The 57671-nt window shown below is 42.5% G+C and carries 51 protein-coding genes and 1 pseudogene (1 of these 52 only partly in view); 16 read left to right on the plus strand and 36 right to left on the minus strand.

What is annotated here, in order from left to right:
* Positions 1 to 25: 25 nt before the first annotated feature.
* A complete protein-coding gene (locus tag MHI15_RS02465; protein WP_076190725.1) occupies positions 26 to 397 on the minus strand; it encodes a MerR family transcriptional regulator in 372 nt (123 codons plus the stop codon).
* Between the two features lie 135 nt (positions 398 to 532).
* Between MHI15_RS02465 and MHI15_RS02470 the strand changes: the two genes are divergently transcribed.
* Complete coding sequence (locus MHI15_RS02470) at positions 533 to 1291, plus strand: SDR family NAD(P)-dependent oxidoreductase (protein WP_076306915.1); 759 nt, start codon at positions 533 to 535, stop codon at positions 1289 to 1291.
* A gap of 137 nt (positions 1292 to 1428) precedes the next feature.
* On the opposite strand, the gene hcp is transcribed toward MHI15_RS02470, so the two are convergent.
* From hcp to MHI15_RS02505, 7 genes are all read right to left on the minus strand, one after another.
* Positions 1429 to 2721, minus strand: a complete 1293-nt coding sequence (gene hcp, locus MHI15_RS02475) for a hydroxylamine reductase (RefSeq protein ID WP_036688774.1) — start codon at positions 2719 to 2721, stop codon at positions 1429 to 1431.
* A 93-nt stretch (positions 2722 to 2814) separates the two neighbouring features.
* Positions 2815 to 4215 (minus strand): MFS transporter, encoded by a 1401-nt coding sequence (locus MHI15_RS02480; RefSeq protein ID WP_341164096.1) that lies wholly within the window; start codon positions 4213 to 4215, stop codon positions 2815 to 2817.
* A gap of 188 nt (positions 4216 to 4403) precedes the next feature.
* Complete coding sequence (locus MHI15_RS02485) at positions 4404 to 4961, minus strand: cysteine hydrolase family protein (protein ID WP_076127240.1); 558 nt, start codon at positions 4959 to 4961, stop codon at positions 4404 to 4406.
* Positions 4962 to 5162: 201 nt separating this feature from the next.
* Positions 5163 to 5771, minus strand: coding sequence for a CPBP family intramembrane glutamic endopeptidase (locus MHI15_RS02490; protein WP_340010584.1), 609 nt, complete (start codon positions 5769 to 5771; stop codon positions 5163 to 5165).
* A gap of 110 nt (positions 5772 to 5881) precedes the next feature.
* Entirely contained in the window at positions 5882 to 7204 is a 1323-nt protein-coding gene (locus MHI15_RS02495) for a GHKL domain-containing protein (protein WP_340010585.1), read from the minus strand.
* Positions 7205 to 7930 carry a LytR/AlgR family response regulator transcription factor gene (locus MHI15_RS02500; protein WP_076127245.1) on the minus strand — a complete coding sequence of 242 codons (726 nt, stop codon included), beginning with the start codon at positions 7928 to 7930 and terminating at the stop codon, positions 7205 to 7207.
* A 129-nt stretch (positions 7931 to 8059) separates the two neighbouring features.
* Positions 8060 to 9274: an MFS transporter gene (locus tag MHI15_RS02505; RefSeq protein WP_341003133.1), complete on the minus strand. Its 1215-nt coding sequence runs from the start codon at positions 9272 to 9274 to the stop codon at positions 8060 to 8062.
* 335 nt (positions 9275 to 9609) lie between these two features.
* On the opposite strand from MHI15_RS02505, the gene MHI15_RS02510 reads away from it, so the two are divergent.
* The 4 genes from MHI15_RS02510 to MHI15_RS02525 are packed head-to-tail and all read left to right on the plus strand — an operon-like array spanning position 9610 to position 13740.
* Complete coding sequence (locus tag MHI15_RS02510; RefSeq protein ID WP_256717474.1) at positions 9610 to 11190, plus strand: spore germination protein; 1581 nt, start codon at positions 9610 to 9612, stop codon at positions 11188 to 11190.
* 5 nt (positions 11191 to 11195) lie between these two features.
* On the plus strand, positions 11196 to 12365 hold the full coding sequence (locus MHI15_RS02515; protein ID WP_341164097.1) for a Ger(x)C family spore germination protein: 1170 nt from the start codon (positions 11196 to 11198) through the stop codon (positions 12363 to 12365).
* A 2-nt stretch (positions 12366 to 12367) separates the two neighbouring features.
* The gene (locus tag MHI15_RS02520) at positions 12368 to 12610 is read left to right on the plus strand and encodes a hypothetical protein (protein ID WP_076217873.1); all 243 of its coding nucleotides are present in this window, start codon (positions 12368 to 12370) and stop codon (positions 12608 to 12610) included.
* A gap of 23 nt (positions 12611 to 12633) precedes the next feature.
* The gene (locus MHI15_RS02525) at positions 12634 to 13740 is read left to right on the plus strand and encodes a GerAB/ArcD/ProY family transporter (RefSeq protein WP_340396889.1); all 1107 of its coding nucleotides are present in this window, start codon (positions 12634 to 12636) and stop codon (positions 13738 to 13740) included.
* A gap of 424 nt (positions 13741 to 14164) precedes the next feature.
* Here MHI15_RS02525 and MHI15_RS02530 read toward each other — a convergent pair whose 3' ends face one another.
* Entirely contained in the window at positions 14165 to 14830 is a 666-nt protein-coding gene (locus tag MHI15_RS02530) for a CAP domain-containing protein (RefSeq protein WP_341164098.1), read from the minus strand.
* A 435-nt stretch (positions 14831 to 15265) separates the two neighbouring features.
* On the opposite strand from MHI15_RS02530, the gene MHI15_RS02535 reads away from it, so the two are divergent.
* Positions 15266 to 16255: a ketoacyl-ACP synthase III gene (locus tag MHI15_RS02535; protein ID WP_076127253.1), complete on the plus strand. Its 990-nt coding sequence runs from the start codon at positions 15266 to 15268 to the stop codon at positions 16253 to 16255.
* A 21-nt stretch (positions 16256 to 16276) separates the two neighbouring features.
* Here the strand turns inward: MHI15_RS02535 and MHI15_RS02540 are convergent, their stop codons facing one another.
* Positions 16277 to 16858, minus strand: a complete 582-nt coding sequence (locus tag MHI15_RS02540) for a LysE family transporter (protein ID WP_341164099.1) — start codon at positions 16856 to 16858, stop codon at positions 16277 to 16279.
* 114 nt (positions 16859 to 16972) lie between these two features.
* On the opposite strand from MHI15_RS02540, the gene MHI15_RS02545 reads away from it, so the two are divergent.
* Positions 16973 to 17527 (plus strand): helix-turn-helix domain-containing protein, encoded by a 555-nt coding sequence (locus tag MHI15_RS02545; RefSeq protein WP_341164100.1) that lies wholly within the window; start codon positions 16973 to 16975, stop codon positions 17525 to 17527.
* Positions 17528 to 17604: 77 nt separating this feature from the next.
* Here the strand turns inward: MHI15_RS02545 and MHI15_RS02550 are convergent, their stop codons facing one another.
* Positions 17605 to 18723, minus strand: coding sequence for a copper amine oxidase N-terminal domain-containing protein (locus tag MHI15_RS02550; protein WP_175617282.1), 1119 nt, complete (start codon positions 18721 to 18723; stop codon positions 17605 to 17607).
* A gap of 255 nt (positions 18724 to 18978) precedes the next feature.
* Here MHI15_RS02550 and MHI15_RS02555 point away from each other — a divergent pair, with 255 nt between their 5' ends.
* Positions 18979 to 19605: a glycoside hydrolase domain-containing protein gene (locus MHI15_RS02555; protein ID WP_312148393.1), complete on the plus strand. Its 627-nt coding sequence runs from the start codon at positions 18979 to 18981 to the stop codon at positions 19603 to 19605.
* 690 nt (positions 19606 to 20295) lie between these two features.
* On the opposite strand, the gene MHI15_RS02560 is transcribed toward MHI15_RS02555, so the two are convergent.
* Both MHI15_RS02560 and MHI15_RS02565 read right to left on the minus strand, forming a co-directional pair.
* Positions 20296 to 22122: a M56 family metallopeptidase gene (locus MHI15_RS02560; RefSeq protein WP_341164101.1), complete on the minus strand. Its 1827-nt coding sequence runs from the start codon at positions 22120 to 22122 to the stop codon at positions 20296 to 20298.
* On the minus strand, positions 22122 to 22511 hold the full coding sequence (locus MHI15_RS02565; protein ID WP_076143756.1) for a BlaI/MecI/CopY family transcriptional regulator: 390 nt from the start codon (positions 22509 to 22511) through the stop codon (positions 22122 to 22124). The genes MHI15_RS02560 and MHI15_RS02565 overlap by 1 nt, the downstream gene beginning before the upstream one ends.
* A gap of 273 nt (positions 22512 to 22784) precedes the next feature.
* Here MHI15_RS02565 and MHI15_RS02570 point away from each other — a divergent pair, with 273 nt between their 5' ends.
* Entirely contained in the window at positions 22785 to 23174 is a 390-nt protein-coding gene (locus MHI15_RS02570; protein ID WP_341164102.1) for a hypothetical protein, read from the plus strand.
* 136 nt (positions 23175 to 23310) lie between these two features.
* Here MHI15_RS02570 and MHI15_RS02575 read toward each other — a convergent pair whose 3' ends face one another.
* The 14 genes from MHI15_RS02575 to MHI15_RS02640 all read right to left on the minus strand — a co-directional run bounded on the left by MHI15_RS02575 (position 23311) and on the right by MHI15_RS02640 (position 38949).
* A complete protein-coding gene (locus MHI15_RS02575) occupies positions 23311 to 24186 on the minus strand; it encodes an amidohydrolase family protein (protein ID WP_076104960.1) in 876 nt (291 codons plus the stop codon).
* Positions 24173 to 27343, minus strand: a complete 3171-nt coding sequence (locus tag MHI15_RS02580) for a GNAT family N-acetyltransferase (RefSeq protein WP_341164103.1) — start codon at positions 27341 to 27343, stop codon at positions 24173 to 24175. Before MHI15_RS02580 ends, MHI15_RS02575 begins: the two co-directional genes overlap by 14 nt.
* Positions 27344 to 27595: 252 nt before the next feature.
* Entirely contained in the window at positions 27596 to 28771 is a 1176-nt protein-coding gene (locus MHI15_RS02585; protein WP_076201547.1) for an MFS transporter, read from the minus strand.
* Positions 28772 to 28950: 179 nt separating this feature from the next.
* On the minus strand, positions 28951 to 29970 hold the full coding sequence (locus tag MHI15_RS02590; protein WP_076182929.1) for an LCP family protein: 1020 nt from the start codon (positions 29968 to 29970) through the stop codon (positions 28951 to 28953).
* A gap of 30 nt (positions 29971 to 30000) precedes the next feature.
* Complete coding sequence (locus MHI15_RS02595) at positions 30001 to 31122, minus strand: FtsW/RodA/SpoVE family cell cycle protein (protein WP_076278706.1); 1122 nt, start codon at positions 31120 to 31122, stop codon at positions 30001 to 30003.
* Between the two features lie 138 nt (positions 31123 to 31260).
* The gene (locus MHI15_RS02600) at positions 31261 to 31794 is read right to left on the minus strand and encodes a hypothetical protein (protein WP_076182931.1); all 534 of its coding nucleotides are present in this window, start codon (positions 31792 to 31794) and stop codon (positions 31261 to 31263) included.
* A gap of 90 nt (positions 31795 to 31884) precedes the next feature.
* Entirely contained in the window at positions 31885 to 33270 is a 1386-nt protein-coding gene (locus MHI15_RS02605; protein WP_076281550.1) for a sensor histidine kinase, read from the minus strand.
* A gap of 3 nt (positions 33271 to 33273) precedes the next feature.
* Positions 33274 to 33978: a response regulator transcription factor gene (locus MHI15_RS02610; protein WP_076127275.1), complete on the minus strand. Its 705-nt coding sequence runs from the start codon at positions 33976 to 33978 to the stop codon at positions 33274 to 33276.
* Positions 33979 to 34115: 137 nt separating this feature from the next.
* Complete coding sequence (locus MHI15_RS02615; protein ID WP_341164104.1) at positions 34116 to 35198, minus strand: Gfo/Idh/MocA family protein; 1083 nt, start codon at positions 35196 to 35198, stop codon at positions 34116 to 34118.
* Positions 35199 to 35215: 17 nt separating this feature from the next.
* A complete protein-coding gene (locus tag MHI15_RS02620) occupies positions 35216 to 36133 on the minus strand; it encodes an AraC family transcriptional regulator (RefSeq protein ID WP_248548564.1) in 918 nt (305 codons plus the stop codon).
* Positions 36134 to 36135: 2 nt separating this feature from the next.
* Complete coding sequence (locus tag MHI15_RS02625; RefSeq protein ID WP_076281549.1) at positions 36136 to 37134, minus strand: Gfo/Idh/MocA family protein; 999 nt, start codon at positions 37132 to 37134, stop codon at positions 36136 to 36138.
* A gap of 189 nt (positions 37135 to 37323) precedes the next feature.
* Positions 37324 to 37683, minus strand: a complete 360-nt coding sequence (locus MHI15_RS02630; protein ID WP_038572157.1) for a GIY-YIG nuclease family protein — start codon at positions 37681 to 37683, stop codon at positions 37324 to 37326.
* A 42-nt stretch (positions 37684 to 37725) separates the two neighbouring features.
* Positions 37726 to 38205 carry a DUF6530 family protein gene (locus MHI15_RS02635; RefSeq protein WP_038572158.1) on the minus strand — a complete coding sequence of 160 codons (480 nt, stop codon included), beginning with the start codon at positions 38203 to 38205 and terminating at the stop codon, positions 37726 to 37728.
* A gap of 189 nt (positions 38206 to 38394) precedes the next feature.
* Positions 38395 to 38949: a GNAT family N-acetyltransferase gene (locus MHI15_RS02640; protein WP_076307665.1), complete on the minus strand. Its 555-nt coding sequence runs from the start codon at positions 38947 to 38949 to the stop codon at positions 38395 to 38397.
* 116 nt (positions 38950 to 39065) lie between these two features.
* Here MHI15_RS02640 and MHI15_RS02645 point away from each other — a divergent pair, with 116 nt between their 5' ends.
* Both MHI15_RS02645 and MHI15_RS02650 read left to right on the plus strand, forming a co-directional pair.
* Positions 39066 to 39647: a LysE family translocator gene (locus MHI15_RS02645; protein WP_076278710.1), complete on the plus strand. Its 582-nt coding sequence runs from the start codon at positions 39066 to 39068 to the stop codon at positions 39645 to 39647.
* Between the two features lie 19 nt (positions 39648 to 39666).
* Entirely contained in the window at positions 39667 to 40437 is a 771-nt protein-coding gene (locus tag MHI15_RS02650) for an AraC family transcriptional regulator (RefSeq protein WP_076127284.1), read from the plus strand.
* Here the strand turns inward: MHI15_RS02650 and nagA are convergent.
* The 5 genes and pseudogenes from nagA to MHI15_RS02675 form a co-directional block, all read right to left on the minus strand.
* Positions 40426 to 41574 (minus strand): N-acetylglucosamine-6-phosphate deacetylase, encoded by a 1149-nt coding sequence (nagA, locus tag MHI15_RS02655; protein ID WP_076127285.1) that lies wholly within the window; start codon positions 41572 to 41574, stop codon positions 40426 to 40428. The two genes, MHI15_RS02650 and nagA, sit on opposite strands and share 12 nt — an antisense overlap.
* 22 nt (positions 41575 to 41596) lie before the next feature.
* On the minus strand, positions 41597 to 42382 hold the full coding sequence (locus MHI15_RS02660) for a DeoR/GlpR family DNA-binding transcription regulator (protein WP_076218423.1): 786 nt from the start codon (positions 42380 to 42382) through the stop codon (positions 41597 to 41599).
* Between the two features lie 175 nt (positions 42383 to 42557).
* Positions 42558 to 43040: pseudogene (locus MHI15_RS02665) on the minus strand (DinB family protein).
* 38 nt (positions 43041 to 43078) lie between these two features.
* Positions 43079 to 44545 carry a protein adenylyltransferase SelO gene (locus MHI15_RS02670; RefSeq protein WP_341164105.1) on the minus strand — a complete coding sequence of 489 codons (1467 nt, stop codon included), beginning with the start codon at positions 44543 to 44545 and terminating at the stop codon, positions 43079 to 43081.
* A 199-nt stretch (positions 44546 to 44744) separates the two neighbouring features.
* Complete coding sequence (locus tag MHI15_RS02675) at positions 44745 to 46034, minus strand: L-cysteine desulfidase family protein (protein WP_076218429.1); 1290 nt, start codon at positions 46032 to 46034, stop codon at positions 44745 to 44747.
* Between the two features lie 133 nt (positions 46035 to 46167).
* Between MHI15_RS02675 and MHI15_RS02680 the strand changes: the two genes are divergently transcribed.
* Positions 46168 to 46977: a lipase family protein gene (locus tag MHI15_RS02680; protein ID WP_341164106.1), complete on the plus strand. Its 810-nt coding sequence runs from the start codon at positions 46168 to 46170 to the stop codon at positions 46975 to 46977.
* 301 nt (positions 46978 to 47278) lie between these two features.
* Here the strand turns inward: MHI15_RS02680 and MHI15_RS02685 are convergent, their stop codons facing one another.
* Positions 47279 to 47620 (minus strand): DUF4181 domain-containing protein, encoded by a 342-nt coding sequence (locus tag MHI15_RS02685; RefSeq protein WP_076127294.1) that lies wholly within the window; start codon positions 47618 to 47620, stop codon positions 47279 to 47281.
* Positions 47621 to 48046: 426 nt separating this feature from the next.
* On the opposite strand from MHI15_RS02685, the gene MHI15_RS02690 reads away from it, so the two are divergent.
* Positions 48047 to 48478, plus strand: a complete 432-nt coding sequence (locus MHI15_RS02690; RefSeq protein ID WP_076182970.1) for a flavodoxin domain-containing protein — start codon at positions 48047 to 48049, stop codon at positions 48476 to 48478.
* 56 nt (positions 48479 to 48534) lie between these two features.
* Here MHI15_RS02690 and MHI15_RS02695 read toward each other — a convergent pair whose 3' ends face one another.
* Positions 48535 to 50607: a serine hydrolase domain-containing protein gene (locus tag MHI15_RS02695; RefSeq protein WP_340396912.1), complete on the minus strand. Its 2073-nt coding sequence runs from the start codon at positions 50605 to 50607 to the stop codon at positions 48535 to 48537.
* A gap of 92 nt (positions 50608 to 50699) precedes the next feature.
* Positions 50700 to 51422 (minus strand): MOSC domain-containing protein, encoded by a 723-nt coding sequence (locus tag MHI15_RS02700; RefSeq protein WP_076281544.1) that lies wholly within the window; start codon positions 51420 to 51422, stop codon positions 50700 to 50702.
* A 197-nt stretch (positions 51423 to 51619) separates the two neighbouring features.
* On the opposite strand from MHI15_RS02700, the gene MHI15_RS02705 reads away from it, so the two are divergent.
* From MHI15_RS02705 to MHI15_RS02715, 3 genes are all read left to right on the plus strand, one after another.
* A complete protein-coding gene (locus MHI15_RS02705; RefSeq protein ID WP_254847671.1) occupies positions 51620 to 53083 on the plus strand; it encodes an ATP-binding protein in 1464 nt (487 codons plus the stop codon).
* A gap of 85 nt (positions 53084 to 53168) precedes the next feature.
* Positions 53169 to 54020: an AraC family ligand binding domain-containing protein gene (locus MHI15_RS02710; protein ID WP_076190650.1), complete on the plus strand. Its 852-nt coding sequence runs from the start codon at positions 53169 to 53171 to the stop codon at positions 54018 to 54020.
* On the plus strand, positions 54020 to 54904 hold the full coding sequence (locus MHI15_RS02715) for a DMT family transporter (RefSeq protein ID WP_341164504.1): 885 nt from the start codon (positions 54020 to 54022) through the stop codon (positions 54902 to 54904). The genes MHI15_RS02710 and MHI15_RS02715 overlap by 1 nt, the downstream gene beginning before the upstream one ends.
* A gap of 81 nt (positions 54905 to 54985) precedes the next feature.
* On the opposite strand, the gene MHI15_RS02720 is transcribed toward MHI15_RS02715, so the two are convergent.
* Positions 54986 to 57671: the 3' portion of a hypothetical protein gene (locus MHI15_RS02720; protein ID WP_339187669.1), read on the minus strand. Its footprint extends 1796 nt past the window's final position; 2686 of the gene's 4482 nt are visible here — the last part of the coding sequence; the start codon falls outside the window, past its right edge — the gene reads right to left on this strand; the stop codon is at positions 54986 to 54988.

The raw sequence follows: 57671 nt of genomic DNA on the forward strand, positions 1-57671 counted from the left end.
ATTGGCATACTTTTATGTCGCCTGCTTAGTAAATGCCTGTCTCTTTCGCAAGGGAATTTTTGTAGGCTGCAATTTTGTCTTTCAACATCTTCTCTGTGGCTGTTAAGTTTCTGATTTGGCTCTGTATAGAGTTACTATGATTCTCAAGAAGGTTCAAGCGGGCTTGGGCCGTATGCTCTCCTTCTAAATATAACTGCGCATATTCTCTAATTTGTGAGATCGGCATTTGGGTTTGTTTCAACCTCATCACAAATCGCAGCCAAGCAAGATTGGAGTCATCATATAATCTTTCTCCATTCGCATTCCGCATCGGAGCAATAATTTTTTCCTTTTCATAATATCTCAGTGTATATGCGGTAATCCCTAGTAATTTGGCTACATCGCTGATCGTATACATACAAGCCCCCGAATCTATGTTGATTTTAAGAGTCCCCATAATTATAAAAAATATTTGACTTAGAGTAAACTCTAAGCTTTATGATTACATCGTTGTTGAAATACTAAATATTCTTGTAAAAACGGAGGAATTCACATGAAATATACTGTAATTACAGGCGCCAGTTCAGGTATAGGTTATGAAACCGCTCTAGCCTTTGCGGCTCGCGGTAAAAACTTAATTGTTACAGCCCGCAGAAGGGAGCAACTGGAGGAGCTAAAATCTGAAATCAATCATAACTCCCCCGATGTAGATGTCGTTATTCGAGTAACTGACTTATCCGTTTCTAGTAATGCTTATAAGCTTTATGAGGATCTACAAGGGTTCGAAATCGAAACTTGGATCAATAATGCGGGGTTTGGAAATTTCGCTTCAGTGGCCAAGCAAGATTTAGATAAAATTTCTGCAATGCTGCATCTGAACATTGAATCGTTGACGATCCTTTCCTCTCTATTCGTTCGTGATTATTCCAATGTTGAAGGAACACAATTAATCAACGTTTCATCTGGTGGCGGCTATACGATTGTGGGAAATGCCATTACGTACTGTGCGACTAAGTTCTATGTGAGTGCCTTTACTGAAGGACTCTCTCATGAGTTGAAGAGTCAAGGTGCACTTATGCAGGCTAAAGTGCTAGCACCTGCCGCAACAGAAACAGAATTCGCGAAGCTTTCTTTCGATATCCCCGAATTCGAATATCATGGGACTGTGCCGAAATATCATACCGCGAAGGAAATGGCTGGATTCATGCTTGACCTGTATGATAACGATCATGTTGTGGGGATTGTTAATGGTTTGACGTACGAGTTCGAGTTGAGAGATACCCTCTATAATTATGTGGCGAGCACGCGATAAGCTCATCTTGTAATGGCAAGTTAAGAAGCATTACCATCCATTACGGATCGCTATGCTTCGACAATGATGTATCACCTAAATCCCCTATCAAAAAAAGGCTGCCAATCCCTTATGGGCGGCAACCTTTGATTTTTACTCTACGACAACGCCAACATCGCGTTCATATCTTCTTCAGCAGTAGTAATTAGCTTCAATCCAAAAAGCTCTACCAGAACATCCAGTACACCTGGTGAAATGAACTCGGGTGGCTTTGGTCCGATGCGAATGTCCTGAATGCCGAGACTGAACAAGCCTAGCAGAATGGCTACTGCTTTTTGCTCAAACCAAGACAGCACGATGCTGACAGGCAGCTCGTTCACCGTACACTCAAATGCCTCAGCCAGAGCCATGGCAATCTTCACTGTAGAACCGGAATTATTACATTGCCCAAGGTCAATGTAACGCGGAATACCGGTGTCTCCAACGGTGCCATAATCTACGTCATTAAAGCGGAACTTTCCGCAAGAAGTCGTTAAAATGACAGTATCGTTCGGTAAGGAAGTCGCCAACTCACGGTAGTAATTCCCGCCAGTACCTGGCGCATCACAGCCAGCAATGACGAAAAACCGGCGGATATGCCCGTCTTTGACAGCTTGAATGATCTCTGGTGCTAACCCGATTACAGTTTCATGATGATATCCGGTCGTAAGTACCAGATCTGACTCTACATCAGCCGCAGGTAGGGACAACGCACGATTAATTAATGGGGAGAAATCGTCGCCCGTTATTTTCTCTACACCTTCCAGCCCCGCTACTTCATATGAGAAAAAGCGGTCTGCATACGTGCCTTTAATCGGCATTACACAGTTTGTGGTAGCAAGAATTGCACCGGGAAACTGCTCGAACAATCTACGCTGATCATACCATGCTTTGCCGATGTTGCCTTTCAGATGTTTATACTTTTTGAGTGCAGGATATCCATGCGCAGGCAGCATTTCTGAGTGGGTATAAATGTTGATGCCTTTCCCCTCTGTCTGCCGCAGTAATTCCTCCAGCGCATATAAATTATGTCCTGTTACAACAATACATTGACCTTCAATTTTGTTCTGACTGACTGTGATCGGTTGCGGAATGCCAAAGCGGTCCGTATGCGCACGATCCAGTACATCCATGATGCGAACCGCCGCATCCCCGACCTTCATCGCCATCTCCAAATGTTCCTGTGTATTAAAGTTGGAATTGGTCAACGTCATATACAAAGCTTCGTGGGTGATACGATCCACCTCGGGATCGCTATATCCTAGCTGCCGGGCATGTGTCGCATACGCTGCAATTCCTTTTAATGCAAAAATCATCGTATCCTGCAAACTCGCAATGGTTTCATTTTTGCCACATACCCCTACAACGGTGCATCCGCCATTCGGTGTCTGTTCACATTGGTAACAAAACATATCGTTATCCTCCATATCTAGATAATCATTCGTTACTTCCAACGTAACAGAACACCAAAGCTTGAGTTGTGATTACACACACATTTTTTTAGATCAAGCAGATTTAAATATCCTTCTATTTATAACAACCATTAATACAATAACGCTTAAACAAATGAAAATATTAATCTCAAAAACCAATTTGAACGCCTGCAACTGACTCCCTTGTCCTGTCTCTCCACTCATCACACCAAGTCCAAGTGCTGAGCCAAAGACCATACCCGCATTTCTTGTTAAAGCAATTAATCCGCCAATCGAACCCACGTGTTCCCGAGGTGTCTGCTGCATAATGAAGCTATTATTAGGAGAGGCAATGAGCCCCATACCAAGGCCAATAAGAGATAGAATCGCCGCGATTCCATAAATCGGTATATGATCTAAATACACCAGTAACAAGATAAACCCGCTTCCCATGCAGCTCAGTCCCATAAGCATCAGACGATGAGAGCCATAACGGTCGGAGCAGTAGCCTGCGAGAGGACCTGCAAACGCCAAGGCAATAGGATAAGCCGCCATAATATATCCTGTCGTAGATGACGAGAACGGAGCCGACGCCCCCATCAAATAAAATGGAATGAGGACAAGCAATGTGTTAGATAAAATAAAAGAGGCACAGCTAACGATCAAGCCTCCCGCTACAGTTGGAATTTTCAATGCTTGTAAGGGTAGAAAAGGAGTCTTTTGCTTCCGCTCCCAGAATAGAAAAGTAATCAACAACAAGGAAACCCCCACCAAACTTGTCATTGTCCACACGGACACCCAGCCCCATTTGCTCCCATTTGTTATTACGAGAAGGACCAAGGTGATGAATGCCATAAACAAGCTGGCCCCCACGAAGCTGATAGCACCCGGCTTGCGCTCTTGCACACGGTTCGGGATGTACCGATATGCCATAATTGTAGCCACAATCGCCACAGGAACATGGATTAAAAATAACCATTTCCAGCTCAGCCACTCTGCAATCAAACCTCCCGCTATAGGTCCCGTCATCCCGCCCAGCGCGACAGCTGTACTTAAAATTCCGAGAGCACGACCTCTTTGCTCTTTCGGCATATGAATGGTGATGAGTGCAATATTAGTTGCTTGGAACATCGCAGCTCCTACTCCCTGTACAACTCTGAGCGTTAGCAATATTGGCAGATTAGGTGAAAAAGCGACCAGGATAGAACCCACAGTAAAAATCACAAATCCAAGATTGTGAATCCGGCGAAAACCATAACGGTCTCCCAGTTTCCCCATAATAGGAAGAAGAGCCGTAATCACTAGCAGATAACCTGTTGTGATCCATAATCCCTTCCCAAGCTCTGTCTGAAAATAATTCACAATAAAAGGAAGCGACACATTCACAATTCCAGCTGTAAAATGGGAAATAAACGCCCCCATACAAATAGCCGCCATCATTCCCAGCCGCTGCCCGTGTGTGCTTTTAAACTCTATATCTTTTGCTGCCATCATGTTGATCCCGTCCCTACTCATATTGTTTAAGAATTACTAACAATTATAAGTAGATCCCTTGCAAGAACAATCCCATAAAGATGGGATGGGAATGGTTTAGGCGAATATGTCTATCAGTATAGGTGACGAAAATCAGAGATAATGCAAAACAGCAAAAAGCGGCACATTTAAGTGCCGCCACTGAATTATTATCTATAAGAGTCATGCGTTGGGCGAAACAAATCTTCTTCGGAACTTCTGACCATAGAAAAATGTTCGACATTGTAGTGCCCATGTAATGTTTTATTGTGATGCTTGATGATTTGTTCTGCACTTAAAACATCATTGTCCGTTGTAGAATGACCATCTCCGACCAATGTAACATCCATGCCGCTAACCGTAGCCGTCCGAACCGCAGTATCGATGCAGTGTTGAGTTTTACATCCCATAATCACCACATGCTCAATTTGCTGATCTTTCAGATATTGTAGCAGCTCAGTTCCGTGAAAAGAATTCGTTGCCAGCTTATCAAAGATTTTGGCATTTGCAGACCTGTTGATTTCATTGTGAACTTGAAAGCCTGTACCTGTTCCTTCAGCGACATCTAGATCCCTAACGAACACAACTTCGACATCGGCTTCTTTTGCTTGTTCAATCACTTTATTAATATTCCGGATAAGCTGCTCTTTATTGAATACTGCACTTTCCTTTTCGTTTCCATCCATTAATTCTTGTTGTGCATCGATGATTAATAATACCTGATTCAAATGATTTTCCCCTTTCGAATGGTGGGGAAACGTCAACAAGCTTGATCAGTTAAACGTTATCCCCATATCATTTTGCAAGCTGACATTGTTTTTCATAATATCTACCTCCCAATAAAAATGGTATATAAACTTTAATCTTATAATTTAAGACTTTTTTAGTTTACCATATTTTTAAAATGTACTCTCTAAAAACTTTGATTGCTACATCCATTGATACATCATAAAAATGGTGGAAATCAGATTAGTCAGCCCGTGCAGAACCCAACCTGGAAAGATCGAACCGCCGGATAATTTCTCATCCAACATTCCGATGCTCCAACCCACAAAACCTGTAAGAATCATTACAACAGCAGAATTCAATAATCCGGAACTGCTGTATAACAGCACAGCATGTACGACACCAAATAATAAAGCTTGAGCACAGTTTCCAATTCCGAATCCGAATTTCGAACTTAACCGTTTACCAATGAAGCCGCGGAACAGAATCTCTTCGGACAAGCTAGTCTGCAACCAAGAATAAATCAATGCCGGAATCAAACCTTTAAGACCTGTACCATAAAACTGTGAGCTGGCCAAAGTATTCTTATCCAGCATATAGATTGCTGTAAGCATTCCCAGGCTGGTGAATATAGTCATGGTAAGTATAAACCATAGTATGAACTGCTTCCTAGAAAGCAATTGGGGTTTCTTCCAGCCAATCCACATGGCAAAGGATGAAGTTGTTCTGCTTGTAAAAAACCAGTATGTATAGGGAATGATGCTGAATAAGATGAGCTGAAGGACTGCACTGATGAGCAATGACAATGTCAACGGAATACCCTCCCTTTAATAAGAACAGCCTCAATATATCATGGACCGCTGCTTACCAGCGGAAAGAGACCGTAACTTGCAGGTTAGGTGGAGTAGTTGGTTGCGGATTGCTACTCAGGCAGTGGTAATACCGCCAACATCATGAACTGCCCATTCTCATATCTGAAACTGACGCTTCCTTGAAGCTGTTGAACCGCATACTCAATGCTTTCGATTCCGAACCCTCTACGCCCAAAGTTCCGCTTGCTGGACAAAAAAGAGCCCTGCCCGTCCTCTATAAGCAGAGATGCAGGATTCTTTAAAGAAATCACCAATAACCCGTCGCAATAAATCACTTCCAGCTCAATAACATTCTGCTCTGACTCTGGTAATCTCTGAACCCCTTCGATTGCATTATCTAATGCATTGCCTAAAATAATTGCAATTTCAACCTCTTTGCCTGCAAGTGACAGGTCCTGCGGGATGCGAAAATGAGATTTCATTGTAACTTGATGTAGCTCGGCTTTGGCGAACTTCTCATTATAGATGGCATCAATAGCTATATTTCCAGAAGAAATATACTTTTCTCCTGCCTCCTGTGTCGAAGCAAGCTCCGCAATATATCGCTTGGCTTCTTGTACAGCTCCTTCATCCAGCAGAGAATGAATAAGGATCAACACATGGTTCAGATCATGCCGCAAACGCTGTGCTTCCTGATTATCTTTCAGTTTACTCGTGTAATCCTTCACTTGCTGCTGAAGCACATGATTATGCAATTCTATTTGCATCCGTTTCATTAACTTTTGATATATAAACATTACAGCCACATTAATTACAAGAATCCCAAGCAGGATGAATACAAAATCAAACGGAATATCAAAAGGTTTATCACTGGAATTTCTCAGATTCACAATAATAATAAGCAAAGAACCCGCAGAAACAAGATTCAGCACAGCCCAATCCTGATTCGACAGTAACGTTGTGGTATCCACTTTGAACAACCGCAGCAATAGCAGACATAACATGATGCTTAGCAAAACAACAAATAGGAAAGCAAAAGATAACCACCAGAAATTAACTGTATCTATTCCCTCGGCATTGAGTGGGATATGCTGAATCCCATACCATACCAGCATCTCAATAACCACCGTAAACACTGTATAGAAACTGCTAAAGAACAGCTTTTGTAGCACACTGCCGCGGAAATAAATTATGGTAATCAGACTATACACGAGCAGGTGAAGGATGACCGAATCAACTAGAGGTAAGCTAGCAGCGGTAAGCGATTTAATTATATAAAAGATAATAAGACAGCCTATAAATGACTGTTTGCTCCTGCTCAGGATCAGGAATTTCTTGAGAAAAATATAAAATGTGACCCCTTGCGGGACATATATAAGGACGAGCATAAATACACCAAAAAAATAAGGACTAATCTCCCGGATGAAAGACATTTATCTTAAGAGCCTCTTTTCTATAAAGGCATGGTAGGACCGTAAAGAATCAGAGCTTCTACTGCGGCTGACGGGAAGCTCCACCCCATTCTTCAGCTGAATAAGTTCTTTGCTTAAAGAACGAACATACAGCCAATTTACTAGGAATCCCGTATGTACGCGACAAAAATCGTGTGATTCCAGCTGTCCTTCCAACTCTCTCAGTTTGCCATAATACGAGTAAGTCCCTTGTTCAGTACAAAGGACCAATTTTTTGCCTCGTTCTACCGTGATATACATAATATCATCTACCCTTAAATTATAGCTCATATGATGGATTGAGAATGACAGCACGTTGTTTCTTTGCATGCATTGCTGAATGGCTTTGACTGTGGCGGTCTGCAGTTCATGTTCATCAATGGGTTTCAGTAAATAGCGAAAGGGATGAACCGCAAAGCTTCTTCTCATATAACTTGTATGGCTGGTGACATAGATAATTAATACCCTGGCATCTTTGAGCCGGATCTTCTCTGCGACTTCTATACCGTTATACTCGGGCATCTCCATATCCAGATAAACTATATCGTATGCGGTAGTCGTCATTGCCTGAAGCAGGGTTTGGCCTGATTCAAAAATCTCAATAGAGGCAGTCATCCCTTGCAGGCTGGTTATCTGCTTCATGAGTAATTCTTCCAATCGCGAGGCATCTTGCCTCTGATCGTCACAGATTGCAATGTGAAGATTCATATTATGTATCCCTCCAAGTGAACGTAATTCTATCATATTATAATTTGAAAAAATATGAAGAACCGCCAAAAAGCCGATCCTCTCGGACCGGCCTATAAACTCTTTTTTACAGGGAAGTTTCTACCCTAGTCAATTCATCGGAATCGCGGACGCCAGCCGCCGAAACTGGATGAAAATAAACAGAGCGGTCAGCATCACCACAATTCCTGAACCGAGGAACCATAGCTGCACACCGTATCGATCCACCACAGGTCCTGCCAACAGCAGCCCTATTGGCGAAGACAACATCATAATACTGGTCACGAGTGAAATGACACGCCCAAGCATCTCGGGTTCAAAAGAACGTTGGATCATTGCCATGAAGGGACCATTGAAGAAGGGTGCCGCACTGCCCATCAAGAACGAGAGAATGGCAAAAATCACAAATGCATTCGGTCCAATCAAACCACTGATCACACAGGTAAGACCGATGACTAGCAGACCTACGCTCATATAGCTAATGTCGCTCCATTTAGATGAGAACATCGACAATAGCAGACCGCCTAAAATCATCCCGATGCTGAACACCGCTTCCACCAGGCTGGCACTGTATCCTCCACGGCCAAAATGAGACAATGTCATATAAGGAAACAGTGTCGCCAATGGCATAAATGCGATACTAAACACCGCAGTAGCCCCCGTAATCAACACAATGGGTTTCGCTTGAATGAGTGCGTTCCAACCCAAACGGAATTCTTGAACGAAAGACGGCGCAGCTGAAGACTGCACTTTAGGCTGATGGATCTTCACCATGAACAGCATCAGATTCGCAATCAAAGCCCCGGCCACATCGAGTAGTAATACTGCCCCGAGCGAAGTTGCCGAGTAAACCGCTATCCCAAGTGCAGGACCCATTACATTCGAGAAAGAGAACACCATCTGCTGCCAGCCCGCGACTCTTGTCAATTCTTCTTCAGGTGCAATCAACGGTACAGCCGCCTGAAAAGCCGGAGCATGGAAGGCTGATGCCGCCGAACGCAAGCTCAGAATGACATACACAAAGCCAAGTCCCGGTTCCCCCCACATGAAATAAATACCTAATATCAGACTGAAGAGCGCAATTGCGCTATCAGCAATAATCATCGTTATTTTACGATTCCAACGGTCCAGCCAGACCCCTACAAAAGGACCCAAGACCGCTTGCGGCAAAAACGCTGCCAACCCAGCAATCATCAAAACTGCCGCTGAACCTGTCGATTCCGTTAAGTGCCAGATCACCGCGAATTGAACCATCGAACTCGTGAGAATCGAGAAAATCTGTCCGCTAAAAATAAGGGCGAAGGCTTTTTTCCATTGTATTTGCATAAGGTCATCTCCTTTGATTAAAAACTTAAATAAACTCATTCCATGAGCATAGGCACACTGAAACAGGCACATCACAAATAAACTCATTTCCTTATCTCAAAAAATGAATGAGTCCACTTGTCTTGCACCACTGATTACCATAAACGAATGGAATGAGTCACAAGGAGCACCTCCTGAAAAAAATTATGTTCATTATAACATCGCATCTCTTCCCTGAGCCAGTTCCAATTGTTCTTTTTGCGAAAAATTTGATCTATCTCCACCTTCCGAATAAATTCCTAAATAAGGGAGAAGATAAAAATCACTTAACATCTCATTTATTTAAGGAGAATTGCATGCGGAAATTTTTTAACGCCAAGACACCTCCGTCTAATCCTAAGGTGCACCCTCAATTCGAAGCCGAAAATGAGCTTTCAATGAAGGATCTTTTTTCCCATGCTATCTCTGCGTCTCTCGAAGACAACTTACAGATTATTAATAATTGTTTTGCCAATTGTTCGGACCTAAAGGTTATTCCATGGCATTATGGCCCGGATCTTAAGTATGAAGCCTCATCCGTCTATTTCAATACACTTACTAAGTCTGACCCTACAAATTATTTTAAAGATGTCTTGCAGAATTTAGTTCCGCATGAGCTGGGTCCCACCTTGGACGTGACCGTTGAAGATGTCATCTCCTATTTTGAAAAAAATGGTGTTTCATCACCGCTGCTTGAATTAATGGACAATATCGGTCAAGCCATTAAGGGGATTCTTGATGGGAAAGTTGTCCTTTTCTTTACAGGTTGGCAAAAAGCCGTTGCCTATTATGCCTTTGATGTAGAACAGCGCCAAACCTCTGAGCCCATTTCAGAGCCTACTGTTCAAGGTCCCCACGTCAGCTTTATAGAAAGCTTAGAGCGTAATGTAGGTGTTATTCGTAGTTTGCTGAAATCTACTAATCTTAAGTTCGAGTTTTTTACCTCTGGTAAGCAGGTTCAAAGAACGTTGTCCTATGGTTATCTGGATGGAGTAGTCAAACCAGAAACATTAAATCAATTCAAACAACGGATAGCAAGTATTGATCAGGAAGAAATTCTTGACGTTTCCTATCTCGAAGAGTGGATCGGTGATTCGCTCTACTCACCATTTCCACAAGTCCGCTATACAGAACGACCGGATACAGCTATAACAGCTCTGCTAGACGGAAAGATTATTGCCATGGTTAACGGAAGTCCTTCCATTCTGATCTGTCCCGGGAATTTCATGGAGTTTTTTACGAATAGTGAAGATTATTACTACCGGACCATTTTTTCATCATTGATAAGAATGATTAGGGTCGCTGCCTTCATCATCGCCCTGCTGTTACCCAGTACCTATATTGCCTTATCCAACTTCCATTCCGAACTAATTCCCACAGTTCTGCTGCTTGCCATTCTAAACACACGCGAAGGAATCCCCTTTCCGGCTATGGTTGAAGCTTTGATCATGGAGTTTTTCTTTGAGCTATTGAGAGAGGCGGGCATACGCTTACCCAGACCGATTGGGTCGGCCGTCAGTATCGTTGGGGCATTGGTCATTGGACAAGCTGCTATTCAATCGCAGATTGCCTCTCCGGTCATGGTCATTGTCGTCGCTTTGACAGGCATTGCCTCATTTGCGCTACCTCAATACAATATGGCAATTGCGCTGCGGATTTTACGGTTTCCCTTAATGATTCTCGCGGCAACATTCGGAGGACTTGGCATCATGGTCGGTTTTATTCTAATTTATCTCCATCTGGCTACCTTGCGCTCTTTAGGAGAACCGTATTTAGACTCGTTAGCTCCGCTAGATCTTAAAAGAGTACGTGATTCTATTTTTCTACTTCCGAGAAGACTGCTGCTTCATTCACCACGAAATCGACACCTATATAAAAAGACTTCAGGAAGGAAGTAGATATAGTGAAGCGGCTTACTACCATACTAATTTCCCTTCTTGTACTCACTCTAACTAGCGGATGCTGGGATAATAAAGAATTGGACGAGTATGGGTATGTGCAGGCGGTCGCCATTGACCAAAGCGAAGACAATCGGATTGTGATTACGACACATTTCTATAATCCTTCCACCAAAATAGAAATGGGACAAGCAGGGGATCCAGCGTCCAAGGGAATTAATATTGTTACGAGTGGAGAAACCTTTTTTGAAGCAATAAGGGAGATCCCGGCAAAATTTGGTCGAAAAGCCAAATGGGATCATATGCGTGTCATATTAATCGGGGAGCAACTAGCCAGAACCTCGAACATCCGGGAGGTACTTGATTTTTTCTCCAGGGATCAAGAACCGCGTGGTACCGTTCTTCCTCTCATCGCTGAGCAATCTGCGGCACCATTTTTAGATATCAACCCGTTTATCGAGCAGACCATTGGTCAACAGTATAAGAGAATGGAGACGAGCGGTGCTCTATATGCCGCAAAAACTTCCAAGATTCCTCTCTATGAGCTGGCTATACAAATGTGTAGCCCCTCCAATACTTCCATCATCCCTTACCTCCATAAGACCAGTTTGGATCATAAACCCTTGATATCTGGGCTGGCTGTAATTCATGACGGTAAAATGATTGACATTCTAAAGGAGAAGGATACAGAAGCATTCATGATGCTGACGGATAGATATATCTATGGAGTACTAGAATTTTCTTGCCCGGATGAGACCGAAGTACCGCTGCGGAAAAAAGAAACGCTTGAAGTGCTTACCTTCAACAGTACACTTACTCCAATCGTAAAAAACGGTTCTGTGTCCGTCGGTGTAAACATTGCTATTGAAGGGATGATCGGAGAATTACGTTGCTCACATTTAAAAAACAATAAGGACATGAAGCTTTTTGAGCAGCGTATCATAACTCAGGTTGAACAACAGGTTGAGCACGCAACCAAGTTTTTGAAAACAAAAAAGATCGACGCACTCGGAATTGGCAATCAGATTTACCGAAAAAATCCGCAGCTGTGGAAACAACTAGAGCCTCAATGGAAGGATACATTCGCCCAGACTCAGTTCGATATCAACGTTGATGTCAAAGTGTTAAGCACTGGAATGAACTCAGGCACAATATTTGGAACAAAGGAGAAGTAGCTATGGTGGGAAAAATAATCTGTATTCTCTTATTAGCTTCCGCTATGCTAGCCCATGACATCCCAAGGTTTAGACAAGCCTCCATCCGCGATCGAGTAGTTTATGGAGTATTATTACTACCCGTACTTTATCTCGGATTTATCTTTATTGCAGCTAAGCCATGGCCCAATTTAGATTCCATCTTCAATTTATTCACGGCTCCAGCTGAGCACATCGTCCATTGGATCAACCCTGCCATTTCATAAGCTTAAAGAATGAGGAGGAACGTATGAATAAGCAAGAACGTGTTAGTTCGATCCAAATGTCCATGCTGTTTCTCTTCTTTATGACCGGTTCCTCAATCGTTATCGTCCCTGCGTCACTAACTAACTTTGCCGGCAACGGAGCCTGGATATCCCTCTTAATCGCCTCGGCCATAGGAATGGCTCTGCTTTCCGGTATTCTATATTTGAACCGACGAGCGCCAGATCTTTCGCTTGTGGAACAAAGCCGCTCCGTACTTGGAAACGGACTGACCCTCGTCCTCCTGATTCCTTTCACTTGTGTACTGTTTTGGAATGTCGCTGGAATTGTAATTGAGATCGGAACCTTTTTCAAAAGCACGATGTTAAAAGAAACGCCCACTTACGCAGTAAATACCATGTTTTTTATTACGATTGCGATGACAGCTCTAGCTGGAATTGAAGTGATTGCCCGCATGGCAGCCGTCCTAATGTCACTAATGTTCGGATTTATCATCTTAGTCTGGATACTCGTAGCAGGGTTGTATCATCCCGAGTACCTACTGCCCATCATGCCTGATGGATTTAGGCCTATCCTAAGTGCTGCATATGTAGTCTATGGCTTTCCCTATTCCGAGCTTATCGTTTTTTCGATGATTTTACCGTTCGTGCGTAAAGAAGACAATTCTAAACTGGGAAAACAGATGTATCTTGCACTCATCATCAATGCCCTGACGTTAATTGCTTCTGTCATTAGCAGTATTATGGTATTGGGACCACTGTCCGGCAGCTTGAAATATTCATTATATCAGTTGGCGAGACTCATTTATTTTCAGGAAACCATTGAAAGAATCGAATCCGTGATTGGTTTTTCACTCATTATCGGGTTCTATTTCAAGGCTTCTATCCTGCTGCTTATTCTTATTAAAGTACTAAAGGAGCTTCTGAGATTGAAGGATGAACGTTTAATTGTTTTCCCACTTGCTTTTGTCTGCCTGCTGTTATCTGTAACGACTTACACACAGGAGTCTGAGCTTGAGGAAATCGTGAATACTACATGGCCCTTGATCACTAACCTAGCTTACATCCTGCCGTTTCTACTGATTCTATTGGTCACTTTTATTCGTTATCATATAAATCAACACAAAAAATAACCCGTTCTAAACGGATTCAATATTCCCTATCTCATTTCGCAGACTTCAGCTTCTTCTTTTCTTGGATCCAGCCCGCCAGGAAAAGTATTGCTCAACATAATTGCTTGCCATCGCGATTGAAGATTCTGAGATTTCCGGACCCAGAGGACGTTATTCCCAATTTTTTGGCCTTTGGAGCAGAGTTTCGGACTCCACTGACGCTATCTCATATAAAAAGACTCATATTGAGTGTTTTTTGTGGGAATAGCTGCTATACAGTCCGCTAGGATGCAAAATATGGACCAATGACGCGTTTAAGGTCAGCTGTGTCCGATGGGTTTGGTCTGTGCAATTGTTATTGGATCAAACGAAGCAAAGTAGGGATGCCCAACAGCCACCTTTAGCTTATTAGGACACCCCTGTTAAGTTTATTACGTTACTCGCTCTAACCAATAAATTCTTGAACCCACTCGCTGTTATAGTAACCTATTCCAATTTCTGTGAAGCTGCTATTCAGGATGTTGGCACGATGACCAGGACTGTTCATCCATTGGTTCATTACTTCTTCTGCGCTCGACTGACCTTTGGCGATATTTTCCCCTGCTGAATTGTATGAGATCCCGAATGCTTTCATCATATCAAACGGAGATCCATACGTAGGAGACTGATGGTCAAAATAGTTATTGTCATACATATCCTGCGCTTTAGCCAAAGCCATTTTCGAAAGTTCGCTATTTAAGCTAAGAGGCTTCAAGCCTGCATTCGTTCTTTCTTTATTCACCAAATCCAATACTTGCTGTACCGATTGGGATGTATTGGTGGATGGTTGTGGATTTACAGACTTCTGTGGGACAGCAGAATGTTGCGGATTTGCAGAATATTGTGGTTTCGCCGACTGCTGCGGATACGTTGTTTGATCTGTTGTGCTTCCTGTAGGTGGATTGGTACGGATGAACCCATCCAGCCATTTCGTTACATCGCCAGGAACTTGTTTAGTCTTAATTGTTGAATTCCCTGCATTCTCCGTGGAAATGGAAGATGCTTGCGTTAAAGTTGAACTTGAGGCAGTTTTACGAGCATGATTGTCAACCTTCGTTTGTTGAGTTGTCATTTGGTTGTTGGCCGAGTTATTACCCGAACAAGCAGTAACGAGTAATAGCGCTACTATTACGATAAATGGTTTAATAAGAACCCCTCCTGATTTGGCAAAGTAGTGACTTAATCGAATAAAGTTTTTGTAAAGTACCCCTGATTTATTCATCCCTAATTCAAAAATATAAAAAGCAAAAAAGTCCACTCGCAACATGGTTGCTGTGGACTTAATCTTAGTGGATATTTTAGATGCGTCGATATAGTTACATTTATAGTAATTTATAGAATTTTTTACTAATTAATGTTATGCTTTGTTAAGATCATAAAGTATAACATCAAATAAGATTTGGACAAACAAGCTTATAGAAATAAGCAGGTTTTGTTAGGTAAATAGATACTTTTAGATTACTTAATGTAATGTGATTGCAAAATTATTACAAGGAGTGATCATGCTATGTTAGAAGGTATCTCGATAAAACAAGTCTCCATTTATTGTCCTGAAAGAGTGATTAACAACCAATATTTTATTGACCATTTTCAAAAGCAAGGTATAGATATTAAGCGGATTCTTAAAAAGACAGGCAGAAAAAACCGCCATGTTATTGAAGGAACGAAGGAGAACTCGTTGACGATGGCGATTAATGCCGCTCAACAGGCAATTGATGCTGCATCATTGAAATCTGCAGATATAGACCTGATTCTTTTTTCCAGCTCAACTCCGGAATATTTATCACCTACGAATTCATTGCTTATTCACAAAGCTATCAAAGGTAAAGATGATACGCTTTGCTATGACTTGAATGGTAATTGTATAGGAATGTTTATTGCGGTTGAACAGGCTGCTCGTACTTTATACGATGATCCTGATAGAGATAGAGCGTTGGTTATCGGTTCGGATTTTTTAAATTTATGGGCTGATCCTTCACATCCAATAACATATTCAATTTTTGGCGATGCCGCCGTAGCCCTCATTTTAGAAAAAGATCATTCAGAGAGTGGATTAATTGACGTAAGGTATCTTTCGGACAGCCGTTTTACAGAAGAAATTGTGTACCCCGCTCAAGGATTGGCTAAGTCTTTGCGTGATGGGGCTGAACACCGCTACTTACACTGGGGGAGATTCAGCGGAATAGACAGTGTACGATTTGCGGAAGCATCTATTGTTGAATTATTGAACAAACATCACCTAACATTCGAGGATATACAAGTTTTTTGTTTTTCACAATTTACATTGGCTAATATTAAATTACTTCAAGCTAAGCTGAACCTGGATCAACATAAAATTATTTATGTAGCCGACGAATATGGCTATACAGGCACAAGCAGTCCCTTTCTGGCCTTATATTGTGCTATTGAACATGGTTTGATCAAACGTGGCGACAACTTATTATTTTGGACATTGGGGTCAGGTTATCAAGCCGGTTCAATGTTATGGCGTTATTGACATGGGCCTCCATTCATTCATTCATCCTATCACTATCGAAACTCCACAATACACTAACAACAATCCCATCAGTATATTAAATTGACTTCTATATTTAGATATCATTTTTTTGAAAAGAGAACCGCATAAACACCAACTAAAAGTGCCCATAAAACCGATGAATGCTAAGACTATAGAGTAACTCAATAAGCTAAAATAGGAAGAATGAGAGGTAAGAATAAATGTAGATGTAACTGTGATTCCATATAATATCCCTTTAGGATTAATAAATTGTAAAAGCATACCCGCAATAAAACTGTTGTGTTTATCGCCACTTCCATCACTTTCTTGATGTTTACTTGTAATAATTTTAAATGCTAAATAAAACATGTAGACTCCGCCTATCACAGCCATAATAGATTCAATCTTAGGGATATAATTAATCAGAAGTATATTAAAATAGCAACATAACAATATAATCACGAAAAAACCTGTGCCCACTCCTAAACAAAATCTCATTGTTTTTTGTAAACCAAACTGGTTTGCAAAAGTCATTGCCATAATGTTATTGGGTCCCGGAGTAAAGCTAGCCACAAATGCATATAAAAACAAAGAAACAATCACTGAATTCCACCTCGTTGTATGTTATAATGTATTTATCAGACGCTATAACGTCCTTATGTGCGTTTTATTGTATATCCTGGTCGTTATAAAGTAAATAGGAATAGGAGAATTACCGTGGAAGAGATAAATCAAATCATTGCGGAGAATATAAAAAAGATTAGAAGAAGTAAAGATTTAAGCCTGGAAAAGGTGGCAGAATTAACAGGAGTAAGCAAAACAATGATTGGTCAAATCGAAAGAGGCGAATCGGCACCTACCATTACAACCATTTGGAAGATCGCCAATGGATTAAAAACTTCATTTTCTGCGCTGATAAATTACCCAAAGCCTGACACAAGAGTCGTATTAAGAAATGAAATTCAGCCACTGCTTGAAGACAATGGAAAATATCGGGTGTATCCCTCTTTCCCATTTGATGAAAGCAAACGATTTGAGGGTTATACGGTTGAGATAGACGAGGGTGGATACCTTGATGCCAATCCACATATGGAAGGAACTGAAGAATTAATCACTGTATTTGATGGTGAATTGTCTTTGCGTGTCAATGATAATGAATATCTATTAAAATCTGGTGATTCTATCACGTTTAACGCAGACAAACCCCATGTATATTATAATCCAGGACAATCATTGACCCGTTTAAGCATGATCTTATATTATTCTAGTTAGCAAAAAAACCAAGGTTCTTAAACCTTGGGATCAAATCTTACTATGATAACCTGCGGAGATAACGCTTAGCCTCCCCATTATGAACCGTCCAGCATTAACTTATAAACCTTACCGTCTTTTGCATATTCATTATTAAAAAGCAGGGCATCCCCTTCTCTTTTCAGGAATTTCAGATTGTCTCCAAAAAAAGGAAGGTCGTTTGTTTCGGCATATTTTTGCTGCTCTACGTCAAGAAGTGCCTTGTACAACAATGTTTTGGCACCTGTTTTACGATCTATCATCATGAGGAAACCTTGCTGATTGGACCGAATCAGCAGAAAATCCTCGTCCATTCCCTCCACTAAATAATTATCCGAATTACCACCTAGGGTGTTCAGATTAATCGTCTCCGTTACGTTCCCTGTTCCATCTTCAATTAATCGTAATATTTTCCCATCGGTAAGCAGGAGCTGATCGCCAGCTATTTTCACATTGTCACCATAACGAAGATGGTATCCTACACTTGCGTGGCGAATGACCATTCCATCCTTAATAATCATCGTATACCATTTATTATTGATATGTGGTTCTCCGTAAACATCTGTTACGGTTAGATAGATTAGACCTTTCGGCGTCTTCTGAAAATCGAATTGAACAGCATCGAATAACTGCGAACCAAGGTTCGTTAGCAAGCGAGTTTGTCCTGCGGAATCTGTTAGATATAAACCCCCTGTTTTTTTATCCACTGTATAAGTAGATCCAGCAAATTGTGCGCTGGCACTAGCATAGTTCAATAGCCCAGTTGCTGTATATATCCTCTTCGTCGCATCCCAGCTGACCGTTGTTCCTCCTAATGAATTTACAAGAAAACGGGCAGGTACATAGAGTTGACCATTAATTTCAAAAGGAACACCTTCTACACTTACCAATTTACCATCAAGGACCCCCTGTTTACTTCCAATACGAACGGCTATCTTTTTTCCCCATCCAGTAAACTCCGCTCTTTGATGCGATTTATCCCATACAACCTTAAGTCCTGCCGCTTCCCAGTGACTGGCTGAAACATAAGTAATCCCATCCTTTACTAGTGCAGCGCTCGTACCTTTCCCGCCTCCATCCATAATGAAAGTGAAGTAAGCGGGCAATGCCGCATTCGCAACTGGAGCAGCAAGCAATGATGCAACAAGTATTGGAGCTAGCAACCATCTTTTATCCATATCTTGATCAACCTCCATGTTAGAAACATCATAAATTCTTCATAGGGTATAGACGCAGTTTAATTCCAAAGGTTCCTATAAGTTAACAATAATAGTAAATTCTAAGTTCAAAGTCTCTCCTTCCATTATTCCTCTCATCTGCCTCTTTTTCTCTCATTTCGTTGTTCCCCCAAGAATCTGTGAAAGTTTTCTCATAAATTGATAGGGAGGTTGGCGCCAAACCTTAAACAAAAAAATTGAAAGAAGGCAATTACAATGGCTTTAGGTTGTGATACAGCTACAAATGTAACAGCAGCAAGATTAACTACACTTAAAAATAATAAATTCACATTCGTTTGCCGATATTTAAATCGCGTGGAAGGATACCAAGATGGTCTCACCTCAGCTGAGATTACACGGATTTCAGATGGGGGATTATTTATCATATCCCTTTATCAAATCAGCAAATCGCTCGATCATTTTACGAAAGCCAATGGGGTTAAAGATGCTGAAACGGCTGTAGGATTAGCAAGTGATTTGGGACAAACCAGCAGCACTCCGATTTATTTTGCGATAGACCGCGATATGACCTCTACCGAAATCACAAACAATATAGTACCTTATTTTCAAGGCATAAAATCAGTGCTAGACAGCAGTACTAAAAATTCCAAAGGTTATAAAATGGGTATCTACGGATCACGAGCAGTCTGCTCTCATATTCGAGGCACTAATTCCGCCACAACACGTTACACCTTCATCGTAGATAATGACTGGCAGGGAACCTTCGAGGATTGGAACCTGCGACAATATAATTTCAACACTGAGGTAGGAACAAGCACTGGCAAAATCAACGTAGACTATGTAGAGTCCTCCTCACATAGCGGTGGAGGCTGGAAAAAGTAATTTATTCCACTTTTATCGGTGACGAGGCGTCGTACGAAAGCAGATTATGATAGATTCAAATAAAATCTCGTTATTATAAAAATAGTAAAAAGACAACCAGGCATGGATTATCCGATTAATGGAGAAGCTCTGCCTGGTGTTTTTGGTTTGTAGCGGTTTGTTTAAGCAGATAATCATAAATCGTAGCTATCCGATTTTAATGTCTTCTTTGGGCAACCCTCGGAGAAAAATACGCAGAATTTTCCAATTCCCAGCCGAATTACGATCGAGCATCCATTTCGCACTGACAGCAGCTTGCTTTCCTCACTAACAGAACTTGCTTTCCTCACTAACAGCAACTTGCTTTCCTCACTAACAGCAACTTGCTTCTGCTATCCTCTCCCCGTATATTTTATCGCTGTAACTTTATGTAACCTATGAGATAACTGCACTCTATACACTTATTTCGTCTGTAAAAGGCTAACTTCTCACTTTAACTGTATTCTATACAATTAAAAATCACAGTTATCAGCTTTAGCGGCAAAAAACTAAAAAATAGCTGTACAAAATACAACTATCTTCATGAGCGAGTTTTTCGAGCGAAAATAGCTGTACAAAATACAATTAAAAGCCGCTACATATTAAATTCGTCCGCTCTCCATATAAAAAAGAGGCGAGATCTTTGTAGATCCCCCCCTGCTCCACTTGCTCCTATTTAGAATCGCTCATTTGATCATATGCTGGATCATACGTCCACTTCAGGCCGTTGTCCTTACTCGACAGATAGATGGTACCTACAGTGTTGCCCTCTTTGCTGAGCAGAATAGGATACAATCCTTCTTTTCCATTAAAAATAGGTGAAAGCGGCGTTTTTTGATATTCATTAAAGGTTTCCGGAAGGGATACCACGAGCTTTTCCCATGACTGCCCCTTATCTTTGGTCCAATAAATAACTGGCCCATTATCTTCATAATATCTGAACCCTAAGAATCCGATATCCTTGTTAGAAAACCCTGCCCCGGCTAAACTTTCCGCGTATAAATCGTTAGGATTTCCAAGCTCCGTCCATGTCTTCCCGCCGTCAGAGGTCTGGTATACATAATTTAATGAGCGTCCCACACCTGCAGAACCTCCGGAGACGATCCATCCATTTTGTTTGTCAGTAAACCCGATGAACTTGGCGTCATAACCCTTGGCACCTGCAATGTTGTAGTTATTCCACGATTTCCCCATGTCATCACTGATTAATACATGTAGAGGGGATTCTTTACCATCCGCAAATCCATATACAATTGCAGTTTTGTCCTCGGAGATATAAAATCCGGTATCCGCTCTCCCCATCCCCATTTCTGTTCCAGTCGTATCAAGTTTTAAAGGCGTTTGCGCTTGGATCTCCCCTTTCCGATAGGAGACAGAGACATTACCATCCTCGTCCATGGAATACGCATTCCCAGCGTCATGCACAACCACTTGTTCGCCACTAGAGCTGTAGGAATAGATAGTACTTGGTTTGAGCGCGGTATCTGAAGATTGGCCGTTTAGGTTCGTACAGGCTGCTAGCACTGCTGTTACACCAACCACCATTAAGACCGCAAGAAATGCGCCTACTCCATTTCGTTTTTCTTTCATATTTAAAATACTGCCAAATCGCTGCTTCATCGAGTGTTTTCCTCCTGCAAAATTCGTTGATAAAGCTACATGCCGTGTAGCATTACTTTGCATAACCGATAAAATGGCTTCGCAGTATTTCTTTCGATATGCCGCATTTTGCTTACGTACAACGGTGTCATCACAATAAATTTCAATTTCGCGGACAGCTTCGCGTGCCATGAACCAGACCAATGGATTAAACCAATGCAGTGCCTGCACAATCAGTAGCAGTAGCTTATATATGATGTCATGCCTTTTGTAATGGACGAGCTCATGTTTTAAGATAAACTCCAGCTCTTCGTCACTATATTGATCATGCGGCAAGAATAGTGTTGGCTTGTAAAAACCCATTAGCATCGGATTCGGAACTTTACTGCTTATCAGAACCGCAATGGTGGTTGTTACATGCATTTCTTTAGCGCCTTGTTTGAGCTTGGCGAACATATCCTCTCTCTGAAGAGGGCTGCTCCAACGTAACACCTGTTTCCTGAAAAAGAAATAACTCAGCAAATGATATCCTAAAAAAAGCACAGCGCCAGTAACCCAGATGTAAGCTAAAATATTAATTATAGAAGGGATATGGCTTACATCCCCTGTCTGGACCGGCTGAGAGATTACTGGCGTATCCGCCTGCAAATTCTGGGACACTGAGCTTTGAAAGACAGTTGCTATGGCCTGACCTTCGGGTAGCTGAATCGCCACAGGAGGATTGGTAAAGGAAAAGTTGAATGGCAACAATAATCGCAAGGTTAGGATCAACCATATCCAATAGCTCAACTTAGCCGAATAATGTTTTCTTAACAAGGGAGTTAATGTGATTAAGCCGATAATAACTAAACTAAGGGTCACAGAAATAACCAGAAAATCTGTAAAAAGACCTGTTATCATCAGGATTCCTCCTTATCTACTCTATCGAGCAGTTCCCGCAACTCAGCAAGATCGCTTTTATCAATCGCCTTCCCGTTGTATAAGGACATCACCATATCCTGCACAGAGTTGCCAAACAGCTTTTCAAGCGTAGACTTCCCTTCGCTCTCTTTATAATCTGTCTCAGAAATTGCAGCGAGATAACGGTTGCTCCGCCCTTCTTTTTCGCAAGATAGAAAGCCCTTTTCAACCAGCCGTGACAGCACTGTCATCAAAGTTGCAAGCGCCCACTTACGTTTGTCCCCCAGTTGATTCAAAATATAAGAGGAGCTAACCCAACTCTCGGCTCGCCAAATCACCAGCATAATTTCCAGTTCAGCATCTGGCAAGCGTTTGATTTTGTTATTCATCCATATTTCTCCTTATTATACATTTGTGTAATACATTCATTATACAAACGTGTAATTAAAAAGCAAGCACATTATTTCTAAAATATGTATACATTCTTAGACGTTTATTATTTTAATAAAGGTTTCACAAGTCCAGTAGCAAATAATAAATAGAACCCTAGGAATTTTTATAAGATTCCAACAATGATAACCAACGCACACTCAGCTGAAATTTATAACTATTTTGGAAACTAAGTGATTGGTCTGCATTATTCTTAAGTAAGGAGGTAGGTTATGAAAAAATTTAGTATTCTATCATTTTCACTGATAATTTTACTAATTTTATTATTTGTATTAGTCAGACCCACGCAAAAGATCGTAAGTGTCAATCTTGCATCCGAAACAACAGAAATTACTTATACTGACCGTGAAAGCCTTCAAATCTTCGAAGATGCTATAAGAACTGTAAAAAAAGTACGCGGGTCTGTTGATGTGGGTGAACCGACTTATCGAATGACTGTTACTTACGCTAATTTAAAGGTGGCCGGATTCAGCCTTTATATGGATTTTAAAACGAAAGATGGTTTCCTGATTAAAGCTAGCAATAGCGAAAAGATGCTGGATTTAAGAAATAAGAATTCGGTTGAGCTAGCTGATCTGTTAAGTAAAGAAAAGGAAGATTAAAATTTGGAAACTCAATCTAAAAATAGGCATGGTCATCATACAAATGTAAAAACAAGCCATCCTTTAGTACTAACTAAGGATGGCTTGTTCGTAATTATATTATTTTCCTGCGCTTCAGATATACTGTCCGCTCCGCTCAGAGCGCTGCAATTCTCTGCTGGATGCGTGGGAATAATGCAAAGGCATTCTCATAAAATACTTTCTCATGGTGCTGCTCAGGCACAAGCCGGCGGACGAACTCCGCATACAGGTCAATAGGCGCGAGTGGCCAATCGGTACCGAACAACATTTTTTCATAGTGATCAGAGTACACCAACGCCCGGCGAAAATGATCCATAAACAGGGGTTCATTCATGAACCGCTCAAAATGAGGCCGATCACCAACAACGAGACCAGACAAATCGGCATAGACGTTCGGATTCTTGGCGACCACTTCGGCAGCATCCATCACCCAGGGATCGCCTAGATGGCAGATCATAAAGTTCACGTCGCGCCGTTGGAACGCCAGTTCGTCCACGGTAAGCGGATGCGCATACTTAAGCAATCCATTCATCGAATACGTATCACCGGTATGAATAACCACAGGCGTGCCGTACTTGGCGGCCAGCTCATAGATCGGCGAGTAGATTTTGTCATAAACGTAATGATGATAGTACCCGGCATAGAGCTTAATACCAGCTACCTCAGGAGCTTGCAGCCTTGCCTCAATTCGGTCCAGCTCATCCAAAGCATCCTTTCCTCCGAGCATATTCGGATTAATGCCCACGCATTCCATTAAGAACGGCGGTACACTGGCTTCCAAGTCGAGACCCATCGGATTGGGAGAGGCAGAGTCAGGAAAGGCTCCCTTCGTCTGCTCCGTGACCCCCATTCCAATGCCGAGAACAACGTCGTTCTTGTCAAACTCCGCTTTGAGCCCAGCAGCTGTGTAATCAACTTTGGAGAGGTCCAGTGCTGTCTGATGAAAGCTATCGATGTCCGACAGATGAATGTGAATATCAATGATTGGCATTTATAGTCTCCTTTTTGTCAGAAGCACTAGCAAAGGTCACCTTCATAAGATTACGAACTACCTCTGGATCCAGAGTGAGCTCTCCTATGATCATGAAGGTCGGCTGTGTCCAAGCGGTTTCTCCGTTCAGTAGTAGTAGATGGTGATTCACACCATATGTGAATACCTTATTGTTCACGTAAGACATAGCTCTCTGATTAGGATAACTATGCACCACATGCAGCATGTCTTTACGCGAAGTTGCACCGATTCGGATAAGCCCCTTGGATTCCAGATGGGCTTCGACCTTCCCGATAGGGAAGTTGCCTTCCTCTGGGAGCTCCATCCAGCCTTCCGAATAGATTGGTGAAGGCTTAAAGTAACTATCCTCGGATAGCGAATAATGCGGCAGCGTCAGTCCACTTTCATTGGTTACTGAAATCAACACACAGAGCACAGGAACTCCGGGCAGCATGAGGTAATGCTGATTGATCGTGATCCCTCGGTTTGCTTCCTGCTTCTCCATCGAAGTGGTCAGTCTCAATCCCTTCCAGACGTTGCCGTGATCATCCATCTGCTCCGTCCAAGCTGCGCTTCTTGGCTCCTGCAACCGGCTAAATCCGCCTATGCCAGAAATACCCACACCGAGTCCACCATGCCAAGGATTCCACCAGGAACGTGGTTCAGCTTTCGGAAAGGTGCTGTCCAGCCACTCTTCTCCTTGGTGCTTCAAGGAATGCACAACGCTGCCGAAATCAGGAGCAGCTGCAATAGATAGAACTCCGTTGCTCACTGTGTAAATGGGACCCGCAGGTCCTTCTTCTATCCCACAAACAACGCTTGTTTCCGTTTGTGGAAACCAGAGGCCTGTTCGCTCTTGAATGCGATCCTCACCACGATAGACGACCCGGACCTTACGGCCAGATTCGTTGTGTTCTGGTGATTCTGTATCCTCAGTAGAGAGTTCAAAACCAGCGGAGTGCAAATTTTGTCCTCTTTGCAACTCCATCTCAGCGACACTTCGCTCCTCTTCTCCATCAGCCTGTACATACAATTCAAGGCTTCCATCAAGCGGTGTCATCTTTCGTTCGATTAGCTCGGCATGAAGTGCCCCTGCTGCAAAAGGATTTCCACCGCCGAGCGTTAGCTCAAGATGGTCATCCAACACCGGTATGACCGAATTCTGCTGTTTTAGGGCAAAGGCGCGGAATTCCGACCACTTAAGGAAGGTGTTAAGAGCAAACACCATAGTTTTTGTCCGTACGACATCTCCAGCGGAGATTCGGCCAAGATTATGCTCCAGCCCAAGCGGGTATTCCGGACGAAGCAATTTTAGCGAAGGATCCCAGCAGATTCCGCATGTGACGTTCTCTTCCTTGCAGAACAACCAGTTCTCCGTAATTTGTGCACTGTCCCAAAGACTTGGATCGCCTGAGTAAGCATCGCCCATGTCCACGTATTGGCCCTGATATGGCAAGATGAGCTGTTTACCGAAAAAGCCGAAATTCGTCAACAGATACATGTCTTCTTCCAGGATATCACTATTGGTATTGCAGACCTCACTATAAAACTCAGCGATTCCGTTGGCAAATAGCTTAGCCACTCTTTTTATCTCAAGACCCGGGAATTCTTCCGACTCGTAAAGAGATTCGAGAACTTGGCTCTCCCCTTCAGAATAGATCTTTACTTCTTTGACCTGTTTCTTAGAGAATTCTTCTGCGAATGGCTTGCCTAACTTCGGATGGGTCAACCAGAAATTATGGCTCGAGCCGGGATATTCAATCCACATTCCATTGTCGGTATTATTAAGATGAATAGAGTAGGCGCCATTCACCGCCACCCACTGATCCCCGTTTTCCCCGCCAAAGCGGCCATGCGTTCCCTTCATTAGAACGGATAGCTTGCTGATAAAGGTGACTGCCTTCTCTCCAACCGGAACGGCCGTTACCTCAATAGCCTGTGAATAAAGACCGTATGAATTTAGGGTAAAGGGTACTTGAATAGAAGCCTTACTCTTAGCTGGAACAGTGAAGCTTACTGTACGGTCCGCCCATACGAGGAATTCGTCTTCGGGCAAATCAAAAGAAAATTCTGCTTCTGCAGCAAAATTATTCTCCACATTAAGGTACAGTTCCGAAGGAAGACCCAGATACAGTTCCCGGTGTGGCAGCGCTATCTTCATTTTGAGTGGAAATTTAGGAGCAACGCCAATGCGGAATTCCGCACGCTTGCCACCGATGATCCACTTGCTCATAACAACGGGGTGTGTCTTCTTATCGTTCTGCTCTTCCCGAACTGAATCAAGCTCAAAATCACCTTCCACGATAACCGTTTCACCTGGAGCGAGTAATCGCGCAGCAGATAGAGCAAAACGGATATTTTTATCGTTCTGGCCTTCGATCTCAATGGCCAGCTCAGACGTCGAACGATTCTTGATGCGATAGCGAATCTTGTAGGTCGAACCAAACACAAGATCATGATCATCAATTTCCGTAGAGATTTCATAGTCTGGTGTATCAAGAGCGGTCAGACCGCGGCCAGTCTTCTCGAATTCCGCCCGCAAGGAGAGTTTTCCCTTTTGCCAAGTGTAATCAAAGAAATCAAAGCCACGCTCCTGGCGGCCATCTGGCTGAATGGGAAGTTCACGGGTACTGTCTGCATACCAATCCAGTTCTTCAAAATAAGGAGCAAGTGCTTCCGTTTGCAGTACTGTTGGAATGAAGTTCATCAGATGGACGTAATCTTCATTTTTCTCCCAAAAAAATCCGCATTTCTTATACATTGGTACGGCTTTCGTATTACCTGCCCAAGTGAACAGATCAAGACGTGGCCAGCCCGCTTCTATTGTTTGGCGAACAGCGTTCAGAATCAGATTGCGGCCAACCTTGTATCCGTGATAATCGGGACGTACATTCAATAGCGGGACATACAAAGCCCCTTCATCTTGACGGTAGTGGGCGAAGCTGCAGAAGCCGACTACCTCTTTGCCATCAACGGCAAGAAAGGCATTAAGATTGGACGAGATCTCCATCTCACGGCGCACACTGTCCTCAGTTCTTTGATTGGTGCCTCCGCCCCAGCTTTCGTTGCTGCGGTTCCACATTTCTGCGACCGCCCCAGCATAAGAAGAATCGTATTCGATAATGCGGATTTGTTCCGCTGTAGTTTTTACAGTCATGTCTTCATCTCCTTATTCCTCAAAAAAATATGAGTATGTATTCGTATACAGTTATTCTGGATAACCTCTCTACAACATATTGAAATAACTCCTACGAGTTCTTATTATACTATTAACTGGAAGCTCAATACGAGGTAAAAAACTCTTTCTCCTTATTTTCTACATAAACTCACTGCCAGCAGAAAGCTACAAAAAAAGCTGTCGAGTCACCCTCGACAGCCTGAAGCTGCTATTAGGAGCAGCCTTTCTTCTTTAACAACTCTCCACACGATCCGCCGCTCTTTTCTTCATATTAGCGAGACCTACAATACATATCAGCAGTACGCAGATAGAATAAGGAAGCGCCATATTAACGGTGTATAAGGCCGTTCCTATAACTGGCCCTATGAATGACCCGCCACCTTGCAGGGCCGCAATAAAGGAAGCAACGCTTCTTTGCTCATGGTCTTGAACCGCCATTGAAGCACCCGCACTGTAGCCGAGCAGTGTAAAGCCGATGCCAATACCCAAAAATGTAAAGTCTACATACGCAAATCTGATGAACAATAACAATCCCAGCAAGCCTAAGGCAACAAATAAGAGTCCTACGAGCAGCACTTTTTTAGGATGCCATTTGAGATACTTACTGATTACAATTTGCGAGAGCACTACCATTATTCCCGAGATCGCCAGCCCCATTCCAATTAACTGAGTGGCTTGCTGAGTACTGTAACCCAAGCTATCCTGCACAAAAAATCCGATAGTAACCTGCACGATATTCAGAGCAAACGAAAGCAAAAGTCCAATCCATAAATAGAGGCGTATCCGTCGATCATTGGGGGAAAGTGAAATCGCCTGCCGCTCAATCTCAATATTCTTTTCTTTAGGAATAAACACCAGAAACAATATAGCCAAGGTGAACAATAAAATAGCGGCCGCGTACATTGGTGAGGTCAGGCCCAGTGAAGCCATTCCTCCACTCATTGCGGGTCCTACTACGAAACCAAGACCGTTGGCCGCACCAAATAATGCCATTCCTTGTGTACGGGTTTCTTTTGTACTCCAGCCCATAACATAAGCTTGTGCTAATGCCGGAATTCCTCCAAAGAAAAAGCCAGCGATTGCGCGAAGTAAAAAGAAACTCCAAAACAGACTCTCTTTACTCTGTGCATTTACTGCATAATCAGCCAATAGTGCAAAAATGATGAGTGTGGCCATATAGACGAACATAATCGAAGCAAGCAGCCACTTTCGGCTCATAAACGTTTGTTTTTCCCAGAAATATCCTCCGAGCAGCCAACATAACCCCGCCACCGATACTAAACATCCTGATTGAAAATCACTCAGCCCCAAATTTCGCGCAAGCGGACCAATAATCGGATTAAAAGCAGCTATTGAGATCATTCCTGTAAGTACGATTAGAAACATAATACCCCGTCTGTATTTCATAAAATTCCCTTCTCCTCTCAAGTAAACCAGAAACAATATACGATTCGTTATAATCGCTGTGTTTATGGTACTATGCATGGAAGTCAGGCCTCTACCTCTTGGCGGATTACTTTACTGGTTAGCGGGATTTATAGTAGAACAAACAAAAAAACCTGCTCTTAAGAGCAGGGTTATAGATGTTAATCCACCGTTCCAACATTCTCCAAGTGTAATGAGCTTTCGGAGCTGACGCCTGCTTCCGTACTCAGAGTAGTAAGTGCTTGTTTTAGATCCTCTTTATTCACATAGACATACGGGCTCTTCCAAAGAGATTCTACATGTAAGGAATTAATATGCTCTGGTTTAAGTTTAGGGAAGTTGAATAACCACTGCTGCAGATCTGCTTGAGGAATATCCGTCTTCACATTTTCACCAATGATATCCAATACATTTCCCCATTGGGACACACCTTGGAAGTTTCCTAGCTTATCCAGAATCTGCTTGATTACTTGCTGCTGCCGATCATTACGCTGGAAATCGGAGGATTCAGCCGTTCCTTGATTCGATTTACGGTACCGCACAAAATCAAGAACTTGTTGGCCATCCAGCTTCTGCAAGCCTTTCTTTAAATCGATGTGTGTACCATCTGCCGTATCGGTATATTTCATATCCATATCTACATCTATAGTCAGTCCGCCAAGCAAATCCACGGTCTCCTGCAACACATCAAAATTCACCACAACCATGTGATCAATCGGCAGACCGAGCAAATTGCTGAAAAACTCTTTTGTATTCGGAATAGCCTCTGTTTTGTCTTTTATGTAATGATAAGCATAATAATAATTGGCTTTACGGGAAGGTAACGATTTAGGTTTTAGCAACAAATCCCTGGGTAAAGATAAGAAACTCGTCGATTTCGTGTCCGGATTGAAGCTGACAAGCATCAGAACATCAGTATTCATTACCCCACCGCCACCGTCCCGGCTATCTACCCCGGCAAGCAGAAAAATCATAGGTTCAACCGATACCGTCTCCTTTTTTTCCTCTGGAGCAGCAGTGGGTTGTACGGTGACTGGAGCTGCCATACGCTGTATCGCATCATCCGTCTTTTTGTATAAATACCCTGCATATACTCCAATCCCTATAATAGTTGCGCCTAAGACAAGACCAATGCTCGTCAGAATTTTACGGGTTGTTGTCCACTTGCGTTTGTTAGACATAATTTCCTCCACTCAGTTCCAATAGCTTATTCAATCAGCGCTTTCATCCTTATGAACTTTAACACTTAGCACTATGCCAATCGCTATCATATTAGTTAGCAACGAGCTGCCTCCATAACTAATAAAAGGCAATGAAATCCCCGTTAGGGGCAGTAACCCAATATGCATCCCAAGATTAACGGAAACTTGAAAGATGAACATAGCGATAAACCCGGTGACAATATAGGTACCCGCACGGTCCCTACTATCCAGCGCAATAAAGATCATTCGGTACACGAGCAGCAAATAAAGCATCAGCAGCACGGATGAACCTATAAAACCGTATTTTCCCCCGATGACTACATAGATCGAATCGGAATACGCATATGGAATATATCCTTTTCGCAAAAAAATACCTTCACTGCCCGATAATCCTCCGGAGCCAATGGCTATCATTGCGTTTTTCACATGCCAAGACTTATCCGGATCGCTCTGCGGGTCCAAAAAAGCTTGGATTCGTGACAGTTGATGGGGCTCGACAATCTTGGATAACAGGTCGAAGTTAGCATAATACAGCCATAGTATCGTGCCGATCGAAATAATCACAACACCAAGGATCAGAATCATATATAGAGCACGGATGTTACCAATCCACAGCATACTAAGTAATATGCCAGCAAATACGAGTGCTGTACCCAAATCGGGCTGATCCATTATTAAAATGAAAGGAATTAAAAAAACGAAACAGACCGGCACTAAATCTTGAAAAAACCGCAGCCGCTGGCCCTCTCGTGTACCTAATAGATGAGCAATGAGCAGCACCGTACATATTTTAGCCAGCTCGGAGGGCTGAAGCTGAAAGCTCCCAATACTTAACCAACGCACGGCACCATTGAGGTTTTCTCCAACCAGCTTGACTAGTACTAGTAAACCTATGCCCACGCCATAAAAGAGATACGCTAACCTGCCTAATAGAATCTTATAATCTACCAAAGCAATGAATAACATGGGTAGGCAAAATAAAGCAAATAAATACAAATAACTTATGTAAAGACCGTCTAACCGCGTATCCGTAGTCGCTTCATAAATAGCAACAGTACCCATGCCAACTAAGCAGGTGGTGAGAAAAAGTACGGATCTGTCCAGCTTTGCAATTTTGGTAGAGATAAGCATTTACAACCTCTATTTAATTTCTGTAGTTTTCTTGTTGTGTAGGGGATATATACATGAAAATGGGCATTATAAATAATCCGCTGAGCACTTTTACTTCTTTTTTCTCAATGAAGCGCTGCGGATGATTAGGTTAAATGATTACCTCAGATCATATTTGCCCTGATACGCCTTCTTCGATAACAGCTTAAGTTTATCTTCACTTAGCGTATAAATATCCATACCATTACCTGCCTCACCCAATGACCAGCCCAGTGCAAGCTCGTTATGGCCATCTTCATCAACATCAAAGAATCCGGCATAATCTAGACCATACCCAAACCCCTCAACCTCGGAAATCTTCTGCCAAGCTTCATTTTCCTGCCTCAACAACATTGCTTTTATAGTGTATCCTTTGTTTTTACTGTACTCATACACAACTACGGCTTCGTCGATTCCGTCTCCATCCATATCGCCAAAGGAGATGGCATTATCTTCTTGTCCCTTCATCGGAGTTATCAATTGAGCTTTGTCTGGAAGCCACTTAATAAATTCCTGGCTCGTTTTGTCTCGCTGCAGATTTGCTTCTGATGATGGAGGTTTAATCAGCTCTCCGGGTGTCGCCGGGACTCCGCATCCTCCGAGCAAAAATAAAGTTGTCAACAGGGTACCTATTTTTATGAATTTGCTCGGCATTTGGATCATCGACTCCTCGCTTGTCCGCATATATAGTATTTTATCTGTGAAAGAGATGAAAGTGGTTATGAAATAGTTAAATTTGAATTCTTATTCTATCGGTAAGTCAAATTGGACAATCGTTCCTTTGCCTAAAGTGCTGCTTATTCGCAGCTCTCCATGATGCAATTTAATGATCTGTTCCGAGATGGATAATCCCAAGCCGCTGCCCGAAGCCTGTTGATCCCCTTTGTAGAATTTTTGCCGCACATTCTCTAAATCCGTCTCAGCGATGCCTGAGCCTGTATCCTCTACAGAAATCACGACTTTCCCTGGAACCGTATGAGCGGTGATAAAGATTCGACCTGATGAACCAGTAAATTTGAGTGAATTATCAATGAGATTAATCATGACTTGCTTCACACGATTCTCGTCAGCTTGAATCACTGGCAGATGTTCTTCTATTTTTACATCTAGTGAGATGCCTTGTCGGGTCGCTCTAGGGGTAAGTTGTCTGCCGATATGCTGCAGTAGTTCTGTTAGATCCACAGATGTGAAGTGAACGGCGATTCTTCCGTTATCCAACTTGGAGAAATCCAACAATTCATCCACCATATTAGTTAACCTGTCACTTTCGGATTCAATAATATCAAGCCCATCATAAAACAGAGGTTGATTACTCACCTCACTCGCCTTTAAGGTAATTGCCCAACCTTTGATCGAGGTCAAGGGTGTTCGCAGTTCATGGGATACGGAAGCGATAAAATCATTCTTAAGCTGTTCACTCTTGGAGATTCGACTTGCCATCATATTTAACGTATCCGCCAATGAACCCAGCTCATCTTGATAGCGCTTATGCACTCTGATGCTGAAATCACCTTCGGTCATCTGGTCTGCTGCCTGCTTCAAATCTTTAATGGATCTGGTTATGGTCCAAGACAGTAATAATCCAAGTAAGGTGACAATGCCAATGACGATGATCCCCACCCCGATCAGTAAAACCGTAATCTGTTTAACTGTATGTATAGTTTCCGTTAAGGACGTGATAAATCTGACTCCCCCCACGATGTTTCCATTCGCTTGTAAAGGATAGGATACCGCGTAAATCGCTTCCTCTGTGTTAGGGTCCGCACCTTTCCAACTGCCGGGCTGCCCTTTTATTGCTGCTTGCACATCTATGTACTCAGTCATAGTAAGATCGCCTTGAAGTCCATTTGAATCCTGCAACAGCCGGCCTTCAACATTAATAATCTGTACCTGTGCATCGGAATGACTCGCAAAACCCTTCAGTAACCTATCCGATTGTTCCTCCAGATCCTGGTCCCCAAAGTATTGCTGAAAAAAAGAAGCCGATAGCTCTGCTTGATTCATCAGGGTTTCCTCAATGTTATGAAAATAATAATATCGCACAGATACATTAAGAATGATTTCAAGAATGAGCACAGTAAGACAGATGACTACAAAATAGCTTCCTACTAATCTTTTCTGAATCCCCATTCTTCAACCATCCTTTCTAAAGCGGTATCCGAGCCCCCATACCGTCTCAATCCAAAGCGGATTAGAAGGATCAACCTCAATTTTCTCTCTTAACTTACGCACATGAACATCTACCGTCTTAGGATCTCCAATATAATCCTCTCCCCAGACAAGATTCATTAATTCATTCCTAGAGAGTGCTGTATCCGGATGCTCCAGAAAGGTCTTCATCATCTGAAATTCCTTCGGAGTTAATTCAATGCTGTCATCCTGCTTAAACATCTTGTTTGCATTCAGATCCAGCCGAATCGGTCCAGCTTGAAGTATCGTTTTTTGCGGCTTGAGAGCTGATTCTGTACGGCGCAAAATCGCTTTAATACGTGCTACCAATTCTAATGGATTAAAAGGTTTAACAATGTAATCGTCAGCACCCATTTCAAGGCCATTGATTTTGTCCATATCCTGTCCACGAGCGGTTAAGAAAATGATGATGACCCCAGCGTCTTTCTCTCTTAGCTTTCGGCATATTTCGAACCCATTAGAATCAGGCAACATGATATCCAGAACCAGAACATCTGGACGGCTCACCTCAAAGCTCTGCAAGGCTTCTTCTCCACAAGCAGCTTCACTAACCACAAACCCGTTATTCGTTAAATTTATAGATATAAAACGTCTAATATTATCGTCATCTTCCACAATAAGCACATGATTGCGATCAATAGTATCCACGATCTCCACCCCTATTACCCAGAGTCTAAACAAGTAAAAAACAAAAAAACTCTCCCGGTAAAGAGAGAGTCTTGTCTCAGATCCCTATAATTAAATCACAAGTGGATATTACTCTAAATCGCTATAGTTGTCAAAATCTAATCCAGATACACAGCCTTGCCGGTCTGCGCCGATTCATAAATAGCTTCCAATATTTGCGAAACAACAAAAGCCTGTTCAGGAGTTACAACCGGGTCCTTATCCTGTTCAATCGCTTCAATCCACTTTCTTAATTCTATATCCGGAGCACTTTCAGCTTTTCCTTCATAATAGGCAACGCCGCCTGCCCCAAGCTCAATTTTATTAGTGTACAGCTTGCTGAATTTCTCACCGTTAATTCTAAGTCCGTCCTTCATATCTGCGCCTGCTTCCGTCCCACTTAAGCTGCATTTCGCTTCATTTACGTCTAGTGAATTCAGAGCCCAGCTCGCTTCCAGCATGATTGTTGCGCCATTCTCCATTACGACCATTCCAAAGGCTGAGTCCTCCACGGTGAACTTTTTAGGGTCCCACGGTCCCCATGCGTTGGCGGCTTCTTCTTTTTGTGAAAGTTCATGATATTTAGTGCCCAGCACGACTTTAGGTTTATAGTTATCCATCATCCAAAGGGTTAGGTCCAGCGCATGAGTTCCGATATCGATAAGCGGACCGCCGCCTTGTTTCTCTTCATCAAGAAATACTCCCCAGGTCGGTACGGCTCTCCGTCTGATGGCATGTGCTTTTGCAAAATAGATATGACCAAGCTCTCCGGACTCACAGGCTTTTTTCAAATATAAGCTGTCTTCTCTATATCGGTTGTCATATCCAATGGTCAGCTTCTTGCCTGTACGTTTCGCTGCTTCAACCATTCGTTTGGCATCTGCCGCTGTCTTAGCCATTGGTTTTTCGCACATCACATGTTTTCCGGCTTCTAGTGCAGCGATTGATATTTCCGCATGGACATCATTAGGCGTAAGCACATGAATAATATCAATGGATTGATCTTTTAATAGTTCAGTGTAATCCGTATAGACAGTAGCTTTATTATTTCCGTATTTCTCCGCTGCTTCTTCAGCACGTTCTTTAATAATGTCACAAAAAGCCACGATCTCAACCTTACTTTGTCTGCTCAAGCTTGGAAGATGTTTGCCATTCGCAATACCACCACATCCAATAATCCCTACACGAAAAACCTTACTCATATCCTTCACCCTCACCTCTAATGGATTTGTTTGCTGTTTCGATAAGTTGCCGGTGTCATGCCTAACCGCTTGCGGAAGACAATATGCAAATAGGTAGCATTGGTAAACCCTTCCGACTGTGCGATTTGTTCTATCGGATAATTGCTTTCTTCAAGCTTGCGGCAGACCGCTTGCAATCGGATGTCCTCAAGCGCCCTACTGAATGATTGTTCTGCATTTACTTGCTTAAACACCCGCTGCAGCTGCCTTGAACTAATATTCAGCTTTTCCGCAACATTTTCTAAGGTAACCGTTCCTGAATAATTCGCTTCCATATATTGCATTGCGTATTGATACCGGTAAGTCAGCATATCTCTAACCGGCGCCTCCGTGCGGATCCCGCCTGAATCATACGCTCTAACGGCCTTTAATAAAATACTAATCACGAGATGCTTAATTGAAGTATAATATCCGGTCAACTTCCCATCGCATGCTTCGTATGCTTCTCGAAAACACTTCATAGCCCCGTGATAATCTTGTGCTGGGACCAAGGGTAAACACTTCAGCTTCTCCACACAGGTCTCAGCTTCCGCAACCTCCCAAAGATCAGCATCATCTCGGATCCTCTTCTTGATGTCAACATGCAGGCATAGCTCTTCCATGGATTCATCTGCAGCTGCCTCTTGACGATGCATAACACCTGGTCCGGTTAGATAGAACATTCCCTCTGACAGAGGATACTTTTGATCCCCAAGAATGACTTCTCCCTTCCCGCGCGGAATGAAATGAAACTCAAATTCAGAATGATTATGGAACTCGACTACTCTGCCCGGTGGAAAAGATGTCAAATGAAATCTAAACACTGTAATCTCGTAATGTCCCCATAGAATCGTGATATCCAATCTTTCAAGCATGTCCTGCTTCTCAAACATCATCTCATAGGGAAAGCTGCTCAACGTTAAGTCCTCCCAATCGGAATTACACAGCCTTCTTTAGCCGAGCGGTTCGCCGCCTCCATTAATCTGGTAAGCTCAACTGCCATTTCAACATTGTGAGTGGCGAGTGTATTATTTTGAATATGATCAACCCATTGATGGAAGGCGCTTTCACGATTGCTTTGCAGGGCTACTTCTTTCCAGCCTTCTTCTTTATCCGTGGATTTGTTCGTTCTAAGAAGAAGCTTATTCTCTGGTGTTCCGTAAAGCAGCGTTCCTTCAGTTCCATGCACCTCGATAGTAAACGGCGAATGACTATTCACGAAACCAGCCTCCACCACACCAATTGCTCCTGAATCCGCAAATAATGTCACTACAGCATTATCTTCCACTTCTTTACCGGTTACATACCCAAAATTAGCACTAACCCCAGTCACATCTTGATCTAAGAAAAGCTTCGCCAAATACATGGGATGACAGCCAAGATCAATCAAAGCTCCGCCTCCACATTGCTCCAAGCTAAAGAAATGATCAGGAAGCCAGCTTTCCGTTGCTCCGTTATGGGATAAGCGAACTCTAACGTAAGTAATCTTGCCGAGCAGTTCCTGACTTAGAATCTCTTGAATAGTTAATGTATAGCCGTCATTTAAACGAGGCAAGGAGACCGTTAGCTTCACTTTGTTCTCGTTAACTTCTGCGATAATTGCGTTAACTTCTTTTAACGTTGGGGCAATAACTTTTTCTGTGAAAATATGTTTGCCCGCCTTGGCCGCAGCCACGATTACGTCTCTATGCATATTCGTTGGTGCATCCACGATAACGGCATCTATATCCTCTTGCGCAAGCAGATCATCCAGTGATTCAAAAAAAGGAATATTCAAGCTTTCCGCAGCTTTGTTCCCACGCTCTACGTTTTCGTCCCAAACTGCAGCTAATACGGTATCTTCATGCTCCTGAGCTTGCTTGGTATAATCCCATGCATGCACATGCCAATAGCTGAGCTTACCAATTCTAATGGTCATTTACTTGTGCCTCCCGTATATATGTTATTCTGACATCTGCTATAAAAATAACACATAATAAACAGCTTTTTTAGTAGGAAAATGCGACAAAACATATATAATATTACGACACATAAAATCCGGAGTGAAATACGATCCCTAAAAAAAGAAACCCTTGCTATAAAAGCTAAAGGTTTCTTTATACTTGGCTTAATGGGTTAGTGGCTTATTATATCCTTTGTCATCAAAGGGCTGCAATTTCTCGAACCACTTCTTTTTCAATAGTTTAAGCTCCCAGCGCACGTCGGTTACGTCTTCTGACTCCTTCTGCTCTAACACCTCATAGCTGAAGGCTTCTGCTCCAAGTTCCTTCCAGTCCTTTTGCAGCTCTGCATTCGCAAATCTGCCCATATCTAATTGCATCTGTATAGTCATCCATTTATTCTTCAGGTTGGGATAGCTGTCAACGAATATTTTCCCGCTTCTTTTGTTTGTAATTTGAATAGCACCCATGTACGTCTTGAGCTGCTTATATTGCTCCTGAAGTTCTTTACGTTTACTTTTGTCCATTATAATTTATGATTCTCCTTTCACAGGCCATTCTGCTAAATTTCAGTACCCCATTTCTTTCAATAAACGGGACAATACCGAAAGCCGTTCTCCGATCATTTCACCATCATCACTAAGCGCCTGAGCGAACAGCTTAATATCATTATCAATCATGGGATTGTCTGCACATACAGATACACTCATTGCATCTCCCTGCAGTCCAATACGATCAATCATAGGGCTCTCGGGATCATACATTTTCGGAAAACGATAGGCCTCTTGAAAATACAAACTACTTCTGCAAATCAAAATTGCCAGGTCAAGCACACGGTGCATTGGCAGCTCTTCGGACTGTCTCGACCATTTGTCCCCTGTATGTCTCCATACCTTTGCTGAGATGTCGACCTTTCCTCTATCGTTCCATTGTGCTAATCCAAGGGACAGACCTTTTGCATCTGTGTCCCCGGCGTAGCGGCCATCAACCTGCTCGTAATTTTCTGACACGACTACAGGTTTATGTTTTAGAGTTGTTGGAATTTTCATGTTAGTCACTCTCCATTTTATGATTTACTAATTTACTCATTTACTAAATTACTAATTTACTAAATCTAAGATTCATATTACCCGGCAAAAGATCATCTGTCAAACGACATTATACCCGTTTTATCCAACAAAACAAAAAATCCCTCTGCGCGCAGCAAAGGGACTGTTATTTTCATGTAAAATATATCTCTAGCTTAAATGATCATTCACATTACAAAACCAAACCATATGGACAGAATCAGGTCCCCAATAGTCTTCTACTACTTTATAAGGCTGCCCAAATTTACGTTGCCACCTGACCTGTGCACGTTTATAACCGCTGTCCAGACAAAACTGCTCTACCCCTTGCTTTTTTAGAAATATCATCATTTCCTTAATTAAGGCTGAACCCACACCTTGGCCCTGATAACTTGGCATAATGTATAGACTGCCCAATTCCCCTATTTCATCTAACTGATGATCCGTGCAGGTTTGAATATCTTCGCCACAAGGTCCAAAGGAAATCGTACCGACAACCTGCTCTTCTATTTTTGCAAGAAGGAAGTAAGGCTCTCCGGTCGTAGTATCCAGTGAAGTCATCACCATTTGCTTTTTATGATCTATTTCACTTTGGATATCGTCTTGTAAATGATCAAGCCCTTCTTTTTCAAAGGCATCTTGGATTGAAGTTTCAAAAACAGAGCATGTGGATTCAAAATCAGCTGGAGAAAGCGTGCTTATGGTCAATTGATTACTCTTATTCATTGATTCGGACACCTCTTCTATTCCCGGCCGGAATTCTTAAAAATCCTGCAATAATATACTATCAGCATTCAGACTGAAAGGTTTATATTCATAGAACTACTTTACTGGAGGTCATCATGAATATATTGTCCTTTCTGATCTATTGCGTTGTCGCTACATTTACACCCGGTCCTACCAATATTGTTATTCTTTCTTCCGTGCAGCATTCCGGGGCTAAAAAATCAATGGGGTATGTATACGGATCCACGCTGGCTTTTGGCTTATTACTTATCCTTTCTACTCTGCTGAACCGTATTCTAGTAGAAATCATCCCAAATATCCTGATCATTATGCAAATCATTGGGAGTTTATATATGCTCTACCTTGCTTATAAAATCTTTAAAATGGGTTCAATGGAAGACCAGCCTGACCCCAATGCCAATTTCCGCTCAGGCGTGCTTATGCAGCTTGTGAATCCTAAAGTGCTAGTATTTACACTAACGGTTATTCCCAACTACGTAATGCCATTCTATACCTCTTCGCTTGCCTTGTTTATATTTGTTATAATTATAACTGTGATCGGATTTTTTGCATTTACGACATGGGTTGTATTTGGGACAATCTTCAGAACATTTATGAAAAATCATCAAAAAGTTCTAAATACCGTGATGGCACTGTTTTTAGTATACTCGGCCATTATGATATCGGGAATCCTATAAAGTCGCGGAGGTTAAGAACGTGGAGAAATTTAACTATAAAAAGTCAGCAGAGATCCTGTCCTTATCCGCCAGCCTTACTGATTTCACCTATAAAAAACATTGCCATGAGGAATATGCACTCGGTGTGACCCTTCGTGGCATTCAGCAATATAATCTTGACGGTAGTTTGCAATCCTCTCATAAAAATGGCGTAATGTTGTTTAATCCAGAACAAACGCATGATGGCAATGCGTATGATAAAGGTGGCATTGATTATGTCATGCTTTATATTAAGCCAACCCTAATGTTAGAGATATTAAGAAAAAAAGAACTCCGCTTCGCCACTCCTATCTTATACGATGACAAATTGGCGCAGTGCATATTAGCCCTAAACCATGCCATCCAGAATGGCAAAGAGGAGTCTTTGTGCAGTGAACTGTTATTCACTCTGGTTCATTTAGTATCCAATACTGAAATAGTTACTGATCGCAGAACGAATAATAAATTTCTCAAAAAAGCAAAGGAAATGATGTACTGCAGTTTAGACCATGTGCTGAAGCTGGACGATCTCTGCACAGAGTTTGGTCTATCCAAATATCAGTTTATTCGCGAGTTTAAGACACATACAGGAATATCACCCTATCAATTTTTCTTAAATTGCAAGGTAGAGCGTGCCAAGCAGTCCATAGAGAGAACCAAGGATATCTATGCAGCTGTTGTAGATTGCGGATTTGTGGATCTAACTCATCTGAACAGGCATTTTAAAAGCGTGTTCGGAATAACCGCACATGAATACCGGTCACAGCTGTAAGATCTGCCCTCCCACCATTGTCCAGAGCACTTTGAATTCATCATCCAAGAGAACCAGGTCAGCATCCAAGCCAGAGGTGATCGTCCCCTTTTGTTGAAGTTCAAGAATATTGGCCGGTGTAGTTGAAGCCATTTGCACGGCATCTGTGAGCGAAATTCCAGTTTCGACAGTATAACGTAAGGCTTCATTCATGGTAACTGTACTGGAGGCCAGCGTGCCATCTTCCAATCGCGCTATGCCACCAGATACCGTAACCTGATGTCCTCCAAATATATAATTTCCATCCCCTAACCCCATTGCCTGTAAGGCATCTGTGATCAAGACCATTCCTTCCGGTCCTTTCATGGTATGCATCAAGCGGATAATTGCAGGATGCAGATGGACATTATCCACAATAGCTTGCAGGCTCACATGCTTCTCTTCGAAAGCGGCAACCACAATCCCCGGATCTCGATGATGGATCGGCCGCATGCCATTAAAACAATGCGTAACATGACTTGCCCCAGCGGCAAAAGCTTGTTTGGCTTCCTCATATGTGGCATCCGAATGAGCAATCGCTATCACCACTCCCTGTTCTTTCAAAAAGGAAAGAAGCTCCATGCCTCCCGGCAGCTCGGGAGCAATCGTAACCATTTTTATGAGTGATCCAGCTTCTTGGAAAATGAGCTTCATTTCCTCTAAGTTAGGATGCCGCAGATACTTTTCATTTTGCATTCCTTTTCTCTTGGGGTTTAGATAAGGTCCCTCTAAGTGAATGCCTGCGATCTTTGCTCCCACTTCATACCCAATGACACGTTTGACACTACGAATCATCTCTAAAAGATCCTCCATCGTAGAACTCACAGAGGTAGCCAGAAATGAGGTGCAACCAGAAGCTGCACAAGCCTTCGATACTTCTTGAATACTCTCTTCAGTACCGTCCATCATATCAAACCCGTTAGCGCCATGAATATGCACATCTATCATTCCGGGCACTAACAAATGCCCTCCGCCATCAATCCGTTCATACTCACCCTCTGGGATAGAAATATCTCCTGAGTCTATCCTCATCACCTTTCCTTCAGAAATCCATACATTGGCCGCTGAAACTATACTATTCTGAAGCACTACTTGTACATTTTGCAAAATATAAGTCATAAACATTCTCCTCCAGTCGTTATCACTCTTGATTTCGAACCTCTTCAACTTCATCTAAGCACTCAATAACTGTGATGTTCTTCTGATCTAGAACTTCTCTGATCTCGATTGGAAGCTCTCGATTTGTAACTAAAATATCAACGAAATCAAAGTCTAGCCGATAAAAGGATTTAGCATTAAATTTGGTGTGATCCGCTACTAAAATCACTTGATCAGATCTTCGAGCCATTTCTCTTTTTACCCGCGCATCTTCTTCATAAGGATAATAGAGTCCATCAGCACAGATCGCCGATGCTCCAATAAAGGCTTTATCCGCACGAATTTCACTAAGTTTATCGATAATGGAAGAACCATATAACAAGCGGTTTTTCACATTCAAGTAACCACCAAGTACATAAATTAGCAGATCCTCGCGATGGGATAAAATCCCTACATTATCTATCGAGTGCGTGACAACCGTAATATCCTGCGCACTAATTTGTTCTGCAACAAACTGTACAGTGGTCGATACATCTAAAATCACAGTCTCACGATCTTGGATAAGCCCGGCCGCGATCTTCCCTATTCTCTGCTTACTCTCGGATTCATCGATCAAACGATCTTGATAAGATAATAATTCTTTTTGCAATTCAGGTAACGCTAGACCGCCATGCGTCCGAACAACGACGCCCTCTTGTACTAACCTAACAATATCCCGTCGGGCAGTATCTCTTGAGACTTCAAATTGCGTACAGATATCTTGAACACTCATCGATTGGTGTTGTTTCAAATATTCGAGTATTTTTAATAATCGTTCCTCTTGATACATAATGAAATTCACCTCCTAAAGTCATCATAAGTCATTTTATAAGTATTTACAAGCATTTATAAGTTAATAATTAAGTATATATAAGTATTAATGCGTAAAAAAAGACGAAAGCCAGATGCATGTGCATCCGCTAACGCCTTTAAAATGTCTATTCTTTAGGATTCACTTCACAATGTCACTTCACATCGCGGTTCCAGCTCTTCTGTATCTTTCGAATATAAACAATTTGGCCCACATGATAAGCATTATGTGTTGTTACATTTCCGAGAACTTCCCACCATTTACTGTCTGGAAATCCTTGAACATCAGCTTCCAATTGTTCTTTCTTAATCAATTACTGCCAGTGTAAAAGAACCTCTAAAAGTTGTTTTTGCAGCGCTTCGAACGTTTTCCCTTCTGCAACGACAAAGGTATTATTATTACTATCCACTGGAGGAACCGCCTGAACACTGGCTTCTTTATACCTTGTTTGCCAAGTTTCATTCCAGTAAAGCAGATGCTGCACAATCTCAGCAATACTATTGCTTTCTTCCGTTACCTTCCAAAAAGCTTCTTCTTCACTTAAGTCTTTAACCGCCACTTCAAAGGGCACATACCAACTCGGATCATTCGCATTGGCCAGCAACTGGTTGGCTAGAACATCATAAGCATGAAACATTCTTCCTTCCCCCATTTTCTAGATAAATTATATGCAAATCAAGTACCGCAGAATGTACGATATGGACATGCGGATTCCTCAGGAAGTGCCGAGTATTCCTCTTGTTCAGAGGAGTAGGCGTATGGGTTAGTCAAAGCTTGAAGTAACCTCTCCATCACATCGTAATCTTCCCGCTCTACCGCAGCCTCAAGCGCTTCTTCTACACGATGGTTCCGCGGAATAATCGCAGGATTGCTGCTATGCATCAGCTTCTGTGAAGAGGATTGTGCTTCCTGCTGCCTGCTAAGCCGCGCCTGCCATAGCTCATTCCATTGCTTAAATTCAGGGGTGCCAAACAGATCAGCATCTTCCGTTACGCCTAAAGTTAAGGACCGAAATGTATTAGTGTAGTCAGCCCGATATTTTTGCATCAGTTCAAGGAGGGTATCAATCAGAGCAACATCCTCTAACTCTTCGTTAAAGATTCCCAGCTTCGCTCTCATTCCCGTTAGCCAATATTGATAGGACCGCTCCGAAAAATCTGAAATTGCCTCCTCAGCCAGCTTAATCGCCTGTGCCTGATCGTCAGCCAGCAATGGCAAGAGAGTCTCGGCAAATCTGGCGAGATTCCATGCGCCAATCCCGGGCTGATTGTGGTAAGCATAACGACCCTGCTGGTCTATGGAACTAAATACTGTCTCAGGATTATACACATCCATGAAGGCACATGGACCATAATCAATCGTTTCTCCGCTAAGGGCCATATTATCAGTATTCATCACTCCGTGAATAAAACCTACAAGCTGCCATTTAGCAATTAGCGCTGCTTGACGTTCCATTACTTCCCGAAGCAGAACAAGATATGGATTATCTTCCACAGGAGCTTCTGGATAATGTCTTTGCAACGTGTAATCAGCCAGAATACGCAGATCCTCCACAGTCCCCCATGCAGCAACATATTGGAAGGTTCCAACACGCAAATGACTGGCAGCAATCCGGGTCAGAACCGCCCCCGGCTGTTCCGTTTCCCGAATTAGCGGCTCCCCTGTAGCTACCACCGCCAAGCTGCGAGTCGTAGGAATCCCGAGCCCATACATCGCTTCACTGATGATATATTCGCGTAACATCGGTCCAAGCGCTGCCCGGCCATCGCCACCACGAGAATATGGGGTTCTTCCCGCACCCTTCAATTGAATATCTACACGATCACCTTGAGGGGTGATCTGTTCGCCCAGCAGCACTGCTCGACCGTCTCCCAACATGGTAAAATGTCCGAATTGATGTCCAGCATAAGCTTGCGCAAGCGACAGGGTACCTTCAGGAACTTCGTTGCCGGCAAGAATCCCAAGACCCTCCTTACTCTGTAGTGCTGTGCTATTCAGCCCAAGAGTAGCAGCCAATGGTTCATTAAAAATAATCAGTTCCGGTTTACGCACAGGCGTTGGCTTAATCCTTGTAAACATTGATTCCGGCAGTTGAGTATAACTGTTCGCAAAATTCCAGCCTATATCTATTTTCTCTGTCATATTATCTCCTTTTTATACCCTCAGTCTCTATGCCTTTATTAACTCAGAATAAGTTATGTTAAAATTTAATGCAAATCTTCTCGCAGACCTATGTTTTTGCCGAAGTGTTACAAAGACCGCCCGGCTTCCTGCCATTTTATGCAGGGAACCGGGCGGTCTTAATTATGATGTTCTATCTTGTTTTCAACTTATTTGGAAGCTAATTCGCTCCGCCTTTGGAGAGCATAATATTGAGAATGGTCTTGTCAGTATCCGCCAGCCCTTCCTGAACCAAACGCTCCATGTTGCGGATGGTATCTTCCACTTCTTCGAAAATCACACCATCCTTGGTTGTAGGAGCAATGTTGTTCATAGCCAGAGTGGCTGCCTGGATCGCCGTATTGGTGGAGGTGGAAATCTTCAGCGCACAGGTAGAATTCGCACCGTCACAGATCATGCCTGACAAAGAAGCTATCGTATTCTGTATCCCATGCTTGATCTGCTCAAGACTGCCGCCCATGAGATAAATGATCCCGCTATTTGCTCCTACTCCCCCTGCAATCCCTGAACCACATAATGGGGACAAACGCCCGATATAATGTTTGATGTGCACAGTGACCAGATTGCTCAGTGCAAGCGCCCGAGCTAGCATTTCTTCATCTTTGTCCAACAATTCCGCCAGAGCTATAACGGGAAGCGTACAGGCGATGCCTTGATTGCCACTGCCCGCAGTTGTCATCACAGGCATTGCACTGCCATCCATTCGAGCATCTGAAGCCGCTGCGGTAGCCGCGATAATTCTGTTCGCTACATCATTGCCGAACAGATTCACCGCAGATTGCTGATTCATTTTCTTACCTACTTGCAAGCCATAATCGCCTCGCAATCCCTCATCAGAGATCGCTTTGTTCATCCGCGCCCCTTCCAAGAGAAAGCTAAGGTCTGAAAAAGGAGCGGTACAGATAAACTCGAATATCTGGTCAACTGAGCCCGCATACTCTTCCGTGTCGGAAAGACCAGGCTTGCCACAGTCGGCTTTTGAATTCCGGGGTGTTATTTTCTCCCCGTCCAGAGCCAAATATTCTATATGTGTGTGCTCTCTGGCAATAATGGCAGTCGCCGTATGGTTCTGCGTAAACAATTGGGCTTCAATATATAATTTCTCAGGAGTGTCCTTTATCTCCACTTTTAGCAGCTTTCTATCCAGCAGGTCATTTGCCATCTTCAACTCAGCCTGCGTCAGACCTGACAGAATTTCCAGCTCCTTGTGAGAACGGCCGACCACCGCTCCAAGGGCTGCTGCGATGGGCAGGCCTGTCTGACCTGTCCCGGGAATGCCCACTCCCATTGCATTTTTGATAATATTACCGCTGAGATGCAGCTGAATCCCCGTAATTTCTTCCTCGAGAAGCTCTGCCGCCAAGGAGACGGCATACGCAACTGCAATCGGCTCCGTACAGCCTTCTGCCGGCACGACTTCCTTGTGTAAAATTTCCAATAAGTTGCTCATGTATGCATTTCCCCCTTTTCTCTCGCTGTTGGACTTATTTATATATAGTAACTCAGAGAGAAGTTTCAGGGAATCCTTTTTCTTAGGAATCACTCCTGCATCCCCCTAATATAGTGTAGGAAAGAAAGGCGGGATGTACGTGAGTAAGAGGGATGAGCAAGAGCAAAGGGCGATCTTTCTAGCTGCAGTCTGCGGGCAAACCTATACACAATTTTCAAATATAGATGGAGTTTTCGTCATTCCATTAGATTATCAGCTATGTCATCCCATTGAAGCACAATCCTTCAATAATGTATGGGAACGTTTCGGCTTTATTTTGGAGTCTCCACAAGAGATTATTATTGCCTTTCGGGGAACCAGTACGACGACCAATTGGATATCCAACGTCCTCGCTTCACAGGAACGGTTCAAATATCTTAAAGAAGACTCTCTCACCCATCGTGGCTTCACCAACATTTATTCTTCAGCTCGGGACGGCATCTTCTCTGCGCTCTCCAAGCTATCTCCTGACAAGACCTTATACATTACGGGCCACAGCCTCGGTGGAGCGCTCGCCACCTTATGTACCTTAGATATTGCGGCAAATACCTCTTACACCTCACCTAACCTATATACTTATGGTTCCCCACGGGTAGGTGATCCGGACTTCGTTAATATTTTCAAACAATATGTGCGGAAGAGTTACCGGTATGCCAATCTTTTTGATGTTGTAACCTACGCACCTCCACATGTCTATAAGCTCCCCAAACGGGAAAAAAAGTATTATTACAATCATGTCCATACTTTTAACTCACTGTCTTTCCAGAATGGATCTACAAGTGGTAATCACGTAATCAGCAGCTATTTCGCCGAGCTCTCCAAGCTCCAACCGGAATTCGCTCAAGAATTATGTATAACGAACCCTGGATTCTGTTCACTCGTGGCTACGAAAGCAGAAGTATAATGTGAACACAAAAAGAAGGTGCCCAACAAGCCATATGCTGGCTGCCGGAACACCTCTTTTCTTCGTATGATTCGAAACCATCAGCAGTCACAAAGTCACTAACGGACCCCATCGACTCTAACAGCAGTATATTTCCACTTTAAGAATTCCATCGGACCCCATGGCCACTATTGGCATAAAAACCCGTAATATAAGTCACTTTCTAACGAATAGCTGCACTGGAGTCCGAAACGCTGCCCAAAAGGCGATTATTTAGCAATTAACATCATCTGGGTCCGATACCGGTACGAATGAAACTAGATCAGAATATAAAATAAACTAATACCACACCTAGGACTAACAGAATAAGTGAAACTATGTGCTGTTTCGTATGTTTTAGAAATTTCCAGTCGATAAACGACTGAAATCCTATTGCTACTATTATAACTACAATCCAAAACCACTTCATAACCGTACCCTCTGGGCCATCGGCAATTATTATCACAATCCCCGTAATTAATCCCACAAGTGCAAGTATAAGCTTCCCTTTTATATTAAGCTCATAACCGTCCTCAGGAAGTTTTTCTTTATCCGGGCCAACAATCCATATCCTTAGAAATAGGTTAGAAAAAGCAAGGATTATAAGTATAAGTCCAATTTTCACTTTCGTTCACCTCCACTCTTATATAGAATTCATTCGTATTTATTTCTGATCATTAGTTCTTTGATTTCTCTTAACTCATTTAATATTTCTTTTGATAGTTGTGTACTTCTAGAGTTATCGATGCCTACTTTAATCACGAATATTCCAAGCAACAAATAGATGATTAGCATTACGATGATCCCCAATTCACGTTCACTCCTCTTATTTTTGTATATTTCATTAAAGATATAGTTAGCATTAGATTAATATTATTCCCATGATACCATAATTAGGATATCTAATTAACACTCAGGAGCTTGCCGTTGGCTTGACAAATGATCAGTATATTCGATAAAATATACTATATCTTGATAATCAAGATAATTGATAGGCGAGATTTTTTCTATGCGGGAACGCGATTAATCTTAACTGAAAAGAGGGAACACAATGGCAGTACTTATTCTATACGCTACAAAATCTGGAGCAACAGAACAATGTGCAAAAGTATTATCAGAAGAGCTACCTCAGAGCAAAATTTGCAATATCGAACTAGAAAAGCCAGATATCGAGGCATTTGATAGCATTATTTTAGGAGCAGGAGTAAGAGATGAAAAAATATATAAAGCCATTCGTGACTTTATCAAAAAAAATAAAGATGAGTTACTGACTAAGAAGATGGGCTACTACATTTGCAACGAGAAACCTAAGAAAACCGAAGAATTAATAGAGAAAAATTTCCCTGATGATCTGAAAGAAGCTGCGATTTGTATTGAATCTTTTGGAGGTTATAAGGCCTATAAGGCTCCAAAGGAAGGTACTGATCAGCTAAAAGGGATTTTGGTAGATAAAATAAGAGAATTCTCACAAAATTTCAAATAAAAAATCCTGTTACCAAGACGAAAATCTTGATAACAGGATTCTTTTTTTATATACGTTTATTGCGCCTTGAGGGTCACTTCAAACTTCGCACCGACATCACCAACAAATACAATTTTGCCGTTGTTAGGAAGTTTGACTTGTTTAAGACCGCTAATGGTGAAGTAATTCACACATACACCATTCTCATCATAGACGGCAAAGGAACTTTTGGTTGGCAGCTCTACTGTCATTATCTTACCTGTTGCCGTTTCAGGAACTCCATACCATCTAGCATATCCATCTGATTGGATAGTTACCATAGATTGCGGGCCTGCATAAATAGGTTTAACCGCATCTTGATGTATAAACAATTGATTGCCAATCTTTAAATACTCCACGCCATTTTTCTCTTCAAAAATAAGATCCGCAAGATCGCGTCCAGCGATGGTTGGGATTTGCACGGTCATTTCTGCTTTATTAGGCCCAGTTATTTTATTCGAGCCCATATAACCAGGTGCGTCAGGGAACATAGCGATTCCAGCTACCGGCATACTCATGTAATATTGTGAGCTGTACTTCTCGCTGACATCAAAATACAATTTCCCTTGGCGCTGCTGCCATGCAGTAGTGACCTCTTGAGATAGGGCATTAGGTTCAAGCTTCTCAGCTGCATATTGGGTAACGGCAGTTTCACCAAGTCCTGGAATCACCCCATACCCTTGACTCCAAAGATAGATACGGCCATTGCTCTCCTTCACAAAGCTAACTTTACTTGTACCCTCTGCATCTAAGAATTCACCGTTCGAATTATAGGAAAATTTCTGCGCCGGCATTGTAGGAGCTATAATTGAAGATATACTCAATTCCCCAGCTTTACTAACCTCTATCTTCATTAGTTGCGTAGAATCACCATAGACACCCGCATAGTTTAACAATTCTTGCGGCATATCTTCTTTGTTCGAAGTTTTAAATGTTGGTGTAGCTTTCAGTTCCTTAATAGCTCCCTTTTCCTGTAAAGCGCTGAGTAAAATTTCGTTGGCAAGCATCTGGTCCGTTGTACTTGATCCGCCAGAAGATATTACTGCTGCTGCCATCCGCTGCTCGGGCAGTACAACTAATGAGGTATGATACAGACCTGTATCTCCACCCTTTGTCAAAGCCTTGATTTCGTACTGATTAAATGGATATAAGTTCACACTGTCCCAGCCTAATCCATAAGCTAACGAATTATCGGCTCCTTTAGGCCATATTCCACGCTTATATTCCTCTTGTTCCATCGCTTTTACAGACTTTTCTGACAAAATGCCAGTCGATTGGCCTGTAAAAATAGTTGCAAAACGCACCAAATCCTCAGCAGTGGAATAGATACCACCTGTTCCAATCACGTTAATGGTTTCTTTGGGTAAAGCTGCTGAGTAGGTAGCATTATAGACACTAGCCAGCTGAGAAGAAGCTACAGAATCTACAGGCGTTTTCGTATGTTCAAGCCCTAGAGGTTCTGTGAAATTTTGATGAATGAATGTGGTAAAGTCCGTGCCACTGACCTTTTCAACAATCAACTCAGCCAACGTAAATCCATCATTACAATATACTGAGTAGGCGCCTGGATCGGCCTTCAGACGTTGTGTTGACAAAGTCTCTAGCAAACTATCTTTTGCAATAGGATCGGAATCATTAAATAAGAAAGAATTGGATAAGTTCGAGCCAGCAAGACCTGATGAATGATTCAACAGCATCCGTACAGTGATTTGCTTATAACGAGAATCTTCCATCGTAAAATTATTCAAATAAGATACGACTGAACCGTCCAAATCTACTTTTCCTTGCTCAACAAGCTTCATAATAGAAGCTGTTGTATACATTTTACTCGTCGAGCCAATACCATACATCGTTGTGACGCTTGGTGCTGTCTTACTCTCCACATGGCTAAATCCAGATTGACCGCTCACAACGATATTATCGCCATCAATAAGAGCATATTGGAGACTAGTCGTCCCCAGCTTCTCCGTTAAGAACGCCGCCTTCTCTGCTGCCACTTTCTGAGTGTTCACATACGTTTGCCCTTTGCTGCTATCCGCTGCTAAAACACTAGTAGGGACATACACCAATAGAAGCAATGCAACTAATAAGGATGCCAAATTTTTCTTCATACATAACCTCCCGATATGAAATCGTCATCCTTTAAAGGATAATTTATCCATGGAGTAATGTAAAGGAAGTTTATACTATTGGGATTATATATCTAATCTACTATTTCTACTCTATCTCCGATTCGAATTCCCCCTGTTTTGATTACTGAGGCATAGACTCCGAAATGCAAATCAAACTCTTTATGTAATTTTTTCAAAAGCACTGGGTCCTTCTGAAGACTATCCGGGTCCATCGTAATCACAACACATCTCTCACAAAAACTATCTACCTGTAGCTGTACATCCCCAATGTTGAGCCGGCGTCCAATCCAATCTCCTTCAAAAAGAGAATCATCATTCAGCGCGATAACAAAATTCCCGCGAAAACGCCGTTGATCCAAGGAATGCCCCCAGGTTGCCTCCAGTTTTTTTAAGCTGGCATCCGTAATGAGTAGAATACTAGCGCCATCCACGGATAGGAGCTGCGGATGTTCTGGCTGTGGATGTGCAGCTTTTAGACCAGACATAGTGATTGGAGTTTTGGTTTGGCTTTGGATTTCTTCCAATAGATTATCATCCCATCCAAAGGTTCGCCCGTCTGATGCCGTTACATGGATTTGTCCATCTATAAATTGCGCTTGATAGGTAAGCATATTCGGTATATTTCTAGCGGTGATATATCTTCGCCAGCCCTCTTTTGACTCATCGTAAAAGGAGCAAAAACGGTCACCAAGCATTCCATACGGTTCAATCATACAGCTTTCTAATTTTTCACCCGCAAATGACTTGACCGGGTAACGATTAATTCCTTGAATTTCACCAACAACTGATAACATAATACAACGCCTCCACTTGTCTTAAAATGCAACGTATCTTCCTATTCTACCTGATTTTATTTAACTGTTGTATGAATATCTAATAACCCAGAAATTTTATATGTTTTATTGAGTTATATGTTTTATACTATGACTGTTAGACATATTGCATTTTGAAATAACACTCACTCCCCCATAAAGAAGAGAGGTAACCTGCTGTGCGGACAAATGATTTTCAAGGTTTTGACTTTGTTTTTACTCAAGCCGTGATGGGTATGGCCCTTATTTCGCTTGATGGAACGTTCCTAAAACTGAATTCAGCATTATGCGACCTCTTGGGGTATGATGAAACCGAATTAACTACACCCTCTCCAACCGTCCGTACCCTTCTAGATCAGATTCATAAATTCATTTCACTAGGAAGCTCTCTTCCATCTACGAGTACTGATCCGCAGAGACTCGAAGTAGATTATTTCCATCCCACCGGACACCGGTTATCTTTAAAAGTCTCCATATCTATCCTTTCGGATGACATTGGTAAACCCATATTTTATTTTACTCAATTCGAGAATAAGACCCTGATCAGGGAAATGGAGACTCAGCTTCAGGTTGTGAAGACCCATCTACTTGAAAAAGAGAGCTCTTTTCTACAGCTGCTGGAGGAACTGCCTCAGCCCGTGCTTATCACTAGGGAAGGGATCGTTCTGTATGCAAATTCGGCAGGTTTACAATTAATCCATGCAGAAAGCCTAGATCAAGTGCTTGGTCTATCGACTATGGATATTGTCGACTACTCTAATTATGAAATTCTCTCAGAACGAAGAAAGAAATTCAACACTGATAGAACAACAGGTTCTGTCTGCTACCTGATTAATTGTTTAAATAACCAGCAGAAATATGTGGATGGAATTACATTGCCGATTATCTTCGAGGGAAACGAAGCGTACATTGGCATATTTAAAGATATATCCGAGCAAGTATTGGAAGATGAACGACTGATTCAGTCCGAGAAATTATCCACAGCAGGACAGTTAGCAGCTGGAATCGCTCATGAAATACGGAATCCTCTTACAGCCATTAATGGTTTTATGAAGCTACTGCGCTCTTCCGAGCGGATGAATGATAAATATATTTCCATTATTGAGTCAGAATTGAAACGCATCGAGTTCATCGTCAACGAACTGCTTGTCTTATCTAAACCCCAAACCACTCATATTAGTAAACCAGTGGATTTATTGTCTTTGCTGGAACAAGTCACCACACTAATGAATGGACAAGCTGCCCTAAAAAATCTCAAGATCCTCCCTGTCTGTACTGATCATTCCATTTGGATCAATGGTGAGGCTTATCAGCTTAAGCAGGTATTTATTAACTTACTTAAAAATGCGATGGAAGCAATGAATCATGGGGGAAACATCTATATTCATGTGCAAACCTATGACAGAGAAGCCCGAATCAGTGTGCAGGATGAAGGCTGTGGGATGACAGAGGAACAGATCAATGCCCTCGGCAAACCATTTTATACGACCAAAGAAACAGGAACAGGCTTAGGTTATATGATCACACAAAATATTATACATAATCATGGCGGAGCGATCTCTGTAGAAAGTATTCTGGAGCAAGGAACAACTTTTACTGTGAGTATTCCAACGATCATTACACCTGAGGAACCTATCATGTAGAAGTGAGGTATCGCAACATCATGCAAGAATGCCCCTAATTTTCACATTATAATGGTTATACATAATTGGAAAAGAAGGTGCAGCAATGACTCGTGAAGTTCGAACAGTAGTTTTCGATCGTGACTTAAAATTTGAGGCCTATCGATTCGAAGGTATTATGCAGAAGTTTCCCAACCATTTTCATGACTATTATGTCATAGGTTTTATTGAACAAGGAAAGAGACATCTGCTATGTAACCAAGAAGAGCATATTCTTAACAGCGGAGATGTGGTCATCTTTAATCCGGCGGATCCCCATGCCTGTGAACAGATAGACGGGAGAACGCTTGACTATCGCTGCATCAATATTCAGCCGGAAGTCATGCGTGAGTATGTGCTAGAAATTACCGGCATAGACTACTTACCGCGGTTCACACACAATGTCCTCTACCAAAGTGAACTGTCGAGCCCTTTACACGATCTGCACCAAATGATATTAGAGGATCAATCCGATTTTCAAAAAGAAGAGTTATTTCTATTTCTCCTTGAGCAGCTTTTGAGAGAATACACGGAGACAGAAACCCTCTGTCCCGCTCAAGAGCCTACTTCTGAAATTAAAATCATTTGCGAATACATAGAGTTACATTATGCGCAGAACATTACGCTGAACCAGCTAAGTGAATTGAGCGGCTTAAGTAAATATCACTTGCTGCGTTTATTTACCAGACAGAAAGGAATATCACCTTACCGTTACTTGGAAACTATTCGCATCAACCACGCCAAAAGGCTTTTAGAACAAGGAATATTGCCAATAGAAGTGGCCTCTCTAACCGGATTCAGTGATCAGAGCCATTTCACAAATTTTTTTAAAAGACTCATAGGCTTAACCCCTAAGCAATATATGCGTATATTTGTTCAACAAACGGGAGTAAAGTCATCAATGGAACTTACGAAATGATAAATCAACGCAAGATTAACACAGGACATCTGCTGGCATTGCTTACGATTTTAATCTGGGGAACCACCTTTATCTCCACAAAAATACTGTTAAAAGACTTTACGCCTGTGGAAATTCTGTTCTTCCGTTTTCTTATTGGGTACTTTATACTGTTACTGATCTATTCACGTCCAATCCGAACTACATCCTTTAAAGAGGAATTACTCTTTATCTCAGCAGGTCTTTGTGGAGTCACGTTATATTTTCTTATAGAAAATATTGCCCTAGTCTATACCCTTGCATCCAATGTAGGTGTAATTGTCTCCATCGCTCCATTTTTCACGGCGGTTATCGCTCACTTCTTTTTAGAAGAAGAGAAATTTCATAGGCAGTTTTTTATAGGATTTTTGATAGCCTTGGCAGGAATTATATTAATTGGGCTGAACGGGAGTTATCTTCTGCAACTGAACCCCATCGGCGACTTGCTGGCATTGTTGGCACCTGTGGTTTGGGCAATATATTCAGTGTTGATGCGAAAAATAAGCCTACTAAAGGCTCATACTATAGGGGCTACCCGCAGAGTATTTTTCTATGGTCTGCTGTTTATGCTGCCTCCTTTGTTTCTGTTTGATTTCCAGCTAGGTCTGAGTAGATTCAAAGAGATTTCAAATGTAGCTCACCTGCTTTTCTTAGGTCTGGGTGCCTCGGCACTGTGTTTTTTGACTTGGAATAAAGCTGTAGGGATTCTAGGGGCTGTAAAAACAAGTGTATACATCTATATTGTGCCTGTAATTACAGTGGCAGCTTCCGCCCTTGTTCTGAATGAAAAGATCACCTGGGCGATCCTGACGGGAACTTTTTTAACGCTCACCGGTTCATATATATCCGAACGCAAACCTAAATAACCACACCATCTTTAACATTTAATAAAAAGAAGCCCCAGCAGCGTGATGCATACTGGAGCTTCTTTAAGTTTCATTCCATACTCAGAACAGCGAGACAGGAATAAGCTTTCTTCCGCCCTTGATCAGGGTCGATTCTAGCATGTCCCCTTTGACGCCTCCAAAATAAAGCTGCCAATACACGCCAAAACGCACGCTGACATCATTCTTCACCAGCTCCGGCGGCGTAACAATCAGCCATTGGAATTTGAGTGCCTTGGAAATTTCGAAGACGGGGTCAAGCACGTTATTGGAGACCATTTCTCCGAAAGGATTGTCATATAAAAAGACCGTCCAGCCTTTATTCTCACGATTCACCCGTTTATGCGTCATGATCATCATTGCGACCAGCAGCTGTACAGATTGACGTTGCCCACCACTGCCGACTGCTTCATCCAGTGCGCCGCGATTAATAATCTCCCAGTCCGAATAATGATAATCTTCCGGTGCGGCGTAGAGGAAATAATTCTCCGTTACCGGTTTATACACTTGAAGTATCGGAAAGCGGTTCTGCAGCGCCGCATAGACAATTCGTCCGTCATTAATAACCTCTTTGATTACCAGCGCCGGCACTTGTTCTATCTTGGGATACTTTTTGAGCAATTCATTGATGCATTGATTGAAGTAGTCACTCACCATCGGCTCTACCTCATCGCTTGTTCTTGGCACATTGATATTCTTGTAATTCAGACGTACCAGCGGGAAGGCATAATTATTCTCGTTATGAATAATCATCCGGCGTTCCATTCGCTTCATAATATCAATGATTTGTACCACTCGTAGAGATGCCCGGCCAACCCACATCTTGCGGGAGAGATCCATGCCTTCCTTATCGCTTTGAATGCTCTCGATCTGATCGCGCGAACTGCGTAGCATGGAATCTAGGACTTGCAGTGCAATGGCGAAATTATCCCAATGGACCGTATTCAATCGATCTAGAATCTTGGTCTCCAGTTCGGAATTCCGTTCATTTTTCGCAAGTTTTTCGGTTAAGGAATTTTTCTCTTCCTTCACCTTTTTGGAGATCTCATCCTGTCTAATCCGGCTATCCTTAATGCGGAGAAGCCAGTCGGCTACTAGAGGCTCGCAGCTTTCTCTAACCCTCAGCGTTATTTCTTCTGGCACACTCCGTAGGTTGACGCGATCCTCAATATGCGCGTTCATTATTTTGATTTGATTGGATAAAGTCTGAAGGAGGACATCGATTCGGTCCAAGGATCTTTTACACTGATTAAGCATAAGCTCATTCGCTTGGCAGCGCTCCTGAATTTCTGTCTCCTTATCCCCTAGCGCCTCATTCCAAAGCTCCACGGCACGTTCATGTTTCTCTTTGATCCCCTTCTCTACTTTGCGCAACTCTTTCTGCAAGTTCTCCAATTCAGTCTGGCAGCGGATGTAACCGTCGTGAACAATCTGATAGTCTTCCTCCAACGAAGTAGTATCCGTCTTTTGGCGATTTCTTGCAGCCATAATGGTCTCAGACGTTTCCGTAGGTTCAGTCGCCTTCCGCCAATTCACATCCACTTGATTCAGGCTGGATTCAAGCTCAGCCAGATTCTCGCTTGCTGCTTTAATCTGTGCAGCTCTTGTCCGAACTTCCAGTTCATTTTCAGTTAATGATTGCTGTAGACTTTCCACGGTACTGAGCTGCTGCAAGAGAAGATTCTGCTCTACAGGATCTACAGGTATGACTTCTCCTTCATCAGAAAGCTGGTGGTCTGTTGGGAAAACAATCTCAGGAAACCATCGTTGCAGTCTGGGGAACAACGCATATTCGGTTTCTCTCGTCCATTTATTGCGTTGTCCACTCAAGCTTTCCATTTGCACCTTTAGGTGTTCAAGCTGCTGATCTTTACCTGCTAACTCTTTGCTCACCAGATTCTTTCGTTCGATTATTTTTTGTTTTTCCTTATAATCTTGTTCCTGTTTCTTCGTCCGTTCAATCCAAGCTTGCAGAACCCCCGCTCTCTGCTCATGCTCCACACTTAGAACTTTGTTCTCAGCGAGCTCCCGTCCGATCCGGGTAAGCGTCCCTTCGTTCTCATCCATCTCATTGCTCAGATTGTTAATGCTCTGCTGAAGTTCAGCCTGCAGTTTAATAAGGGCATCATGCTTGGCTGTAAGCGTCATGGTATTCTCAGTTTGGAATAAACGGTCATATTCTTGACGCACCGATTTTAACTTAGATAAATAAGCTTCAGAGTCCTGAAGGATCTGCTCCTGTTCTTTGAGCTTCCCCTGAATACTGCTCTTCCAATCCTGGAAACGATCCGGCTGCAAGACCATTTGCGGCCCTTGATTCGCAAAAAGCATGAAGGATGCTTGATGCGAAGCTGCCATCTCTTCACGGATAAAGATCGGCACCGCTGATTTAAGCAAGGTGTCCTTCATCAGTTCCGGCTGAATTTTATCAGCTTCGCGCCGGGTCATAATCAAACTATATGGAAGTAACGGATATTGCTCCAGTTCTTCCTCACGTTCAAGATACGGACGGTCATTTAAGTAGGAACTACCTAGCGTTGATTGAATCTTTAACGAATCGAGTGTATCTTTGACCGTCAGAATATCTGAATTGGGTAGCCAGTAGGATTGGTTCTGAAGTTCCACATCCATGAGCTGATTATAGTAATCCCTTCTGGAACGTTTAGTCTGTTGCTCTACTTCATCTATTTTTCGGATAAAACGTGCCGGGATAACATCTTGTTCTTCAAAAAGGCCGGTAGCTCCTAAA

Source organism: Paenibacillus sp. FSL H7-0918 (assembly GCF_038007025.1).
Taxonomy (GTDB): domain Bacteria; phylum Bacillota; class Bacilli; order Paenibacillales; family Paenibacillaceae; genus Paenibacillus_AQ; species Paenibacillus_AQ odorifer.

Bases quoted from the DNA above. Each gene is read 5' to 3' on its own strand.
- MHI15_RS02465 (WP_076190725.1), bottom strand. From the start codon at position 397: ATGTATACGATCAGCGATGTAGCCAAATTACTAGGGATTACCGCATAT.
- MHI15_RS02470 (WP_076306915.1), top strand. From the start codon at position 533: ATGAAATATACTGTAATTACAGGCGCCAGTTCAGGTATAGGTTATGAA.
- hcp (WP_036688774.1), bottom strand. From the start codon at position 2,721: ATGTTTTGTTACCAATGTGAACAGACACCGAATGGCGGATGCACCGTT.
- MHI15_RS02480 (WP_341164096.1), bottom strand. From the start codon at position 4,215: ATGATGGCAGCAAAAGATATAGAGTTTAAAAGCACACACGGGCAGCGG.
- MHI15_RS02495 (WP_340010585.1), bottom strand. From the start codon at position 7,204: ATGTCTTTCATCCGGGAGATTAGTCCTTATTTTTTTGGTGTATTTATG.
- MHI15_RS02500 (WP_076127245.1), bottom strand. From the start codon at position 7,930: ATGAATCTTCACATTGCAATCTGTGACGATCAGAGGCAAGATGCCTCG.
- MHI15_RS02505 (WP_341003133.1), bottom strand. From the start codon at position 9,274: ATGCAAATACAATGGAAAAAAGCCTTCGCCCTTATTTTTAGCGGACAG.
- MHI15_RS02510 (WP_256717474.1), top strand. From the start codon at position 9,610: ATGCGGAAATTTTTTAACGCCAAGACACCTCCGTCTAATCCTAAGGTG.
- MHI15_RS02520 (WP_076217873.1), top strand. From the start codon at position 12,368: ATGGTGGGAAAAATAATCTGTATTCTCTTATTAGCTTCCGCTATGCTA.
- MHI15_RS02525 (WP_340396889.1), top strand. From the start codon at position 12,634: ATGAATAAGCAAGAACGTGTTAGTTCGATCCAAATGTCCATGCTGTTT.
- MHI15_RS02530 (WP_341164098.1), bottom strand. From the start codon at position 14,830: ATGACAACTCAACAAACGAAGGTTGACAATCATGCTCGTAAAACTGCC.
- MHI15_RS02535 (WP_076127253.1), top strand. From the start codon at position 15,266: ATGTTAGAAGGTATCTCGATAAAACAAGTCTCCATTTATTGTCCTGAA.
- MHI15_RS02550 (WP_175617282.1), bottom strand. From the start codon at position 18,723: ATGGATAAAAGATGGTTGCTAGCTCCAATACTTGTTGCATCATTGCTT.
- MHI15_RS02555 (WP_312148393.1), top strand. From the start codon at position 18,979: ATGGCTTTAGGTTGTGATACAGCTACAAATGTAACAGCAGCAAGATTA.
- MHI15_RS02560 (WP_341164101.1), bottom strand. From the start codon at position 22,122: ATGATAACAGGTCTTTTTACAGATTTTCTGGTTATTTCTGTGACCCTT.
- MHI15_RS02565 (WP_076143756.1), bottom strand. From the start codon at position 22,511: ATGAATAACAAAATCAAACGCTTGCCAGATGCTGAACTGGAAATTATG.
- MHI15_RS02570 (WP_341164102.1), top strand. From the start codon at position 22,785: ATGAAAAAATTTAGTATTCTATCATTTTCACTGATAATTTTACTAATT.
- MHI15_RS02575 (WP_076104960.1), bottom strand. From the start codon at position 24,186: ATGCCAATCATTGATATTCACATTCATCTGTCGGACATCGATAGCTTT.
- MHI15_RS02580 (WP_341164103.1), bottom strand. From the start codon at position 27,343: ATGACTGTAAAAACTACAGCGGAACAAATCCGCATTATCGAATACGAT.
- MHI15_RS02585 (WP_076201547.1), bottom strand. From the start codon at position 28,771: ATGAAATACAGACGGGGTATTATGTTTCTAATCGTACTTACAGGAATG.
- MHI15_RS02590 (WP_076182929.1), bottom strand. From the start codon at position 29,970: ATGTCTAACAAACGCAAGTGGACAACAACCCGTAAAATTCTGACGAGC.
- MHI15_RS02595 (WP_076278706.1), bottom strand. From the start codon at position 31,122: ATGCTTATCTCTACCAAAATTGCAAAGCTGGACAGATCCGTACTTTTT.
- MHI15_RS02600 (WP_076182931.1), bottom strand. From the start codon at position 31,794: ATGCCGAGCAAATTCATAAAAATAGGTACCCTGTTGACAACTTTATTT.
- MHI15_RS02605 (WP_076281550.1), bottom strand. From the start codon at position 33,270: ATGGGGATTCAGAAAAGATTAGTAGGAAGCTATTTTGTAGTCATCTGT.
- MHI15_RS02615 (WP_341164104.1), bottom strand. From the start codon at position 35,198: ATGAGTAAGGTTTTTCGTGTAGGGATTATTGGATGTGGTGGTATTGCG.
- MHI15_RS02625 (WP_076281549.1), bottom strand. From the start codon at position 37,134: ATGACCATTAGAATTGGTAAGCTCAGCTATTGGCATGTGCATGCATGG.
- MHI15_RS02630 (WP_038572157.1), bottom strand. From the start codon at position 37,683: ATGGACAAAAGTAAACGTAAAGAACTTCAGGAGCAATATAAGCAGCTC.
- MHI15_RS02635 (WP_038572158.1), bottom strand. From the start codon at position 38,205: ATGAAAATTCCAACAACTCTAAAACATAAACCTGTAGTCGTGTCAGAA.
- MHI15_RS02640 (WP_076307665.1), bottom strand. From the start codon at position 38,949: ATGAATAAGAGTAATCAATTGACCATAAGCACGCTTTCTCCAGCTGAT.
- MHI15_RS02645 (WP_076278710.1), top strand. From the start codon at position 39,066: ATGAATATATTGTCCTTTCTGATCTATTGCGTTGTCGCTACATTTACA.
- nagA (WP_076127285.1), bottom strand. From the start codon at position 41,574: ATGACTTATATTTTGCAAAATGTACAAGTAGTGCTTCAGAATAGTATA.
- MHI15_RS02660 (WP_076218423.1), bottom strand. From the start codon at position 42,382: ATGTATCAAGAGGAACGATTATTAAAAATACTCGAATATTTGAAACAA.
- MHI15_RS02670 (WP_341164105.1), bottom strand. From the start codon at position 44,545: ATGACAGAGAAAATAGATATAGGCTGGAATTTTGCGAACAGTTATACT.
- MHI15_RS02675 (WP_076218429.1), bottom strand. From the start codon at position 46,034: ATGAGCAACTTATTGGAAATTTTACACAAGGAAGTCGTGCCGGCAGAA.
- MHI15_RS02680 (WP_341164106.1), top strand. From the start codon at position 46,168: ATGTACGTGAGTAAGAGGGATGAGCAAGAGCAAAGGGCGATCTTTCTA.
- MHI15_RS02690 (WP_076182970.1), top strand. From the start codon at position 48,047: ATGGCAGTACTTATTCTATACGCTACAAAATCTGGAGCAACAGAACAA.
- MHI15_RS02695 (WP_340396912.1), bottom strand. From the start codon at position 50,607: ATGAAGAAAAATTTGGCATCCTTATTAGTTGCATTGCTTCTATTGGTG.
- MHI15_RS02700 (WP_076281544.1), bottom strand. From the start codon at position 51,422: ATGTTATCAGTTGTTGGTGAAATTCAAGGAATTAATCGTTACCCGGTC.
- MHI15_RS02710 (WP_076190650.1), top strand. From the start codon at position 53,169: ATGACTCGTGAAGTTCGAACAGTAGTTTTCGATCGTGACTTAAAATTT.